Origin of the sequence: Neisseria sp. HMSC058F07, from assembly GCF_001810035.1 — a bacterium.
GTDB lineage: Bacteria > Pseudomonadota > Gammaproteobacteria > Burkholderiales > Neisseriaceae > Neisseria > Neisseria perflava.
Map to the genome: position 1 here is coordinate 470,594 of NZ_KV799706.1, position 52,515 is coordinate 523,108.

Sequence of the window (52,515 nt, forward strand, 5' to 3'; positions counted from 1 at the left end):
AAAAAAATACGCCTTCCCGTCCTATACCTTGGTTGACGTAGGCGCGCGCTACAAAACCAAGCTGGGCAAAAATACTTTGACCGTCAGCAGCTCGGTAGAAAACCTGTTCAACAAAAACTACTGGCAGGTACAGCGCGGCCAATACGACCGCAGCTTCGCAGTTGTCGGTATGCCGCGCACTTATTGGCTGAAAGCGGAATTGGATTTCTAATCTGATTTCGGTTTGACCGTAATAGCAGGCCGTCTGAAAGGGAATGATAAAAAGCAAGAATTTGTTTTATCCCTTTTCAGACGGCCTGATTTGATTGCCTTATGTTTTTCGCTTGAAAAATCTTACATGTTTTTTATGGATTTCACGCGAAACAAGGTTAATATTCCATTTTCACAATACATCATTCGAGAAGACATATGAAAAAATCCATCAAACTGACCCTGTGCGCCCTCGCACTCTCACTTTCCGTGCAAGCTCAAGCGGTTACCCATGCCGTGATTGAAACCAATATGGGCAACATCCAACTGGAGCTGGATGAAGTCAAAGCGCCAAAAACCGTGGCAAACTTTGTCAATTACGCCAAAAAAGGTTTTTACGACAACACGATTTTCCACCGCGTTATCGACAATTTTATGATTCAAGGCGGCGGATTTACCGAGAAAATGGTTCAAAAATCCACTGATAAAGCCATCACCAATGAAGCATACAACGGCTTGAAAAATAACGTCGGCACCATCGCCATGGCGCGTACCGGCGATCCGAATTCAGCAACCAGCCAGTTCTTTATCAATACAGCCGACAACGACTTTTTGAATTTCAAAAGCAAAACCCCTCAAGGCTACGGCTATGCCGTTTTCGGTAAAGTCACTTCCGGCATGGACGTGGTCCGTAAAATCAGCAAAGTGAAAACAGCGACACGCGGCTATCATCAAGACGTTCCAACCGAAGCCGTGATTATCCGCAAAGTCAGCATCAAATAATTTTGATTGTTTGAACCCAAACAACAGGCCGTCTGAAACATTCAGACGGCCTGAATTTATTTATTTGATAATAAGCGGCAATTTGGGCGATAATTCAGCATCCACAATTTAAGGAGTCGATTATGCAAACCCGCCTGCCTTTTTTCAGCGTTGTCCGTGTCAGCGGTGAAGACAGAGCTTCATTTCTTCATGGCCAATTATCCAACGATATTAATAATTTAGCTTCCGGTCAGGCATGTTACGCCACATACAATACACCTAAAGGCCGTGTGTTGGCGAATATGTTGGTCGTCAATCGCGGAGAAGATTTACTGTTGATCATGGCACAAGATTTGACCGAAGCCATCGTCAAACGCCTGAGAATGTTTGTCTTGCGTGCAAAAGTCGTCTTCGAGTTGATGCCTGATTTGGCAGTAAGCGGCGAGTTGGCAGACAATGCAGAACCTCATCCTGCTGCCGAACCGCAACTGTCTTTCCCGGCTCAAATTCAAGAAAACACCGTAGAAATTGCCCTGCCGCACACAGGCCGTCTGAAAATTTCAGCAGCCGAAAACGCAGCCGAATATCAGGCAGGAGCCGAAAACGCATGGAACCTGCACGAAATCCGCAGCGGCTATCCGTGGATTTGCGCCGCAACCAAAGAAGCGGCTGTTGCCCAAATGCTCAACCAACATATCATCGGCGCCGTCCATTTCCGTAAAGGCTGCTACCCCGGCCAAGAAATCATCGCCCGCGCCCAATACCGAGGCCAAGTCAAACGCGGTCTGGCCGTATTAAGTGGCGATTCTTTAGAAGCCGCCGGTATTGCCGTTAAAGTCGGCGAAGAAGAAGCAGGCGTCATCCTCAATACAGCACTGACTGAACAAGGCAGCCTCAGCCTCGCCGTTATCAAGTTTTCCGCAGCAGAAGCAGCATTGACCGATGCAGACGGCAGTGCTTTGAAACAGGAAGCACTGTTTTTTACAGTTGAGAAAGATTGATGTTAGATGATTGAATAAAAAGCTTAAATTTAAGGATTAATCAGCTTAAAATCAAAACAGAAAGGCCGTCTGAAAATTATTTTTCAGACGGCCTTTGATATTGAGTTTTGTTGGTACATGACCCAAGCAGCGTTTGCTGCCGACTGAATTACGGCATGGTTTGAAATCATTCGGTAGCAACAAAAACTGCGTACGTACCGCACACGGTTGACAGGGGTGCGGGCTACGGCTTGCTTTGTGTCATTCTTCATTTAGCTTTTCTATCATGTAAGCACAATGTCCACAAAATGGGGCGCAATCTAATTCTTGCGGGAGAATTTCAGCACCACATGCTTGACATTCTCTTAAGGCATGATAATCGCATTCTGTGCAAACATTGGCATCGACTAAATAAGGAGAAAAACACTCAGGGCAGTTTACAATTTTTTCATAACTATCAAAGTAATTAATTGAGTCATTAAATGCGAAATATTTAAAAACATACTCTCCTTCAGGTAATGCATTGCCACGTTCTGCATGTAAGTGGATATTAAAATCGTAGGTTGTACCTGTTGCGGCATGTGGATCGCTGTATACGCCACTTGGACTATCGATCAATCGTACTGAAACTTTAGGAACAATTTTAAATCTTGGATTAAATCTTCCTGTTACAGTAAAACGAGAAGTTGGCCTGCTAATAGTACAAATCAAATATCCAACGTTACTATTATCGTCAATATATTCAATTTCTTGTTGTACATCTTTTACAGTGTGAATTTTTGAGTGCAGAAGAGATTTATTTTGTTTGTGTGTTTCTTGATTAATTTTTTCTTTATCTAATTGTTTTACCTCATCTATGGCATCTTTATTATCAATGTCCTGATCATCTGTTTTATATTTTTCCGCCAATGCAAGAAAACTCTTCGTTTGCAATACAAGAATTTTACATTCTCTATCTTGAGCTTCTTTTTTTAACTCAAGCCGGAGACCAATTGTCTTGCCTGAACGTCTTTCCCACCAATCTTCTTTTTGTTCAGAGGTAACTAAAATAATGGGTTTTTTAATTTGATTGCCATGCCTGAGTATTTGTTCCCATAAGAAGAAATCGCCATATTTTCTATCTTTTCCATCCTTTCCTGCATCCGCATATCCTGGAGGAATTTTATTTTCAAATCTTTTATTGGCCAGTTCAATTAATTCTTTTTTATCAGATTCTGAAAAAGGCTCACCTAAGCAATCATTATCTCCAAATAATTCTAAAATATTCTCAAGAACATTATCTGATTCTGTATTATTTATATATGCATCATCCCATTCAACTTTATCAAGCTTCTCTAAAATATCAGTTTTGTATTTATCAAGCTCCAACGCATCAATTAATTTCTTAGATATAGCTCGATTCCCCTTTATATCACTGGCAATGTTATCTATCTTATTCTTAATGTTTTGGATTGTAGAGGTTTGTGCAGCTTCAAATTGTTCTTTTGCAGAGTAAATTACTTCATTCTTATTTTTAAAGAATTCATTGGCAGCTTGGTCTGAGAGCCAAATCCTCCCCTTGAATAGCTTTAAACTATTCAAAATACTTTCTCTAGTGTCTTTATGGTAACGATATAAATCCAATAAAACATTTGTATCAACTGTTAATACTGCATTTTCCCAAATTTCTTTTTTTTCTTTTTCGGTTAATGGTAGTGCCCATTTAAATACATCTTTTATAGAAGGCATTTTTGTTTCCTTGACTTTTAAAATTATAAAAATCTAATAGCAAGGTTGGATCATGACCCAACATTTTTATATTTTTCTGCATAAAAGGCAGCCTGAAACTTTCAGGCTGCCTTTCTTACATCAAGCCAGCTTCGCTCCGACCCAGTCTTTCACGCTGTCAATCATCGCGGGCAGTTTCTCCACATCGCTGCCGCCGGCCTGTGCTAAATCCGGTCTTCCGCCGCCTTTGCCGCCGACTTGTTCGGCTGCGAATTTAACCAGATCGCCTGCTTTGACTTTGCCGGTCAACGGTTTGGATACGCCGGCGCATAGGAAGACTTTGCCGTCGTTGACTGCGGCGAGCAATACGATGGCTTGTTCTGATTTGCCAGTCAAGTCGGTTACGATTTCGCGCAGGGCTGCGGCATCGGCTTCGATTTGTGCGGCAACGAGTTTGGCTGCGCCCAAGTCTTTTGCATCGTCCAAGAGTTTGGCGCCTGCGTGGACGGCGAGTTCGGCTTTGGCGCGTGCCAATTCTTTTTCCAATGCTTTGGCGTGTGCCGCACCTGCTTGGATTTTCGCCAGTACGTCTTTTTCGGTTTGGGCTTTGGTTTCGGCAATAATGTCTTTAACCAAACGCTCTTGCTCTTGCGCCCATTTGAGTGCGTTCAGGCCGGTGATGGCTTCGATACGGCGTACGCCTGCGGCAATACCGCCTTCGCTGATGATTTTGAAGAGGCCGATGTCGCCGGTGCGTGAAACGTGTGTACCGCCGCACAATTCGGTAGAGAAACCGCCCATTTGCAGTACGCGTACTTCGTCGCCGTATTTTTCGCCGAAGAGCATCATGGCGCCGGTTTTTTGGGCATCTTCCATGCTCATAATGGCTGCGTTGACGGCAACGTTAGCCAAAATGGCTTCGTTGACGCGGCGTTCTACTTCGGCGATTTCTTCGGCAGTGACCGCTTGAGGATGGGAAATGTCGAAACGGGTGGATTCGGCGGTAACCAAAGAGCCTTTTTGTTCAACGTGTTCACCCAATACATCGCGCAGGGCTTTGTGCATCAAGTGGGTCGCGCTGTGGTTGCGCATATTGGCATTGCGGATTTCGTCATCCACTTTGGCGGTAACGCTGTCGCCGACTTTCAGACGGCCTGAAGTTTGTACGCCGAATTGGCCGAATACAGCCGCTTTGATTTTTTGGGTATCGCGTACTTCAAAGCGGTTTTCGCCTGCAAAGATATAGCCGACGTCGCCGACTTGGCCGCCGGATTCTGCATAGAACGGGGTAAAGTCGATAACGATGGCACCTTCGTCGCCTTCGTTCAATTCGTTGACTTGCTCGCCGTCTTTGTAGAGGGCGAGGACTTTGGATTCGGTTTGGCGTTCGCTATAACCTTTAAACTCGGTGTCTTGACCTTCGTAAGGCAGTTGGGCGTTGGCTTTGAAGCTTTGTGCGGCGCGTGCGCGTGCGCGTTGTGCATCCATTTCGCGGTTGAAGCCTTCTTCATCCAAATCGATGCCCAATTCGCGCGCCATGTCGGCAGTCAGGTCGTAAGGGAAGCCGTAGGTGTCGTAGAGTTTGAAGATGTGTTCACCACCGATAACGAGTTTGCTGTTGGCGATGTTGTCCATCAAATAGGCATTTAAGGCTTCGGCAAACGGTTTTTCCGCGTCGGGAATATGGGCGGTTTCCAAAGCAGCCTGCAAATCGATATACATGCCTTCGTTCAGGCTACCTGAAACTTGGGGACGGATAACGATTTGCTTTTTGCCTGAAGCGGCACGGGAGGCGGCGGTGAATTCCACACCCTCTGCGGTTTTCAATGCCAGTGGTTTGCCCGCACCATCTTGCGGCAGCAGGCTTTCCAGTTTCAAGAATTTCATGCCGTTGAACACTTGATTGAACAAGCCCATGCCTTTTTCCAGCGTTTCGCCGAAACGGCTCTCTTCCGCGCGCAGGGCTTCCATAATCTGCGTCTGCTTCTCTTTCAACTCAGGATAAGCATCACCCATTACTTTCACCAAGTCGGGCACGAGTTTGTAGAAAAACGCTTGTTTCTGACCGAGTTTGTAACCGTGGCGTACGGCGCGGCGGACGATGCGACGCAGTACATAGCCGCGGCCTTCGTTGGACGGCATCACGCCGTCTGCAATCAGGAAGGAGCAGGAGCGGATGTGGTCGGCGATGACTTTCAGGCTTGGTTCTTCCATGCTGAACGGCGCGCCGGTTTCGCGGGCAACGGCTTTGAGCAGGTCTTGGAACAGGTCGATTTCGTAGTTGCTGTGGACATGCTGCATGACGGCGGCCATACGTTCCAAGCCCATGCCGGTATCAACGGATGGTTTAGGCAGCGGATTCATATTGCCTTGTTCGTCGCGGTTGAACTGCATAAATACGCAGTTCCAAATTTCGATCCAGCGGTCGCCGTCTTCTTCAGGGCTGCCCGGAATGCCACCCCAGATTTCTTCGCCGTGGTCGTAGAAAATTTCGGAGCAAGGGCCGCAAGGGCCGGTGTCGCCCATTTGCCAGAAGTTGTCAGACGCGTATTTCGCGCCTTTGTTGTCGCCGATGCGGACGATGCGCTCGGCAGGCATGCCGATTTCGTTCAGCCAGATGTTGTAGGCTTCGTCGTCTTCTGCGTAAACGGTCGCCAAGAGTTTGTCTTTAGGGATGTTCAACCATTCCGGGGAAGTCAGGAACTCCCAAGCGAAGTGGATGGCGTCGCGTTTGAAGTAGTCGCCGAAGGAGAAGTTGCCCATCATTTCAAAGAAGGTGTGGTGACGGGCGGTGTAGCCGACGTTTTCCAAGTCGTTGTGTTTGCCGCCTGCGCGTACGCATTTTTGCGCGGTAGTGGCGCGGTTGTAGGGGCGTTTGTCAAAGCCGAGGAATACGTCTTTAAATTGGTTCATGCCTGCGTTGGTAAACAGCAGGGTCGGGTCGTCGTGTGGTACGAGCGAGGAGGAGCGGACGATGGTGTGGCCTTTGGATTCGAAAAATTTCAGGAATTTTTGGCGTAGTTCGGTGGTTTTCATAATGTCTCGATAAATTTTTTACAAGGATTTCAGACGGCCCGGACGGCGCGTTGCGATTAAAAACGAATGGGCGTTATCTTACCGCAAAACCATATTTCAAGCTATCGGCAGAAAGGTTTTAAGTTGGCTGCAATCCGTCTTTCAGACGGCCTCAAGCGGGACGATATCTTTTAACAATGAAGCCTATCCGCTCGGGCTTGCCTGCTTTATAATGCCTCTCTATTTTCAACCGGATACGCAAGGAATGATAATGACCAAACATCTGCCCCTCATCGTACTGACTGCGCTGGCACTGGCCGGCTGCGGCGGCTCGGACAAAACTTCTGCCGACAAGGCGGCTCAAACCGATAATCAAAAGGTATTGAGCATTTACAATTGGTCGGAATATGTCGATCCCGAGACGGTTGCCGCGTTTGAGAAAAAACACGGTATCGCAGTAACTTACGATGTATATGACAGCGATGAAACGCTGGAGAGCAAGGTATTGACCGGCAAGTCGGGTTACGACATCGTGGGTCCTTCCAATGCGTTTGTCGGTAGGCAGATTAAGGCAGGTGCGTATCAAAAAATCGACAAGTCTCTGATTCCCAACTATAAAAACTTGAATCCGCAGTTGATGAAACTGATGGAAGGTGTCGATCCGGGGCATGAATATGCAGTGCCGTTTTATTGGGGTACCAATACTTTCGCCATCAATACCGAGCGTGTGAAAAAGGCGTTGGGCACGGATCAGCTGCCGGACAATCAATGGGATTTGGTGTTTAACCCTGAATACACGTCCAAACTCAAACAATGCGGCATCAGCTATTTGGATAGCGCGGCGGAAATTTATCCTATGGTGTTGAACTATATGGGTAAAAATCCAAACAGCAGCGAAACGGCGGATATTAAGGCGGCTACGGAAGTTTTGAAGAAAAACCGTCCATACATCAAGCGTTTTACCTCGTCCGGTTTTATCGATGATTTGGCGCGCGGCGATACTTGCGTAACGATTGGCTTTGGCGGTGATTTGAACATTGCCAAACGTCGTGCCGAAGAAGCAGGCGGCAAGGAAAAAATCCGTGTGATGATGCCGAAAGAAGGCGTGGGGATTTGGGTGGATTCGTTTGTGATTCCGAAAGATGCCAAACATGTGGCCAATGCCCATGCGTATATCAATGATTTCTTAGATCCTGAAGTTGCGGCGAAAAACGGCAATTTTGTTACTTATGCGCCGTCTAGCAAACCGGCTCAAGAGCTGATGGATGAAGAGTTTAGAAACGACAATACGATTTTCCCGACCGATGAGGATTTGAAAAACAGCTTTATCATGGTGCCTATCCAACCGGCGGCGTTGAAATTTATGGTCCGTCAATGGCAAAGTGTGAAAGCAGGTACATAAGCTGATTTGAACGTATTAAGGCCGTCTGAATGGTGTAACCGAAATGTTTGATTTCGTTTTACGGCTGTTCAGACGGCCTTTGGTTTGTGTCAGATTGGCTTGGATAAGGTTTAAAAACAAAGGGCGTGTCTATCAATCACGCCCTTTTGTTCGTTTCAGACGGCCTTAGAATTTCACGCCTTTATGCAGGGCGACGATACCTGCGCTCATGTTGTGGTAATCCACGCTGTCGAAGCCTGCATCCAGCATCATTTGTTTCAAGGTTTCTTGGTCGGGGTGCATACGGATGGACTCGGCGAGGTATTGGTAGCTGTCGGCATCTTTGGCAATCAGTTTGCCCATAATCGGCAACAGTTTGAAAGAGTAGAGGTCGTACACGCCTTCCAAAGGTTTGTACACTTTGGAGAATTCCAACACCAGCAGAGTGCCGCCCGGTTTTAATACGCGGTACATCTCTTTCAGCGCGGCATCTTTGTGCGTCATGTTGCGCAGGCCGAACGCGACGGAAACCAGATTGAAATAGTTGTCGGGGAATGGCAATTTTTCAGCGTCTGCCAACGATACGGGCAGAATCATGCCTTCGTTGAGCAGGCGGTCGCGGCCGACCGTCAGCATGGAGGAGTTGATGTCTGTCAGCCAAACTTCGCCTTCTTTGCCTACACGTTTTGCCCAGCCTCGGGACAAATCGCCAGTACCGCCGGCGATATCCAATACTTTGTCGCCTTTTTTCAGGCGGGCGGTATTGATGGTGAAATGTTTCCAAACACGGTGCAGACCGCCGGACATTACGTCATTCATAATGTCGTAGTTTTTTGCCACGGAGTGGAAGACTTCTGCAACTTTGCCTGCTTTTTCGTCTTCGTCAACGGTAGAGAAGCCGAAATGGGTTTTGTGGTCGCTCATAGTGTCTGCCTTCTTAAAATAATACGGATTCAGATATCGAATACGTCGAAATCACCAACCACTTTCGACGCGGGAAATATTGTTTGTGTCTGTTGCTCCAGCATCAGGCGTTGCTCTTTTTCGGTATAACGTGCGCTGATGTGGGTCAGGTAAAGTTGTTTCACATTGGCTTGCAAAGCCAGCTTGGCGGCATTGGATACGGTTGATTGGAACACTCGTTCCGCTGTCTCTTCATCGCCTGCCGCAAAGGTTGCTTCATGCACCAAAACGTCTGTGTTTTGTGCGGCGTGCGCTGCCTGCGGATAGGCTTTGGTATCATCGAAGATGGCTACTATCTATCTTTTTTGGGCGGGGAGAGGTCAATGATCCTACCGTCGTCCAATGTTACGGTCTCGCCTTTTTTCAGACGGCCTTTCCGCCGCAACCGCCACTACCGCAGGAATGCGTGTGTTTGGGTTTCAAATCTTCGGCACTTGGTGTTCTAGACGCGCCGGCTTTTTCGAGGCGGTCGAGATAGTTTTGCCAAAGCGCGTCTTGATTGTGCGCTAGTCGGTAGAGATAGTCCCAATCGTAAAGGCCGCTGTCGTGGCCGTCTGAAAAAGTAATTTTCAATGCGTATTGGCCGACGGGGTCCAAATCGGTAATGCTGACTTCGGCTTTGCCTGTTTGCAAAACATCTTGGCCGGCACCGTGTCCGCGCACTTCCGCACTGGGCGAGTACACGCGCAGATATTCGGCAGGAAGGCTCTTGGCACCGTCAACATAGACCAAAGTCAGTACGCGCCGCTCTTGCTGGAGGCGGATTTCTTGTGGAATTTTATCGGCTTGGGTCATGTCATGCTCCGTTCTTTTTACGCAAATAGGCAACGCGTACAGAAAAAATACCGCCAAGTACGGCAAACAGCACGATTGCGTAGAGTGAAAGCCGTATCAGGCTTACTTGCGTGCCCGCCGTCAGCCCCAAAGGCAGCAACATGACGGCAACGAACAGTAAAAACGCGGCCAACATGGCGGCAATGCTGGCAAAGGCATAGCGGGTATTGGCTGCTGTTTGCGGATGTTTGGTCATATTGGATAGCTTGCCATAGGGGGGTGAGGCGGTATTTTATCAGCTTTTTGGTGCTTCATGCCGTCTGAAAACGGCTTTATTTCCATAAATAAAGTGTAATGGCGCGCCTGTCTTCGCCTTCGGGCATTAAGCGGATGCTGCTGCCTTTGCTTCCGTTGACACGGATAATAATACCGCCGGCCTGTCGTTCGATAATGTCGATTTGGGTGTCGCGGTTCATGCGGTAGTTGTAGCGTTCGCATTGCTTCAAGCACCAAAAATCCTGCCAATGGATAAAATATTTTTGTCCGGATTCGATGGCCAGCGTTTCACCGCCTTTGACGATGAAGTAAGGATAATCGGGTTTTTGAGTGCTGAATGTCCATTCGGCCGTTTTGTCTTTTCCGTTTTGATGGTATTGGAACACGGCTCGGTAGTCGGTGTCGTATTCCAATGGTTGTAAAGGAAACAGCGCAAATTGACGTTCGGTCAGGAGGCGGTTTGGGTCATTATCTTTATCTAATATTTTGACGTCTCTGATTTCTTTTGTGTCCTGATACAGTTTGAACGAACGCATTTTGACCGGAGGTGATTGCTCTGAGAACGCGATGCTGACCGGATTGCCGGTCATTTCATAATGCGGCATAGGGTCGGGACGTTCGCCGTGGAAAACCGGCGAAGCGAAATTACCTTGCGGATAGGTGACGTAAGGTCGGAATTTACGGTTGGAGATTTCATCTGCATAAACAATGGCATGACCATGACAGGCATCTTGATAAAACGAACGGCTGAGGTCGGATAGTGGGCGGTTTTTTTGGCAGAGGCTGTTAAATCTGCTGTCGCCTTGATTGATGCTCAGTGCGATTTGTTTGCCTTGCGATTCAAATGCCGCTCCGGCTTCGTCGATATTTTGATCGAGTAAGGAGAGACGGTGATAAATCGCCGTCATCAGATTATCCAGCTGATGTTGGGCAGGTAGATGGTCGTTGATTTTTTCGTTTGGCGGATGCTGGCCGGTGCTGACGTTTTCGTGCACGCCTTTATAGGCATAACCGGCTTTGCGTGTGCGGTCTGATGGGCGTGGGCCTGTATAAAAGGGATTGCGTGTATTGTGTTCGTCATGTCCGTCGTCAGGGTTTTGCAGCAGATAGCGGGCATGATTACGCGCGGCGCGTGCGAGTGTGGCTGAGTGCGCCAGTGCGGGCAGATTGGCTGAGGAGCGGAGGAAGTTTAAATACGCCAAGGCATCAAAATCGGCAACGGCAGTACGATTTTGCGGCGGTCGGGCGTAGATGAGCTGGTCTTCAGAATAGCGATGGGTTTCGTAGTATTGGAATATGCCGAGGGCGACGGCAAAACCACTCAGCCAGTAAAGAATGTGTTTCATTATATGTACTGCGTTCAGACGGCCTTGAGCTGCGGCTCTTTTCCTTTGAAACTCATGCCGTTAAATGATTATTTTGACAGCGGCTTGACTTGGAATGCTTCAGGATGGGATTTGAAATATTCGACAGCGATAAATCCGCCGCCAATAATAATCAACAGGGCAATGGCCATGCCGATCATCGCTAAAATGAATTTGTCCATATTTGTCCGTTTGAATGAAGGCCGTCTGAAACACTTGAAAGCGTTCAGACGGCCTTAAAGTCAGGTTAATTAACGTTCGATTTGCGATACGTCGCGTACTGCGCCTTTGTCGGCGGAAGTCGCCATCGCGCCGTAGGCACGCAGGGCTGCGGAGACGTAGCGGTCGCGGTTTTCCGGTTTCCACGCTTTGCTGCCGCGTGCTTCCATTTCGGCACGGCGTGCGGCAAGCTCTTCATCGGAAATGACAAGGTGGATGCTGCGGTTTGGAATATCGATTTCGATGGTGTCGCCTTCGTGTACCAAACCGATTGCGCCGCCTTCTGCCGCTTCAGGCGAAGCGTGACCGATGGACAGGCCGGAAGTACCGCCGGAGAAGCGGCCGTCGGTCAGCAGGGCGCAGGCTTTGCCCAAACCTTTGGATTTCAGGTAAGAAGTCGGATACAGCATTTCTTGCATACCCGGGCCGCCTTTAGGGCCTTCGTAGCGGATAATGACGATATCGCCGGCCACGATTTGATTGCCCAAAATACCTTCTACTGCGTCTTCTTGGCTTTCAAACACGCGGGCGCGGCCGGTAAATTTGAGGATGCTCTCGTCCACGCCTGCGGTTTTCACCACGCAGCCGCGCTCGGCGATGTTGCCGAACAATACTGCCAAACCGCCGTCTTGCGAGTAGGCATGTTCAACATCGCGGATACAGCCTTTTTCGCGGTCGAGGTCGAGGGTTTTCCACATACGGTTTTGCGAGAACGCCTGAGTAGTGCGCACGCCGCCGGGAGCTGCTTTGAAACGCTCGATGGCATGGGTGTTTTCAGGGTTGGTCACGTCCCATTTTTCAATTGCGTCTTTCAGGGTCGGCGCGTGGATGGTGTACACGTCGGTGTGCAGTTTGCCTGCTTTGTCCAATTCTTTCAGGATGGCGAAAATGCCGCCGGCGCGATGCACGTCTTCCATGTAGTAGTCGTGGTTGTTTGGCGCGGTTTTACAGATGCAAGGTACAACGCGGCTCAGGCGGTCTATGTCGGCCATTTTGAAATCCACGCCCGCTTCGTTGGCAACGGCGAGCAAATGCAGGATGGTATTGGTAGAGCCGCCCATGGCGATGTCCATGGTCATGGCGTTTTCAAACGCTTTTTTAGTGGCAATACTGCGCGGCAATACGGTTTCGTCGTCTTGCTCGTAGTAGCGTTTGGTGATTTCGACAATCATGCGGCCGGCTTCGAGGAACAATTCTTTGCGGCCTGTGTGGGTCGCCAAGTATGAACCGTTACCCGGCAGGGAAAGGCCGAGTGCTTCGGTCAGGCAGTTCATGGAGTTGGCGGTAAACATGCCGGAGCAGGAGCCGCAAGTCGGGCAGGCGTTTTGCTCGACTTCTTCGACTTGTTTGTCGCTGATATTGTCGTCAGCCGATTCGATCATAGCGTCAATCAAGTCCAAACGGCGTTCTGGTTGAATATTGGCTACGCCGATAACTTTACCGGCTTCCATCGGGCCGCCGGAAACGAAGATGGTCGGAATGTTCAGGCGCATGGCGGCAATCAGCATGCCTGGGGTGATTTTGTCGCAGTTGGAAATGCAGACCAGAGCATCGGCGCAGTGGGCGTTGACCATGTATTCGATGGAGTCGGCAATCAGGTCGCGGCTGGGCAGGGAGTAGAGCATGCCGCTGTGGCCCATGGCGATGCCGTCGTCAATGGCGATGGTGTTGAATTCTTTGGCAATGCCGCCGGCTTTTTCGATTTCACGGGCAACCAGTTGGCCCATATTGTGCAGGTGCACATGGCCTGGGACGAATTGGGTGAAGGAGTTGGCAATGGCGATAATCGGTTTGCCGAAGTCGGTTTCCATGACGCCGGTCGCACGCCACAATGCGCGCGCGCCTGCCATATTGCGGCCGTGGGTAGAGGTTTTGGAGCGGTATTCAGGCATTTTTGTTCCTTTGTTTTATGCTGAGGCCGTCTGAAATAGGCTGGTTGGTTGGCGGCCCGTTGTAGAAATAACTGGCTATTTTATACCAATTACGAGCGATGAAGCACGCTATTTTGTAATAAAACTAAACTGTGTTTGCTTCACCTGAATTTGCTGTCCTCTCGTTCAGACGGCCTGAAGTTTTCTTAGGATGAAACGTTGTCTTTCTCATTTGCAAAAAATGTTGGCATCAAAAAGTGATATGATAGGGAACTTCTCACATTTCTAAGGATAAGACGATGAAAAAAATCATGTTTGCATTGTGTTCGGCCATGTTGGCTTCTGCTGCGTCTGCCGCTGTTTATAAAGTGGACGAATTCCATGCCAATGCCCGCTTTGCCATCGACCATTTCAACACCAGCACCAACGTCGGCGGTATTTATGGTTTGACCGGCAATTTGGAATTTGACCGTGCCAAACGCCAAGGCTCAATCGATATCGTATTGCCTTTGTCCAAACTGCAAACCGGTTCTGACCGCTTTACCCAACACTTGAAATCTGCCGATATTTTCAATGCAGACAAATACCCTGAAATCCGTTTTGTATCCACCAAATTCAATTTCAACGGCAAAAAACTGCTTTCCGTTGATGGCAATCTGACTATGAACGGCAAAACTGCGCCGGTGAAACTCAAAGCCGACAAATTCAACTGCTACCAAAGCCCGATGTTAAAAGCAGAAGTGTGCGGCGGCGATTTCAGCACCACCATCGACCGTACCAAATGGGGCTTGGATTATTTGGTAAGTGCCGGTATGAGCAAAAAAGTTAACATAAATATCCAAATCGAAGCAGTGAAACAATAATACTGCTTGATTTCAAAATAAAGGCCGTCTGAACAGGTAAGGCAGAAATCGTTGATTTCGTTTATCCCTGTTCAGACGGCTTATGATTAAAGACGTTTAGGATTCTTTATTTTTATCGGCTTTGGCTGCCCAATAAGTTGCCAGAAGCGAGCCGGAGATATTGTGCCACACGCTGAACAATGCGCTGGGAACGGCAACGACCGGCGCGGCGGCAAAGTGTGCGGCGGCAAGGGCGGCACCCAAGCCTGAGTTTTGCATACCGACTTCGATGGCCAGCGTTTTTTGTGCATCATAAGCCAGGCCGGTCCATTTGGCGGCAAAGAAGCCGAGCAGATAGCCGATGCCGTTGTGGAGTACGACAACCGCGAAAATCAGCAGGCCGCTTTCAATAATCTTGCCTTTGCTGGCGCCGACTACCGCGCCGATAATCAGTACGATGGCGGCAACGGAAACCAGCGGCAGCGCGTCGGTCAGTTTTTCAGTTTTGTTGCCCAAGGCTTTATGGACAATCAAGCCCAAAACGATGGGGAATAAAACCATTTTGACGATGGACATCAACATACTGCCCGCTTGGATTTCCAGCATTTCACCGGCAAGCATCAGGAAGATAGCGGGGGTCAGCAATGGAGAAATCAGAGTAGAAACCGATGTAACGGCAACCGACAAAGCCACATTGCCGCGCGCCAGATAAGTCATTACATTGGAAGCCGTGCCGCCCGGGCAGCAGCCGACCAAAATCACACCGACTGCGATTTCGGCAGGCAGGTTTAACAGCTTGGCCAGCAGATAGGCGGTTGCCGGCATGATGGCGAATTGTGCAATCACGCCGATGATGACGGCTTTGGGGCGTTTGAACAAAATATCGAAGTCGGAAGGTTTGAGCGTCAAGCCCATGCCGAACATAATGATGCCCAGAAGCCAAGGAATGTAAGGGCCGACCCATTTGAAGGTGTCGGGTGCGAAAAAAGCGATGCCGGCAAAGAGCGCCGCCCAAAGGGAAAATGTTTTTCCAATAAAGTTGCTGATTTTATTGAGGATACTCATGATAATATGTTGTGAAGTTGTTTTTAAGGGAAATCAAGGATACACGCCTTAACCTTAATTTGCAAAATGACTTAAAAATAAACCAGGCCGTCTGAAAATAGAGATTGATTTTCAGACGGCCTGCAATTTGTATTTATGATATAGATAGTATTACTCTTTTGATAAAATATTGCGCAGCCATCGGGCGGCAGGTGCGATTTCTCCGGCGAGCATGCCGGTTTCGATTTGGCTGCTGTGTTTGATGACATCGGCTGCCGCTCCGTGTAGCCATACGCCGGCACAAGCGGCCTGGAATGCCGGAATGTCTTGTGCCATCAGGCTGCCGATAATGCCGCTCAAGACATCGCCGCTGCCGGCGGTGGCCAAACCGGCATTGCCGCTGGTGTTGGTATAGACTATGCCGTCTGCCGTGGCCACCAATGTATGATGGCCTTTCAACACGACGGTCGCGCCATATTTACGGCTGATTTCGGTTACGGCTTTTTGCCTGTCGGCTTGAACTGATTGAGTATCGGTACCGATTAGGCGGGCGGCTTCGGCCGGATGGGGTGTCAGGACGATATGTTTGTACGATTTGAGGCGTTCGGCCAATTCGGGAGAACGGGCCAGCAGTGTCAAGGCATCTGCATCGATCAATAAAGGCCGGTCATGGTGTGTCGACAGGATTTTGGGTAGCAGCTGCTCCGATAATCCGTCCAGACCGAATCCGCAGCCGATTACCCGTGCGCTGACATCGTTGCGCTCCATCAGTTGGGTCGCAGTGGCAAGCATGATTTCAGGGCGTTCGGGAATGATGGCAAAAGGCAGCGCGGCTTGGTTGAAACCCGCCCAAACCTTGCCGCATCCTTGATATATGGCGGCTGTAGCTGCCAAAACTACCGCACCGCTCATTCCCGTTGCGCCGCCGATAATGGTAAGCGTGCCGTATGTGCCTTTGTGCGACTCTTGGGCACGAGGGCGGAATACGTCGGGAAATACTAAGGCCGTCTGAAAGGCCTGAAGCGATTCGGGAAGCGTGTAGATGGGCTGCATGGCGTAATCTTCCAAGATAAGAAATTTAATTTTAAATCAGAAAGTAAAAGGTAATGAAGCAAAAAATAAAAGTTTGGGACGCACCTACGCGCCTGTTCCATTGGCTCTTGGTGTTATTGATGGGATTCATGTGGTACAGCGCCACCCGAGGCGGCGATATGCTGGTATGGCACTTGCGCGGCGGCTTGTTGATGCTGGCTTTGGTGGTTTTCCGCTTGTGCTGGGGGATATGGGGCAGCGATACGGCAAGATTCAGCCGTTTTGTGCGTCCTTTTTCCGAAATCCGCCGCTATACGCAAGGTCAAATGTCTGAAGACGAATTGGTCGGCCACAATCCTTTGGGCGCGCTGATGGTCATCGCTTTATTGGCCGCCTTGGTTTTTCAGACGGCCACAGGCTTATTTGCCGCCGATGAAAATACGTTTACCAATTCCGGTTTTTTGAATCATTTGGTCAGCGAACACGCCGGTACGCTGGCGCGAAAAATCCATGTCAATTTCTTTAATATTTTGGCCGTTTTGGCGGCTGTACATATCGCGGCTGTTTTGCTGTATCGCTTTGTGAAAAAACAGGATTTGATTACGCCGATGATGAGCGGCTTTAAAACCATTGATGCTAAGCAGCCTAAATTGGCCGGAATGGGACAACTGCTTGCCGCTTTGTTGGTGGCGATTGCTTTAGTGTGCGCAGTATGGATGTTGCGCGGCTGATGTTTTAAGGCGGACACCCAAAAACAAACCGACCCCGATAGCTGCAATGGCTGTTGGGGTCGGTTGCTTTTTAGGGTTTAAAAGATGATTGTTCAGACGGCCTTAACGCAGCGCAGGATGCTGTGTCCGCGGCCGATGCCGTCTGAAATTTCCGCTACTTTCAATCCGGCTTTTTCAACGCAACGGATCAGGTCTTCAGAATGGAAGATTTTGCTGTTGCCGTTGGCCATGGCAGTGAAATACAGGCTGGTCATGGTCAGGCAGTAGGCGGCGGTTTCGTAGCGTTGTCTGTCCCAGAAAGGCTCCATGATGTAGAGACTGGTGTTTTCGCTCATAGATGCAGCGGCGCGTTGAAGAATGCTGGTGGCTTGTTCTTCGGTGAAACAGTCTAGGAATTGGCTCATCCAGATCGCGTCAAAACCGGTCGGGAACGGAATCTCAGGATCAAGCAGGTTGGCCGGATGAGCGTGGATACGGTCTGCGCTGTTTTTGCCTTTAGTCGCTTCGCGCATCAAGCCGATTTGTTGCGGCAGATCCATGATGGTTACTTCGACTTCGGCATTGTGGTTGACGCATTGCTCCGCCCAGCGGCCGGTATTGCCGCCTACATCGAGCAGTTTTTTGACCGGTTTGGCGAACACGGTGTTGAGTGCTTCGGAGAAGGAGTTGTCGGAATAATAATGGTCGAATGCAAACCATTTTTCCTGCGCGATGCTTGGCAATGAAGACAAGCCTTCGTAAATGGTCGGCCAGTCGCCGAATACTTTCAGGCCTTCGGGCTTGCCGGTTTGCAGGGTTTTTTCCAGATCAAACATGCCTTGGTAGCAGATTTCCTGCGTGAAATCCATGTTGACGCGGGCCATTTTGTCTTTGAGGACAAACCAACCGGCCTTGCTGATGAAATAGCGGTCGTCGCGAGTCAAAACAGTGCCGATAGACAGCGAAGCTTCCAGCAGGACTTGTGCCGCGTAGTTGCTGATTTTCGCTTTTTCAGCGATTTCGGCTTGAGTGAGGCCGTCTGGATGGTCGTTCAGCAAATCCAGAATGCCAAATTTCACCATCAGGCGGGAAACTTGGAACACAATCGGTGCAAAAGCGATTTCTTGAGCCAGACGTTGAGCCTCGCCTGCGGACTGGTGTTCGTGGGAATAGCGTTGTTCTAGGGCAGGGAAGAGTTGCATATTGTTGGTTTTCCACTAAAAAGTTAATAAGTATATTCAGACGGCCTCAAACACAATCCGTCCTGATGCACACGGATGCTCTCCGTTGTTGATTTTAAAACTCAGTTTGTTTTTACCTTCATCGTATTTCAGCTCCACCGACACTTCATCGTGAGGACGGATAAACTGCTGATATTTTAGATTTTCGATGCGGATGACGCGCTGTTTGCCCCATGGCTTGGGCGCAATCAGGTTGCGCACCCACTGCAGCTCGACCACGCCGGGAACCAGCGGGAAGGTGGCAAAATGGCCGCCGAAATAAACCAAATCCAAGGGCACGCGGCCGATAAAAGTTTCGGTATTGGTTTCATCGTCAGATGATGTTTTCGACCAAACGGGAGAAGTTTGGGCAACGGTAAAGGCCGTCTGAAAATCCGACGCGGCTATTTTGGCTTGGGCGTTGCGCGGCAGGCTGTCGGTAAAACGCCAGTAACGCGGCAGGGCGATGGTGTCCTGTGTGGCAGCCAGATGGCGTTTGAGCGTATCGGCAACCGCAGCGCGGCCTTTCTCGCGCAAGCCGGCGATACCGTCTGCGTTCAATGCCGCCCATATGGCAATGCGTTGATGTTGCGGATGACGGCCGCAATGGGCGTCGGCAATCCAAGGGTGCTGTAAAAGCTCGTGTTCGATTTGGGTCAGCGACACGCGTTTGTCCTCAAATTTAATAATGCGGTCTTGGCGACCGAGTAACAGAAAACCGTCATCTTGCGGCTCGATTAAATCGGCTGTTTGACGGCGTTCGGGCGACCAAGGCGAAGAAGCCCACAGTGCGCCTTCTTCGTTTTGCCCGATTTCCACGCCTTCGAAAGGCTGCCATTCTTGGCGTTCGCAACGTGAGGCAATCACGCCGGTTTCGGTACTGCCATAGACTTCAAACGGGCGGACGGCAGCCTGTTGCAGCAAATCCGCCGTGGCTGAAGGAAGCGCGCCTCCCGCCGAGACAATGCCTGCAATTTTATGGCCGATACTTTGCCAGTTGCGGTTTTCACCCAAGCGGTTGAGTACGGCCGGGCTGGCAATCCAAACCACTTTATCATGTGCTGCCGTGCTGGAAAGCAGGTTTTCTGGATAAACAGCCTGCTGTCGTTCCATAGTCCAACCCATTGTCAGCGCGAGTGCGAAGCGGAACGTGAAGCCGTAAAGGTGTTGCGGAATTACGCTGCCGATCACGGTTTCACCGTGTTGTCCAAATGGCAGCGTATTTGCCAAAGTCAGGGTTTCTGCCTGCATTTGCGCGGCGGTTTTCACAATAATTTGCGCTTCGCCGCTGGATCCTGATGTTTTCAGCCATGCTTCGGCATGGTCGGGAATCAGATAGTTTTCAGGATAGGTGTTCAGCTCTTCCAAATCTGTTTTAGCTAATACATCAGGCAAGTGCCAGATATTTAGGCCGTCTGAAGACAGCTTTTTATCTGTTGAATCTGTTAAAAACGCCTCTGCAGTTTTCCCCCATTCTAAATTGTCTTGCGCCAAATTGGGCAGCAATAAAACCTTCCCGCCAGAATGCCACACTGCCAGCACAGCACAGGCAAACAGTGCGGCATCATCAAACCACAACGCGGCCGTTTGCACGCCTGCCTGTTTCAGACGGCCTGACAGATGGAAAACCGCACGGTTGAAATCAGCACGCGTCCAATTCGGATGCGTGGCGATAAGGTCGTGTTGGGGCAGGTCGGGGGATAGAATTTGGGTTAGGTGCATGATGGTTCTAAGGTTTTATAATTTTGATATATTTGCCTTGGTATCTTCTTTGAATTGGGCCAAGCATTCATCGTATTGTTTGTTTGTCGTTTGGCGTACCAATTGGTAATTATTTGCCTGCCACTCTTCCAATGAATGGCTTTCACTTCTTTTGAAGCAATGGAGTAAGCGATCGGTTTTGCCGTTTTGTCCGTCTAAAAAAAGGCTGACTTCATTGTTCAGAAAGAATCGGTCTCGTTTATTGAATTTTTCATAAACCAAATAGAAACGGCCCGGTTGGATAAATAGTTTTTTATTGGCACTATTGCCTTTAAATGACCGTTTTGCCGCCCAATCGCGAACTTTGGGGGAGAATTGTTCAAAAACAGGATTCGCAAAATTCGGTTTAATGGGCTTCCCGCTTAAACTGTGTTTGCCCAGCAGGTCAGGGCCTTCATATCCAATATGATTGCTGTTGCGGGCAAGAATCAGTAATGCAAAAGTTGCTGTAAATACGGCTGTTTGTGCCGCCCTTGCTTTTACCGTATTGGATTTCCGAATAATCATCAAATTCATGCTGCTGGTTGTAGTATCGTCAGAATACCTATTGTGTATTCGGTCAATGACGGTCAGGTTTCCTGAGCGCGTTTTGATGGTGTGGCTGGCAACTTTCGTATAATTTTTTTTATATTCGGCTTCTGCCTTTTCTTCAGGGGATAAAGGCGTTTTAGATGTCGAAGAACATGCGGTAAATGTGAAGGAAATCAGGGTGAGTAGGATAATTTTTTTCATTATGGTTATTCGTCTAATTGATGAAATATTTTTAATGGATTAAACCTTCAAAACCAATTTCCGATAAATCCACTCTCCGGCAAATAAGATTCCCATTAACACATAAGACACGATGCCCGTATAAGCCGCCCACCAGTCGTAATATTGCAAGCCAGCCAAAATGGCGGCGGTTGCGCCGTTGAAGATAAAGAACGCGCACCAGATTTGCGTAACGCGCCGAGTGTGGCGCACGCCTTCGGGGGGAAGGTCGGGATGTTGCAGTCGGGCGAGACGTTCGATGACAGTTTGTTTGGCAAACAGGCTGCCGCCGAAAATGGCAAGCATCAGCGCGTTGACGGCGACGGGATACCAATACATCGAGTCAGGCCGTCTGAAAACCAGTACCGCTGCAAAAAAAGCGGCAAGGATAATCGCCGTAATGCGTTGGGCTGTGGTTTGCGGCATGGCGGCGCGTATCAGCCATAACACACACATAACCGCTGCAAGCCAGAAAAATGCGCCGTTTTCCCTGCCGTAATACCATAGAAGCGGATAGGCGAGGCTGGTGAGGGTAAGCAGGAGTTTTCCTAATATTTTCATGGTGCAATTGATTCTCAGACGGCCTTGCCGATTGACAAGGCCGTCTGAAAATATGCTGATTCAAAGCGGAATCAGGAATCTTGTTGTACTTTCAAAACCGCTTGAACCACGTCTTCTACGGTACGCACATTGCGGAAGTCTTCGGCTTGCAGTTTGCGGCCGGTTTCGCGTTTGATGTGGTCGATAAGGTCGATGGCGTCGATACTGTCGATTTCCAAATCTTCGTAGAGGTTGGTTTCGGGTTTGATGCGTTCCGGTTCGATTTCAAACAGGTTAACCAGTGCATCGGTCAGCAGGGTGCGTACTTCTTGTTCGGTCATCTTCTCTCTCCCTTATGCTTGGCGGCTCTTGACGAACTCGGCCAGAGTTTTGACGTTGGCGAAGTTTTCGCGCAGGTTGTCGTTTTCGCCGTCGAGCTGGAAGCCGAAGGTTTTTTGTACGGCCAAACCAAGTTCCAATGCATCAACCGAATCCAGGCCCAAGCCGTCGTCGCCGAAAAGCGGATCTTCGCTGCCGATGTCAGCAACGGTAATGTCTTCCAGACCTAAGCTGTCGATGATTAATTGTTTGATTTGGTTTTCTAAATTGCTCATGTGGTTTTCCTTGTGAAATAGTCTTGCAGGTATTCGTTTAAACGTCGTGCGGCGATGGGCAGGGGTTTTTCTGCCAGCCATTCTTCAGGCAGGATGTCGTCGCCGACGGTAATTTCATAATGAATTTTTTGTGGCGGGATTTTGTACCACGGTTGCCCCTTTTTAAAATTGGGCGGCGTCATCTTGATGCATACGGGCGTGATGACTGATGCGCTGCGCAAACCGAGTGATACGGCGCCGCGGTGCATTTTAACCTGTCCGTCCCAACCTGTGCGCGTGCCCTCGGGGAAAATCAGCAGACTTTGCCCACTTTTGAACACGGCGTCGATTTCTTCCAGCATTTCCATGCTTTCGTCGTTGGGGATGTAGCCGGAGGCGATAATCTGGCTTTTCATGCTGGGGTTGTGCAACAGGTCTTTTTTAACCAGTACGTTTGGCTCTGAATAATGGCTAATCAGCAAGACGACATCCAAAAGCGAGGGATGGTTGGCAAGAATGAGCTGGCCGGGCCTGCCGAGTTTTTCCAAGCCGTTGAAACGAACGCTCAATACGCCCGACCATTGCAGGTAGCCGACGAAGAAACGCCAAACTTTGCCTATCATGCGCCTTGCTTCAAGTTGACGTTTGATGTCGCCTTTGGTCGATTTGAGCGTATAGGGTAAAAGTGCGATTTTGAACAATACGCCTGCAACGCCGAAGAGGATGAAGCCGAAGAGTGTAGCAAAAAAGCGACGGAAATAGTCTAAAGTCTTCATGCGTTTTTCTGCCAGTGCCAGTTTCTACCGATATATTGTTGCGTATGTTGTCGGCCGTCTGAAAGCAGGAAGCGTACCCACTCCAAGCTACTCCAGTAGGGCTCGACTGTTGTATTGTTAGGGTTTTCAGACGGCCTTGCGGATGAGGTTTCCAAGCTTAAGGTATAGTCTTCGCCTTTGGTGATGACCAGTGCCAATGCATAGGCAAACGGCGCACGTGTAGCCAAGACGGGATAGTCTTCAGACAACGGATCATCGGCGACAATCACTAAAACAGACGGTGCGCCGTCTTGCAAAAGCGCGAATGCTTCAGTCAGCGCGGTTTCAAAGGAATCGGCGGCAACGGCTAACGCGGTATGTTCGCTCATGTCTTTGCGCAACATCGACCATTGTCCAATCGTTGCGTTGTGGACGGACAGGCCGAATGAAGTCGGCGAGACGGTATGCGTGTTCAAAAGCTCTTGCCATAATTCAAAGCTGCGGTTGCTTTCGCCGTCGTGCGAAACGTAAACCGGTACGCTTTCGGGATATTGGTCGGCCAGATTCCATGCGGCATCACAAACCAAGCGTGCCGCTTTTCCCAAGCGGCGGCGTTGCATAGGCGGCAAAAAGGAGAGCGCGGGTTTGCACTCCGGCAGGGATGCGGTATCGAGTTTTCCCTGCGCCCAGTCCTGCCATTGCTCCGGCGTACTGATTTTGCTGGAGGAGGCCTGCCATGCGGCGATATTGAAGCTGAAACGGCAAACGTTTTGAGGCATGATGTCTTTCAATGTTTTACATTTTCATACATTGTAATGAAATAGGTTAGTAAAAGCTAGGCTCTGTTATAATGCATATTGTAACGTAATTTATTCCCGGATGACATTTTATGCCTTCAATACCGAGTGCCCCGATTTATGATGTGGCTTCGCTGCTTCCGCACAGCGGACATATGGTGCTTATCGACTGTGTGAAAGAGTTTGGCGATGACTATACGGTTTGCCGTGCGTCGGTTGGTGATAAGCATATTTTGCTGCAGGACGGCGTGTTACCATCTATGGCTTATATGGAATTGATGGCGCAGGGCATAGGCGCGTTTGCAGGCATTGAGGCTTTAAAGGCCGGAGAGCCTGTACGCTTGGGTTTTTTATTGGGAACGCGCAAGCTGGATTTGTTTGCTGATTCCGTGCCTGTCGGTACTGAGCTGGAAGTCAGGGCGCATGTGTCCATTCAGGATTTGGGCGGCATGGGCGTATTTGATTGCGAGTTGCGCTGGACGGATGCGCCGGAAGATGTGAAGCATCTGTTGCCGCCGGACGGTTTGCTGGCAAAAGCTTCTTTAAATGTGTACAGTCCGAAAGACGGTCAAGTCATTTAAACCGTTTACAAGGCCGTCTGAAAAGACAAAGATTCAGACGGCCTGTCGATATAGTGAGAAAACGTATGAGTGAAACTATTTTAATTACAGGGTCTAATCGCGGTATCGGCAAAGCCGTCGCGCTTGGTTTGGCGCAGGACGGCTTTGATATTGTCGTCCACTGCCGCAGCCGCCGTGATGAAGCGGAAGCTGTTGCGGAAGAAATCCGTGCATTGGGTAGAAATGCGCGCGTGTTGCAGTTTGATGTGTCCGACCGCGAAGCCTGCCGTGAAATTCTGACTGCCGACATTGAGGCAAACGGCACATATTACGGCGTGGTGTTGAACGCCGGCCTGACGCGCGACAATGCGTTTCCTGCGTTTACAGATGATGATTGGGACTTAGTGCTGCGTACCAATTTGGACGGTTTTTATAATGTGTTGCACCCTTTGACCATGCCGATGATTCGCCGCCGCAAAGCCGGACGGATTGTGTGCATGGCGTCAGTATCCGGTTTGACGGGCAACCGCGGTCAGGTCAATTACAGCGCGTCCAAAGCGGGCTTAATCGGCGCGGCAAAAGCCTTGGCGGTTGAGTTGGCAAAACGCAAAATTACCGTCAACTGCGTGGCACCGGGCCTTATCGATACCGATATTATTGATGAAAACGTGCCTGTCGAAGAAATCTTAAAGGCCGTCCCTGCCGCGCGCATGGGATTGCCGGAAGAAGTGGCGCATGCGGTGCGCTTTTTGATGGATGAAAAAGCGGCGTACATTACGCGCCAAGTGATTGCTGTGAACGGAGGTTTGTGTTGAATACTAGAAGAGTCGTTGTAACAGGTATCGGCGGTATTACCGCTTTCGGTCGTGATTGGCAAAGTATTCAGACGGCCTTTAAAGCCGAAAAAAACGCGGTCAAATACATGGACTGGAGCGGACGCTTTCCTGAATTGGAAGCGCAACTGGGTGCTCCGATTGAAGGCTATTCTCCTCCCAAACACTGGACGCGCAAGCAGCTTAGAAGCATGGGTCGCGTATCGCATTTGTGTGTCGATGCGGCGGAGCAAGCCTTGACGGATGCGGGTTTGCTGGGTGATGAAAGCATTACCGACGGCCGTATGGGCGTGGCATGCGGTTCGTCTGTCGGCAGCACCAAAGACATCGGCGATATGGGCGAACTTTTGATAACAGGCACATCGCGCAATTTCAACGCCAATACTTATGTGCGCATGATGCCGCATACGACTGCCGCCAATATCGGCATTTTCTTCGGCTTGAAAGGCCGCATTATCCCGACTTCGAGCGCGTGCTCTTCCGGTAGCCAAGGCATTGGTTATGCCTATGAAGCGATTAAATACGGCCTGATTGATATGATGTTGGCTGGCGGCGGCGAAGAATTTTGTCCGTCCGAAGTGTATGTATTTGATTCGCTTTATGCCGCCAGTCGCCGCAACGGCGAACCTGAGTTGACCCCGCGCCCTTACGACAACGCTCGAGACGGTTTGGTTATCGGCGAAGGCGCAGGCATTTTCGTATTGGAAGAATTGGAACACGCCCGTGCGCGCGGTGCGAAAATCTATGCCGAGCTTGTCGGCTATGGCGCCAACAGTGACGGCAGCCACGTTACCCAGCCGCAAAAAGAGACCATGCAAAAATGTATGGAGCTTGCGCTGAAAGATGCCGGTATTACGCCTGATAAAGTCGGCTATGTCAGCGGCCACGGTACGGCGACCGAAAAAGGCGATATTGCCGAAACGCTGGCGACTGAGGCAGTGTTTGGTTTTGTACCGATGAGTTCGCAAAAAAGCTATCTCGGCCATACACTCGGCGCATGCGGCGCATTGGAAGCCTGGTTTACTATCGAAATGATGAACAACGGCTGGTTTGCGCCGACTGTCAATTTGGAAAACATCGATCCGCGTTGCGGCAAGGTGGATTACATCCAAACAGGCGGACGTGAGATTCAAACAGATTATGTGGTCAGCAATAACTTTGCTTTTGGCGGCGTCAATACTTCGCTGGTGTTCAAACGTTGGCAAGAATAATCATCGCTTGATGTTATGATTAAAGGCCGTCTGAAACGTATCTTGAGTTTCAGACGGCCTTTATTTCATTTAGAACTTGAGCCGCTTTTGGATTTTATTCGTTTGTTTTCTTCTGACTTAAATCCACCAGCCTTGTTCCGGCCAAGAAGTCATAGAGGAACTGGCGGTCGGGATGGAACAGGGCGAAGCCCCATGGCAGGATGAGCCAAATGAGCGCAGCGCCGAATGCGCCTTTGGGCGGTATATTGAGTAGATGGCGCAATCCGGCGTAGGCAAATAGGGGGATGAAGACAATAAAAATGCTTGCCCAAATAAAGCGCAGGCGCAGTTGCGGCAGGGGCGGCTGGCTATCGTTTTTATCGGCTAAACCGATCTTCCATGTCTGCATGGCGAGGGTTTGGCCTTTTTTGTGCCAGTTGGCGCGGAAGTAGAGCCACCATGCGTAGAATAGAATCAGACAGGTTGCCAGCATGGACAGGCGCGTGGAAACGGGATTGAGAAAGATGGCGACAATACCGGCTGCAAGGGCGGCAATGCTGGTCACGGCGCCAGTCAGCAGAAGTTCGTAAACCAGTGCGGCGAGGCGGCGTTTGAGTGGGGCGGTAGGAAGACGGGTCATAATGCGATGGAAACGGAAATGGGTTTGATGGGAATAAAAACAGGCCGTCTGAAACGGGATAGGATGTTCAGACGGCCTGTTACTGTCGGGATTAGCGATGTGGACGTTTTTGACCGCGTGCCTGTTGGGCAGCCATTTGGTTCATTTCCTGACGGGTCGGACGTTTTTTGAAGATGGCGTGCGCTTCGTCAACGGAACATTTTTGTGACAAGCAAACCAGGGTAATCGCGTCTTTTTGATGTTGACCGCCGCTGTGGTACATACGGCGCAGGTTGGCTTCGTTGATACGGCCTTTTTCCGGATCGATGTCGAATTTTTTCAGGCGCTCGAGGAATTGGCGTTGCTGACGGCGTGAAGTCCAAACGAAACCGCCTGCGGCAGCGGCCACGATGATGACGGCCAACAGGATGGCCAGCGGCCATGAATCGACGATCAGAACGATGATGAGGCTTAATACGGCAGTAGTCAGCAGGGCCAGACCGCCGATGCGAAGTTTGGTTTTATTATCCATATGGTTGGTGTTTCCTTATTTTTTGCTGGAAGAGGCCGTCTGAAATGCGAGGTTCAGACGGCCTGAATTTGAGTTTACGCTATTTTACAGTATTTTCTGTTTTTGGGGCGTATTGCGTGCAAGTTTCTTGACGCGTGGCAACGGTTTCAAGCGGCCAGCGAAGTAACGAGTTGTTTGAACTCGGTCCATGCATCGCCTTCTTCTGCGCCTTTGATGATGCGGTCGATTTTGGCGCAGGTTTTGAGCGCGTCGAGCAGGCGGTTGATGGAAATGCGTTTGGCTGCCATTGGTGCAAGGGTCTGCTTGTCGCCCCATAAACGCAGGCTGTTGCGCAGGCTTTGGATGTTTTGGCCTTGCTTGAGTGCGGCAGTCAGGCGGATTAGGGTGCGGATGTCTTCGGCAACTGCCCACAACAGCAAAACTGGCTCTTCGCCTTCTTCTTCCAAGCCGTCCAGCAAACGGGAAACGCGCAGGGCATCGCCTTTCATCCACGCGCCTGCTAGTTGGAATACATCGAAGCGGGCGACGGTGGCAACTGCGGCCTCTGCATCGATAATATTGATCAAATGGCCTTGGGGATGGAGCAGGGCGAGTTTTTCGATTTCCTGACGGGCGGCCAAAAGATTGCCTTCGACGCGCTCGGTAAAAAGGGCGAGTGCTTCAGGTTCGATATCCAAACCCTGCTGTTTCAGACGGCCCTGTATCCATTGCGGCAAAGCATGTGGCGCAACGGCTTTGGCTTCTAAGACGATGCCTTTGCCTGCCAATGCGGAAAACCATTTGGACTGGATTTGCGCTTTTTCAAGCTTGGGCAGTAGGATGAGCGTAACCGTATCTTCGGGCAGGCGTTCGGCGAAGGCTTGCAGGGCATCGCCTCCGTTTTTGCCGGGTTTGCCGTTGGGGATGTGGATTTCCAGCAGTTTCAAATCTGCAAACAAACCTGTGCTGCCGGCACTTTGCAACAGCTCGTTCCAGTCAAAATTGTTTTCGGCGGTATAGACTTCGCGGTTGAGATAACCTTGTTTTTTTGCGGCTGAGCGCAGCGTATCCAAAGCCTCGATGCGCAATAAATCCTCTTCGCCGTGAATAATGTACAACGGTTTGAGCGGCGTATCGGGGCGTAGGCTCTCAATGGGCGCGGCAGCCATTATTGCGCCTTCAGGAAAGTCAGGCGGCGGACGATTTGATCTGCGGCGTCGATGCGCATTTCAGACCAAATGGTTTCTTCCTCTTCCTGTTTGCCCAAAACTTCGCTGTCGGCATAGTCCATGGTGCGGTGAACCTTAACTTCCATCGGTTCGCCAACCGGCTCGCCATTGCGGAAGGCTTGGGCTTTGATGGTCATGGCCAGCAGGTATTCGTTGATTGCGGCGGCGCGGGTGATGGTATAGATGTCGCGGCGTTTTTGAAAGTCGACAACGCGCAGGGTGATTTGTGATTCGGCTTCGCTAACCGGATGACCGTCGGCACGGCGTAAGGCATTTTCCAGCGCTTTTTGCATGATGGCTCCGCCTTCTACATGCCAGTTTTGATAAGGCAGCGGCTGAGAAGTCACACCCGTGCCTTTCAGGTGGAAACCGCAAGAGGCAAGTAATAGGGCGAGTGCAGGCAATAGGATTTTTTTCATTGGATATTCCTTCGTTGAAACCGGTTACGGTATCGTCGGATTATAACGAATAATGTTTAGGCCGTCTGAAACCGTAAACGGAAAGTATTTCAGACGGCCTTGTCTTTGATGGTGCAAATCTTATTTTTCCAACCAAATCAGGCTGACCATGCGGCCGGTTTGTCCGTCGCGGCGGTAGGAGAAGAAAGTATCACGTTCCAAGACGGTGCAATGGGTGCCGCCATAAATCATGTTCACGCCTTCGCGGTGCAGAATTATGCGCGCCAAAGCGTAAATGTCGGCAAGGTATTTGCCGCCGCCGATGTCTTCAAACGCATCGGCAGCTTCCGGCATGGGTGTGCAAAACGCATTAAATACATCTTGCCCCACCTCAAACGCATCAGGGCCGATGGCAGGGGCGAGATAGGCCATGATTTCCAAAGGCTCGACCTTCATTGCCGCAATGGTGTTTTGCAAAACACCGCCGGCCAAACCACGCCAACCTGCATGGGCCGCTGCAACCACCGTCCCTGCTTTGTCGCAAAGCAAGACGGGCAGACAGTCGGCAGTCATTGAAGCGCAGGCGACTGTACCCGTCGTATCCACCGAGGCATCGGCGTCAGGCGTATTGCCTAACGCTTCGACGGCATTCACAACAATGGTGCTGTGGATTTGATTGAGGTAGGCAACGGGCAGGCCGACTTGTTCCTGTACGATTTCACGGTTGCGGAGCACGGCTTGCAGATTGTCGCCGACGTGCGAACCGACATTCAGGCTGCGGTACACGCCTTCGCTGACACCGCCGTTGCGCGTGGTAATAAGCGTTTTAACATTGGCAGGGGCAGGCCAGTCGGCAGTCAAAAAATTCTTGCCTTGTGGGGCGAGGTTTAGGGTTTCTGTGATGGTTTTCATAATCTTTGAATCGCTGAATATTGGAACGGATTGATTTCAGACGGCCTGAAATAATATTTTAGGCCGTCTGAAAAATGGGTTTAATCCCTTACATAAACGACTTCGACATCGTAGTCGTCTTCATTCCAATCGTCGTCATCGTCCGTACCGAATTTCTCCTGCCATTCTTCCTCATTACTTAAAGACGAATCCAAACCGGCTTCCAAACGCAGGACGGAAAGCAGGTGGTACATATCGTCAGGCATGGGCGCTTCAAAGGAAACGGTTTCGCCGGTTTTCGGATGGACAAAGCTCAAGCGGTAGGCATGCAGGGCTTGGCGTGCGCCGAGGGCTTTGACGGCTTCTTTAACCGCGTCGCTGCATGGATGACGCAGGTTGCCGTAAACAGGGTCGGCAGCCAGCGGATGGTTGGCTTCGCGCATATGGACACGGATTTGGTGTGTGCGGCCGGTTTCGAGTGAGCATTCGATGTAGCTGTGTGCCAGATAACGTTCCAACACTTTGACATGGGTAATGGCAGGTTTGCCGCCGAATTTGACGACTGCCATTTTCAGGCGGTTGTGCGGATCGCGGCCGATTTGGGTTTCGATTTTGCCGTCAAAAGGAACGATGCCGTTGGCGACTGCGCGGTAAATGCGTTTGACTGTGCGTTCTTGCAGCTGTTGAACCAGTGAGTTTTGCGCCGGCAGGGTCTTGGCGACCACCATCAGGCCGCTGGTTTCTTTGTCCAAACGATGTACGATGCCCGCACGCGGCACTTGACTTAATTCGGGACAGTGCGCCAACAGGCCGTTGAGCAGGGTACCGCTCCAGTTGCCTGCGGCAGGGTGGACGACCAATCCGGCCGGTTTGTTGATGACGATGACGGTATCGTCTTCGTAAATAATGTCCAAATCCATCGGTTCGGGTGTGAATGCGAGGTTTTCTTCGCTCGGACGTACCGTAACGGCAATCAATTCACCGCCTATCATTTTATCTTTGGGTTGAGCGGGCTTATCGTTTACAATGACCGCACCCTCTTTAATCCACGAACTCAGGCGGCTGCGCGAGTAGTCGGGCATGAGTTTGGCCAATACGGCATCTAGCCTTCCGCCCGCCATTTCGAGTGGAACGGTCAAATTAACACAACTTTCTGTTTCAGGGGATGACGGAAAGTCTAAATCATCGCTATAATCGGCTTCGTTATCAAAGGAAGTATTCTGCATGAAAAAAATTCTTTTAGTAGTTTCTTTAGGTTTGGCACTGAGTGCCTGCGCAAATAAAGGCACAATCGATAAAGACGCCCAAATTACTCAAGATTGGAGTGTGGAAAAGCTTTATGCCGAAGCGCAAGACGAATTGAACAGCAACAATTATACGCGAGCTGTCAAGTTATACGAAATTTTAGAATCCCGTTTTCCAAACGGCCGCTATGCCCAGCAGTCCCAGTTGGATACGGCGTATGCCTATTATAAAGACGATGAGCCGGAAAAAGCTTTGGCTGCCATTGCGCGCTTCCAACGCCATCATCCGCAACATCCGAATATGGACTACGCGCTGTACTTGAAAGGTTTGGTCCTGTTTAACGAAGACCAGTCTTTCTTGAATAAGCTGGCTTCCCAAGACTGGTCCGACCGCGACCCGAAAGCCAACCGCGATGCTTATCAGGCGTTTGCCGAGTTGGTTCAACGTTATCCAAACAGTAAATACGCTGCCGATGCAACCGAGCGTATGGCCAAGCTGGTGGACGCGTTGGGCGGTAACGAGATATCTGTGGCGCGTTATTACATGAAACGCGGTGCTTATGTCGCAGCGGCCAACCGTGCGCAAAAAATCGTCAGCCGTTACCAAAATACCCGTTACGTCGAAGAAGCTTTGGCGATGATGGAATTGGCGTACAAAAAACTGGACAAGCCGCAACTGGCTGCTGATACACGCCGCGTTTTGGAAACCAACTTTCCGCAAAGCCCGTTCTTGCAACACGAATGGCGATCTGACGATATGCCTTGGTGGCGTTACTGGCGCTAAGCGTCGGGTTGTTCAGGCATGAATTAAGGCCGTCTGAAAATGATGCAGCTATGCATTTGGTTTTCAGACGGCCTTTGTTTTTAATGTTTTTTTTACGCTCTCTGTAAACAGGGTGCAAAATTCGTTTTAATATGGTAAAGTCTGATTTTAATAACTCGACGGTTTGAAGCCGTTACTCAGGGGCTGTTTAAATTTAAAATCAGTTTTGTTGAAGCCGCATCGGATTTGCCGTTGATGCATTCAGGAAAATTTCAGTCGTCAGGCTGATTTGGTTTTAAATTTAATCAGCCCTTTATGTTTACAAAAAAACAGAGGTAGATTCTCATGAAGTCTTGGCAGCTTCCTGAACACGTTGCCGACGTGTTACCGACGAATGCCCGACAACTGGAAAGCGCCCGTGAGCGGCTGTTGGCTTTGTTCCGCGTGCATGGTTATGAATTGGTGCAACCGCCATTGATGGAATACAGCCATTCCTTATTGACGCATATCGATGCCGGTTTGTCTTTGAAAACCATTTTGGTCGTTGATCAGCTTAGCGGCCGTCAGCTCGGTATCCGCGCGGATATTACGCCGCAGGTGGCGCGTATTGATGCCCACTTGCTTTCTGCCAACCAAGGCATCAACCGTTTATGCTATGCCGGTTCGGTGCTTCATGCGCGTCCTGACGGATTGCTCAATATGCGCGAACCTTTGCAGGCGGGTGCGGAAATGTACGGCTTGGAAGGCATTGAAGCGGATATCGAATTGATTGATTTGATGCTGAAAAGTATGAAAATCGCCGACATGGGCGAAGTTTTGCTCTCGTTGGGACATATCGGCGTATTCCGTGCTTTAGCAAATGCCGCGCATTTGGATGAGCAGCAATCGGCAATCCTGCTGTCATCGATGCAGGACAAAGATGCCGAGGCTGTCAGCCAGTTGGTCAAAGAGTGGAAACTTGACGGCATGTGGGCAAAAGCGTTTTCACTGTTGCCCCGACTGTACGGCGGTCGTGAAGTGCTGACTGTGGCTAGAGAGAAATTACCGGAATTGTCTGCAGTCAGTGCGGCTTTGGATGAATTGCAGGCCGTATGCGATGCGTTCCCAAATCAAAAAGTGCATATCGATTTATCGGAATTGCGCGTTGACAATTACCATACCGGCTTGCTTTACGCGGCTTATGGTTCAAACCGTCATGATGCCGTGGCACGCGGCGGCCGTTATGACGGATTGGGCGGATACTTCGGACGCGCGCGTCCTGCTGCCGGATTCAGTTTTGATTTGCGCAGCTTCATCGGCCGCCTTCCTGCTATCGGACGGGAATCCGTGGTGGCTGTCGATGTAAAAGACATGCCTGCGGCTCAGGAAGCGGTAGATGCTTTGCGCGAACAAGGACAATGTGTCGTTATCGATTACGGTATCGGCTATAACGGTTCGGAAGAGGTTACAGGCCGTCTGAAACAGGTAGACGGTGTTTGGAAAGTAATCGCTTTGAACGATTAAGTTTTATTTTGAAATTTTGTATCTGAAATAAGGTTAGATGGCTATGGCTAAAAATGTTGTCGTAATCGGTGCCCAATGGGGTGATGAAGGCAAAGGTAAGATTGTTGACTGGCTGGCGGAAGAAACCAGCGGTGTAGTACGTTTCCAAGGCGGCCACAATGCCGGCCATACTTTGGTCGTCGGTGGCAAAAAAACCATTTTGCGCCTGATTCCAAGCGGCATTTTGCACGAGACTTTGGACTGCTTCATCGGCTCAGGCGTTGTCGTTTCTCCTGAAGCATTGTTGGGTGAAATCGACGAATTGAACGCTGCCGGTGTGAAAAACGTTGAAGGCCGTCTGAAAATTGCTCCGACCTGTCCATTGATTCTGCCTTACCACATTGCGCTTGACCAAGCACGCGAAGCTTCTCGCGGTAAAAGCAAAATTGGTACAACCGGTCGCGGCATCGGCCCAGCCTATGAAGATAAAGTTGCCCGTCGCGCGATTCGCGTGGTGGACTTGTTGCACCCTGAAAAACTGGTTGAAAAACTGGAAGCTGTTTTGGCTTATTACAATGTTCAGTTGCAACACCTGCACAATGCCGAGCCGGTAAAAGTTGAAGATGTGATGGCGGTCATTGAAAAAGTTGCACCACGCATTACGCCGATGATTACCGATGTTTCCCGTGTTTTGAACGAGAAAAACCGCAAAGGCGAAAGCCTGTTGTTTGAAGGCGCGCAAGGTACATTGCTGGATATCGATTACGGTACTTATCCGTTTGTAACTTCCTCCAACTGCTTGGCTGGTGCCGCTTCTGCCGGTGCAGGCGTAGGTCCGCAAATGCTGGATTACGTTTTGGGTATCGTTAAAGCCTATACCACCCGCGTGGGTTCCGGTCCATTCCCGACTGAATTGTTTGACGAAGTGGGCGCAGGTTTGGCTGAGCGCGGCCATGAATTCGGTTCTGTAACCGGTCGTGCACGTCGTTGTGGCTGGTTTGACGCGGCTGCTCTGAAACGCTCTATTCAAGTTAACGGCATTTCCGGCATGTGTATTACCAAGCTGGACGTGATGGACGGTATTGAGAACATCAATATCTGCGTAGGCTATGAATTGCCTGATGGCAGCAAAACCGACATTCTGCCTTGCGGCTCTGATGCGGTAGAAACCTGCAAACCGATTTATGAAACCATGCCGGGTTGGAGCGAGTCGACTTTCGGCGTGAAAGAATATGACAAGTTGCCTGAAAACGCTAAAGCTTATCTGAAACGTATTGAAGAAGTGTGCGGTGCGCCTGTGGCCATTGTTTCAACCGGTCCTGACCGCGAAGAAACCATTGTTTTGCATCATCCGTTTGCTTAATTGATTAAGTGAATAAAAGGTCGTCTGAATTTTTCAGACGGCCTTTTATATGAAATGTAATAAAAATTCAGCCCTGAAGGACATCTGTCTTCAGGGCTGAATTTTGTATTTTACGCTGTTTTTAAGTACGAATGTTTGGAAAGTGAGATGTAGTACCAAGTAACAATTATTCTCATTGACGTAAATCAAGAAAAACCAAATCTGTAATTTTATTTCACAAAAACCCCTGTAAATAAATGGGTATTGATGTTATCCTTTCAGAAAATTTACAGTCTATATTTTCAATAAAATTAGGAGCTTGATATGTCAAATGATGTTCAGCAACGTCCTGCCGCTTGGGAAGGTTTTGTCGGTGGCAACTGGGAAACCAACGTAGATGTCCGCGATTTTATTCAAAAAAACTACACGCCATATGAAGGCGATGCCTCTTTCTTGGCACCAGCAACCGAAGCCACAACCAAGCTGTGGGCGGAAGTGATGGAAGGCATCAAGGTTGAAAACCGTACACACGAGCCGTATAAAATCGACGCGCAAATCGTCTCCGGTATTACCAGCCACGCTCCAGGCTACATCAACAAAGATTTGGAAACCATTGTCGGCCTGCAAACAGACGAGCCTTTGAAACGCTCTATCATGCCGTTTGGCGGTTTGAAAATGGTGCAAGACGCGTGCAAAGTGTACAACGTTGAATTGAATCCCGAAGTCAGCGAAATTTTCACCAAATACCGCAAAACCCACAACCAAGGCGTATTTGACGTTTATACGCCCGACATCCGCCGCTGCCGCAAATCAGGCGTGATTACCGGCCTGCCGGATGCTTATGGCCGCGGCCGTATTATCGGCGACTACCGCCGCGTGGCATTGTACGGTATCGACTTCTTGATGAAAGACAAACTCAACCAGTTCAACTCACTGCAAGCCGATTTGGAAAACGGTGTGGACTTGGAAGAAGTGATCCGCCGCCGCGAAGAAATCAATGAGCAATATAAAGCATTGAACCAAATGAAAGAAATGGCAGCTTCTTACGGCTACGATATTTCCGGCCCTGCAAAAAATGCACAAGAAGCCATCCAATGGACTTACTTTGCCTACCTCGCTGCCGTTAAATCTCAAAACGGTGCGGCGATGTCTTTCGGTCGTGTATCTTCATTCTTGGACATCTACATCGAACGCGACCTGAAAAACGGTGTGATTACCGAAACCCAAGCGCAAGAATTCATTGACCACTTGGTGATGAAACTGCGTATGGTCCGTTTCCTGCGTACTCCGGAATACGATCAACTGTTCTCCGGCGACCCGATTTGGGCAACCGAATCTATCGGTGGCATGGGCTTGGATGGCCGTACCTTGGTAACCCGCACCAACTTCCGCGTGCTGCATACTCTGTACAACATGGGCCCGTCTCCTGAGCCAAACATCACTGTATTGTGGTCAGAACAACTGCCGCAAGGCTTTAAAGAATTCTGCGCCAAAGTATCCATCGATACTTCGTCCATCCAATACGAAAACGACGATTTGATGCGCCCTGACTTCAATAGCGACGACTACGCCATTGCCTGCTGCGTCAGCCCGATGGTGGTCGGCAAACAAATGCAGTTCTTCGGCGCACGCGCCAACTTGGCTAAAACTCTGCTGTACGCAATCAATGGCGGCGTGGACGAGAAATCTAAAGAGCAAGTTGGTCCGAAAACCGAGCCGATTATGGACGAAGTTTTGGACTACGACACTGTCTTTGAGCGCATGGACAAATTCATGGATTGGTTGGCAACCCAATACGTTACCGCGCTGAACATTATTCACTACATGCACGACAAATACAGCTACGAAGCTGCATTGATGGCATTGCATGACCGTGATGTGAAACGTACGATGGCATGCGGTATCGCCGGTTTGTCTGTGGCTGCCGACTCATTGTCCGCCATTAAGTACGCCAAAGTGAAACCGATTCGTGACGAAAATGGCATTGCCGTTGACTTCGAAATCGAAGGCGAATACCCACAATTTGGTAACAACGACGACCGCGTTGACGATATTGCTTGCGATTTGGTTGAACGCTTCATGAAAAAAGTGGCAACCCACAAAACTTACCGCAACGCCACTCCGACTCAGTCCGTACTGACCATTACTTCCAACGTTGTTTACGGTAAGAAAACCGGTAATACTCCAGACGGCCGCCGTGCAGGCGCTCCGTTTGGTCCGGGTGCAAACCCAATGCACGGTCGTGACGTCAACGGTGCAGTCGCTTCATTGACTTCCGTAGCCAAACTGCCATTTGAGTTTGCCAAAGACGGTATTTCCTATACCTTCTCCATTATTCCTGGCGCGTTGGGTAAAGACGAGTATTCTCGCGAACGCAACCTTGCCGGTTTGATGGACGGTTATTTCCACCATGAAGACGGTATTTTGGAAGGCGGCCAACACTTGAACGTCAACGTATTGAATCGCGAGACTTTGGAAGATGCGATGCACAATCCAGAGAAATATCCGCAGTTGACCATTCGTGTGTCCGGTTATGCGGTTCGCTTCAACTCGCTGACCCGCGAACAACAGCTTGACGTGATTACCCGTACATTCACAGAAACCATGTAATCCGGGTGGAGAAACAAACCGGAAGCTAAATTTGCATTTGGTTTGTTTTGAAACAAAGCTCCGAGGCCGTCTGAAATGTTCAGACGGCCTTTATTATCGTACAATCCATATAAGCAAAAACATTTTTGAGCCGAACACTATGTCCACGACTTTTGCCATTACCCCCGAGCCGGCACTGAAAGACCTTGGCCACCGTCACTATAACGGTAAAGGCATTATTCATTCGATTGAATCTTGCGGTGCTGTCGATGGTCCGGGTTTGCGCTACGTGCTCTTTTTGCAAGGCTGCCTGATGCGTTGCCTGTATTGCCATAATCGTGACACATGGGATCTTCATACTGAGCAGGCGCAGGAATTGGATGTGGCAACTGTGATGAAGCAGGTCATGACCTATCGTCATTATTTGCGTGCGACAGGCGGAGGCGTAACGGCAACCGGCGGCGAGCCGTTATTGCAATATGAGTTTGTATGCGATTGGTTTACGGCCTGTCGGGAACACGATATCCATACCTGTCTAGACAGCAATGGCTATGCTTTGCACTATGATTCGATTTTGGATGATTTGCTCGATCATACCAATTTGGTCATGCTCGACTTAAAACAAATCGATCCTGAAATTCATAAAGTGCTTGTCGGTATTCCAAATACCAAAACGCTGAAATTCGCGCGCTATCTTGCTGAACGCAATCAGCCGACGCGTGTGCGTTATGTGGTTGTTCCCGGTTATACCGATGATGAGCGGTCAGCGCATTTATTGGGCGAGTTTATCGGTGATATGGATAATGTCGAAATGGTCGAGCTCTTGCCGTATCACGAATTGGGCGCACACAAATGGGCTTTGTGCGGCGACGAATACAAATTAAAAGGCGTACATCCGCCGCCCAAAGAAACCATTCTGAAAATCAAAGAAATATTAGAGAGCTACGGAAAAAACATTATTTATTAAAACAGAAAAAGGCCGTCTGAAACGAAATAATCAGTTTCAGACGGCCTTTTCATTATTGAAAAAAATTTAAGCGTTCAATGCGGCCAAAACCTTGGCGACAACTTCTGATACTGCAACGGCTTGAGCCTGATTGTTACGGCGCTCGGCATATTCGACATTGCCTTCTTTCAATGCGCGATCGCCGATCACGATGCGGTGAGGAATACCCAACAGCTCGGAGTCATTCAGCAATACGCCTGCACGTTCGTCGCGGTCATCCAACAAAACATCCGCACCAGCAGCCAAAAGCTCGGCGTAGATTTTGTCGGCGGCTTCGCGCACGGCGTCTGATTTTTTGTAGTTCATCGGTACAATCACGACTTCAAACGGCGCCATTGCTTTGGTCCAAACAATGCCTTTTTCGTCGTTGTTTTGCTCGATGGCGGCAGCAACAACGCGGGTGATACCGATACCGTAGCAGCCCATTTCCATGATTTGGGATTTGCCGTTATTGTCCAAGAAGCTGACATTCATGGCTTGGGTATATTTGTCGCGTAGTTGGAAAACGTGACCGACTTCAATACCGCGCGCCAGTTTCAGACGGCCTTGTTCATCAGGGCTGATGTCGCCTTCGATGACATTGCGCAAATCGACAAATTCAGGCTCGGCAGCATCGCGGCCGAAGTTGAAGCCGGTATAGTGGTAGTCGTCTTCGTTCGCGCCAATAACCCAGTCTGCGCCTTTTTCAGTGGCGAAATCGGCATAGACTTTACCTTTGAAGTTGACAGGGCCGAGAGAGCCGCCGTTTGCGCCGAACTGTTCAACAATTGCGGCAGGGCTCGCCATGGTCAGTGGCGATTTCACGCCGGCCAGTTTTTCTGCCTTGATGTCGTTAAATTCATGGTCGCCGCGTAACAGCAGAAGGACGAGTTCTCCTTCGTTTTCGCCTTCGACCACGATGGACTTGAGGGTTTGTTCAACCGAAATATTGAGGAATTCAACCAAAGACTCTATAGTTTTGACGTTTGGTGTATGTACTTTGGTCAATTCAGCCTGAGCAGCAGCGCGTTCGCCTTTAAGCGGCAAAGTCGGCGCCAGCTCGATATTGGCGGCGTAATCAGAAGTGTCGCTATATGCAATAACGTCTTCGCCGCTTTCGGCCAATACTTGGAATTCGTGAGAGCCGGTACCGCCGATGCTGCCGGTATCTGCAGCAACAGGACGGAATTCCAAGCCCAGACGGGTAAAGATACGGCAGTAAGCGTCGTACATATCCTGATAGGTCGTCTGAAGCGAGGCATAGTCGGCATGGAAGGAATAAGCGTCTTTCATGACGAACTCGCGCGCGCGCATCACACCGAAGCGCGGACGCACTTCATCGCGGAATTTGGTTTGGATGTGATAAAAGTTTTTCGGCAGTTGTTTGTAGCTGTTGACTTCTTTGCGCACGATGTCGGCAATCACTTCTTCACAAGTCGGACCCATACAGAAATCACGGTCATGACGGTCTTTCAGGCGCAGCAGTTCTTTACCGTAAAACTCCCAGCGGCCGGATTCCTGCCACAGCTCGGCAGGTTGTACCACCGGCATCAGCAGCTCCACGCTACCTGCGCGGGCCATTTCTTCACGCACAATATTTTCAACTTTGCGCAATACACGCAGACCCATCGGCATCCAAGTATAAAGACCGGATGCGTTGGCTTTGATCAAGCCGGCACGGATCATCAGCTTGTGGCTGGCAAGTGCGGCTTCGGCAGGGGCTTCTTTAAGGGTAGAAATGAAGAACTGGGAGGCTTTCATGGCATATTTTTCTTTCTTAAAAATAAGTGCGTATTGTAACGCAAAATGTATGGCCGCGTGTCTTTTGAATGGCATCTGATGAAATCGACCGTTGTTTTACGCAGCTTTTGATTCGGGGTGATTTTTAGGGATGTCAACCCTAATTTATGCACAAAGCCGCATAACCTTGTTTTACCTATAAATTTTCATTGTATGATTATAGTAAAATCTTATAAATATAACTAATTGATTTTATTATATTTTATTTGATTAAATTTTAGTCAATTTAAGACTTGGTTTGTTCCTAAAGAAAATTTTACGATTACCCAAAGCTTATCAACAGATTTATCCACAGAGATTGTGTATAGATTTTAAATGCTGTTAGCGTAATGATTTTGCATGATTGGCAAGCCTTGTTTAAAGCAGGTTTGGTTGCCTTAAAAAGATGGGGCAACAACACGATGGGCAGGTTTTGCGCTAACATTCTGCTTATTGTTGTTTCCTTACAAGGAATAAAATGAAAAATTCAGAATTGCATTTGCTGGAACGCAGAAAGATGTTTAACGGGCATCAGGAACGGTACCGCCATTTTTCTCAAACCTGCCGGACGGATATGGTATTTGATGTCTATCTGCCGCCACAAGTCTTAAAAGGTTATCCCGCGCCTGTTTTATATTTTCTTTCCGGCTTAAATAGTGATGGTTCTGAATTGGTTCGGCAAAGCGGAATCCAACGTTTTGCGGCGCAATGGAATATTATTGTGGTTTTTCCGGATACCTCGCCACGCGGTCAGCATGTTGCCGACAGTGAAGAGCATTATCTTGGACAGGGCGCCGGATTTTATGTTAATGCAACTGAAGCACCTTGGGCGCAGCATTATCAAATGGAAAGCTATATCAGCGAAGAATTGCCTGATTTGATCGAGCATCATTTTCCGGTAACGCAAGAGCGAAGCATTGCAGGTTTCAGCATGGGTGGGCATGGCGCGCTGCATTTGGCTTTGAAGCATCCTGGCCGATATGCTGCGGTTTCTGCCTTTGCGCCTTTATGTCATCCTATCGATACGGAAGGCGGCAGGCAGGCGTTTTCAGCTTATTTGGGCCAAAACGTGGAAACATGGAAACGCTATGACAGTACAGAGCTGCTTCAGACGGCCTCGCATAAATTGCCTGTTTTGATTGATGTCGGCAGTGAAGATGCTTTGTATCCTGAAGTCCTGCAACCGGAAGGGTTTGTCCGCTCAGCACGCGAAAAAGGTTTCGCTATCCAATATAAAGTACGCCCGGGCTATGGGCATGATTATTTCTTTATTGCCAGCTTTATCGATTCGCATATTGAGTTTCATGCTCAGGCATTGGGGCTTTAAGCAGTATTGAATAAAAGGCCGTCTGAAATCCGATTAATGGTCGGATTTCAGACGGCCTTTATTTGGTCTTTAACCTTTAATTTCAAACAGACTTATTCCTCAGGACGTTCGCCGTCGGTATCGTCCAATTTGCCTTCGGTAATATCGACATTGATACCGACTGCCGCACGGATTTTGGCATCGATTTCGTTGGCGATATCAGGGTTTTCTTTCAGCCAAACGCGTACATTGTCTTTACCTTGGCCGATTTTTGCGCCGTTGTAGCTGTACCATGCACCGGATTTCTCAACGATGTCATGTTTGACGCCCAAGTCGATCAATTCACCTTCCCAGCTGATGCCTTCACCGTAAAGAATATCGAATTCGGCTTGACGGAATGGAGGCGCAACTTTGTTTTTGATGACTTTGACTTTGGTTTCGTTACCAATAACGTCATCGCCTTTTTTAATCTGACCGGTACGGCGGATGTCGAGGCGGACGGAGGCGTAGAATTTGAGCGCGTTACCGCCGGTTGTGGTTTCAGGGCTGCCGAACATCACGCCGATTTTCATACGGATTTGGTTAATGAAAACAACCAATGTATTGGTGCGTTTGATGTGGCCGGTCAGTTTGCGCAGGGCTTGGCTCATCAGGCGGGCTTGCAGGCCGACATGGCTGTCACCCATTTCGCCTTCGATCTCAGCTTTAGGCACAAGTGCGGCTACGGAGTCGACAACGACCATATCGATACCGCCGGAGCGTACCAAGGTATCGCAGATTTCCAATGCCTGTTCGCCGGTATCCGGTTGGGAGAGATAGAGTTCTTCGACTTTTACGCCGAGTTTGCGGGCGTAAATCGGGTCAAAAGCATGCTCGGCATCGATGAATGCGCAGATACCGCCATTTTTTTGACATTGGGCAATGGCTTCGAGACAGAGTGTGGTTTTACCGGAGGATTCCGGGCCGAAAATTTCAACCACGCGGCCGCGGGGCAGACCGCCAACGCCGAGTGCCAAGTCCACGCCGAGGGAGCCGGTAGAAATAACATCAAGGTTTTCTTCCTGTTGGCTGCCGTCCATTTTCATGATGGAGCCTTTGCCGAAGTTTTTTTCGATTTGGGCAAGGGCGGCGGCTAAGGCTTTGCTTTTTTCGTCTGACATGTTTTCTCTCCGAAAGGAAATATGAGTCGCTAAGAATTTATTTAGCTATTATCGCATAAATTAAGAAAAAGTATAGTTTTATTTTTATTTTTCAGACGGCCTGTGTTTTTTGTATGCAACAGGCCGTCTGAAACTTTGAATAATCAATCAGTTGGTCAATGATGCAAAAACTTGGAAATAGTCGGGGAAAGTTTTATGCGTACATTTTGGGTCGTTGATGATGACAGGGACGCCCAAAAGCGAAACCAGCGAGAAACACATGGCCATGCGGTGGTCATCGTAAGTATCGATGACGGCATCGGGGGTAAGCGTTTCGGGCGGCGTAATATGGATGGCTTCGGCTTCTTCAACGACTTCTGCACCCAGTTTGCGCAGTTCGGTTGCCATGGCGGCGATACGGTCGGTTTCTTTGACGCGCCATGAGCCGATATTGCGCAGGGTGCAGGGCTGTTTGGTAGCCAGAGCAACAATGGCCAGAGTCATGGCCGCATCAGGAATATGGTTGGCATCCAAATCAAAAGCCTGAATCTTGCGCTCGGCAGGGCGGGAAATTTCAACAAAATTTTCGCCCCAAATGACATCTGCGCCGATTTTCTCCAGTTCGCGTGCGAAGGCAACATCGCCTTGGATGCTGTGTGCGCCGATACCGGTTACGCGGATGGGCGTACCCGCAATCAGGCCTGCACCCAAGAAATAAGACGCGCTGGAGGCATCGCCTTCCACATATAAATGTTCGGGCGCATGATATTTGGCACCGGCCGGGATTTTAAATACACGGTAGTCTTCATTGATGATGTCCACACCGAACTGCGCCATCAGCTTGAGCGTGATGTCGATATAAGGTTTGGAAATCAACTCGCCTACCATGTGGATTTCAAATGCTTGTCCCGTCAAGGGCAAAGCCATCAGCAGGGCGGTCAGGAATTGGCTGGAAACATTGCCTTTAATCGGAATAACGCGCTCGCCGTTGTCTTGGCGTTTGCCGATCTGAAGAGGCGGATAGTTTTCATTGCCCAGATATTGTACGTCCGCTCCGGCAATACGCAACGCGTCGACCAAATCGCCGATAGGGCGTTCGTGCATACGCGGTACGCCATGCAGATGATAGTCGCCGCCCAAAACGGCAAGTGCGGCAGTCAAGGGGCGGAATGCCGTACCGGCATTGCCTAAAAACAAATCGGAGGATTGGTTGGGAAAGCGGCCGCCGGCACCATGAACTTTCAGACGGCCTTCAGGTAAAGATTCAATTTGCACGCCGAGTTTGTCGAGTGCTTCAAGCATTCGGTCGGTATCGTCGGATTTGAGCAAAGAATGGATTTCGCAAACGTTGTCGGAGAGTGCTGCCAAGAGCAGCGTGCGGTTGCTGATGCTTTTGGAACCGGGCAGGGCAACGGTGGAGGGCTTGAGTGTGGAAGCGGGCAGGCGGATGGATTCGGTCATTGGTTAGGATTTCAAATTGTAGACAAAACGATATTATACGCAGGCAAAGGCCGTCTGAAAAATGGAAGTGGCGTTGCAGGCAAGAAAAGCCGGACTCTTTTTGAAAGTCCGGCTTTGGGATGCTCGATATTTTAATGGTTAACCTAAAATATGCATTAACTGGTCAATGTTGAACGTACCTTCGTCAAAGCGGAATTCGCTGACTGAGGGGATTTTTTGACCTTGGACGTCGGTATGGATGTCGGCATATTGGTGGTCGATGGTGATGAGGTCGTTGTGATTGTTTTCGCCACGAATGGTGATGTTCCAAGTCGTGCCGTCTTTTTCGTTGACCGTTTCGAGCGACAGATCCGAGAGGGAAATGCCAGCGCCGAATTGGATGGCGTTTGTGCTGTGATGGTCGAAAATGGTGTCATGGCCTTCGCCGCGATTGAATACGTAGGTATCGTTACCGGCTTCGCCGTGCAATATATCGTCCCCTAAGCCACCAAACAGTGTGTCGTTGCCTGCGCCGCCGTGAAGGATGTCGTTGCCTGCTTCGCCCAACATAGTATCGTTACCGGAGCCGCCATACAGCGTGTCGTTGTCTAATCCGCCGTTCAGATGGTCATTGCCACCGCCTCCGTAGAGAATATCGCTGCCGGCATCGCCGTTGATGACATCGTCGCCGGTGCCGCCGGACAATTTGTCATTGCCGCTGCCGCCGTGAATCTCATCATTACCCCGGTTGCCGTAGATGATGTCTTCGCTTTCAGTACCTTTGATATGGTCGTCGGCGTGGGTGCCGTTGAATGTGGTTTTGCCGTCGGCAAAGGTTTGGCTGACGCTTGCCTGCCCTAAATTGCTGACATAAAGCATATCCCAGACATCCAGGCTCGGGACGGTGACTTCCAGTGCCACCGGTTTGCCGTTTTCATAGATGACGGAAGATTCCAATGTGTGCATGGATATATCGTCTGAGTCGGGGGAAGCCAGTTGTACGATGGCTTGCTCGGCCTGTTCTGCGCTGATTTCCATATCAAACGGGATTCTGACTTTAGGGTTGTCGAGTTTCAGCGTGTGGTGGTTGGAGCTGTTCCAATTGGTGTCTTTGTCGAGGCCTGCGAGATTGATTAATTGGACAACTCGGCCGCCGTCTGCGGTGGCCTTGGTCCATGTATAAACTTTGCCTCCTTCGCCTGAAGTGGAAGTCATGTCATAGCCGTCGGATGCTACGATGGAGGCATGACTGTCTTTGAGTTCAACCAAGCCTTCGCCGCGAAGCAGCTCCTCATAGGCGGTAATGAATTGTTGATAGTTGAATTCTGATTTGGCCAGGGTTTCGTTGGTTTTGAGCGTCTGAGCGGGATAGTATGGATCTTGCAAAATACCAAAACCATGTGCGTTTTTATCCGGGAGGTTGTTTAATGCGGCAACAGTCATGTGGTAGCCGCCACTCGCTGCGATAACGGCATCGACCAGCAATTCGTTGTCCGGATTGAGTTCGGAAGAATTATCTTCCGGGTGGGTACCTTTTCGAGTATAGGCGGCAATAATCGGGGAAACGTGATTGTAATCGTACAGACGGCCTACCAAGCGTTTAAGCTCGGCATAGTTGTGGTTTTCATAATGGGTATTTCCGGCTGTATCTTTAAAATCGCGCGGCCAGATTTCTGAGTAAGGAACATCCATGCCGGTGGTGGATAAGACATCGGCCCTGCCTGTGCTGATGTCGTTGATCATATAAGTTTGACCGTAATCGTGTAACTTTTCCGCAGCCGCGGCTGACAAATCGTCATAACCGTCAGACATTCTGAAGTTTTCAGTCTTTTGGCCATTTTGTATTTTGTAAACGAGGTTATCACCCATGGTATCGGCCTGCCAGCCGTCAAAGCCGCCTGTTTTCAGGGCTTTGATCATGGTGTTGACGATATAGTTTTGCCAGCTTTTGTCGGCAGGATCGACGAATTGTTGTACGGATGTTTTGGTCTCTGCACCGGCTTTGCCGAAGTTGGAATGCTCTTGGGCATTGTAGAGTTTGACATTATTTAAAATTTCTTTGATGGCCGGATTATCGAGTTCGTCATTGGAGGCGGCGTTAAGCATATTGTAGAGCATGGCACTGCCGCCTTTTTCGTGAATTTTGTTCACGAGGTTTTTAATCAGCAGGGTATCGATTTGGGGAGGGTTGGGTTGGCCGTTGTCGACAGCCCAAGTCGCCCATTCTTGCTTGAAGCTGTTGACATTTGGAAATGGATTGGAGGTTGTGTCGTACACATCATAGAAGAAATAATTGTTGATGTGCATTTGTGCCAGCTGATCGATATTGTTTTGATAGCCTTCGAGCTGGTCATTGGTCATGGCGTTGTTTCGTTCTGCCGAATTATCGTTAGATCCTGCCACTACGCCATAGCGGGGAAAAATAGTCCAGTCGTCTTCGACAGACAATCCCAGTGTTTTGCTGGTGTGGTTGCCGGTGTTGTCAACGGTTTCTACTTTGACGACGTAGCCTGAATTGGGTGAAAAAATATCGGAAGAGAGTTTGACGGAGGTTGAGTTCAGATGATCCAATTTTTGGATTTCCGTACCCAAATGGCTGACGGTGACAGAGGTGATTTTGTCTGTCGCATTGGAGATGTTCAGAATAACATCATCGCCGTTGGTATAGGCTACCTTGTTAAAGAGAATAGTCGGTAAAGGGGCTGTTTTTGCTTCAGTTGTCATGCTGTATATTCGCTTCTAAATATTATATTTTGAAATTACCTTAATAAATCAATATCACTTAAGTTGTTGATATGAATAATTGTTAAGACTTTTTAGTAGGCAGAGCGGAAAATAAGTTCCCCGTTTGATAGCAAATATCTAAAATAATTCGGTTTGTGATTGAAATTTAAAAATGCTGTCTGAATGTTTTGTTATTCAAAAGACGGTTTTTTGCAGGTATATAACCAAACACCATAAGAAAATCAGAAACCATTCTTTCCTATTTTTTCAGACGGCCTTTAATATCGGCGGACAATCATTGATAAAGTAAGAGCACGACTATGAGCCATTATCCGTTGTTTGCCGATTTGAAAAACCGCCCTGTTTTACTGGCAGGTGCGGGTAAGGTTGCCGAGCGTAAGGCGGAAAGCCTGTTGTCTGCCGGAGCGCGCGTGCGTGTTGTTGCGGAAACTTTGAATCCGCAGTTTCAGCAATGGGCGGCTGAAGGGAAAATAGTTTGGCTGGGTGGCTTGTTTGAAGAAGCCATGCTGGACGAGGTGTATTTCGTTATTGCGGCGACGGATAATGGCATGTTTAACCGCCGTGTTTTTGAAGCGGCGGAACGACGGGTGAAATTGTGCAATACGGTGGATACGGCGGACTTGTGTTCGTTTATCGTGCCTGCCGTGGTGGATAGGGGGCCATTGAAGATAGCCATATCCAGCGGCGGTACTGCGCCTGTATTGGCGCGTAAATGGCGGCAGATTATTGAAACATTGATTCCGCTGCATACGGGCACGATGGCGCGTATTGCCGGTAAATGGCGCGAAAAGGTTAAACAGACTATTCATCATGTCGAACGACGCCGTTATTTTTGGGAAAAGTTGTTCGACAGCCGTTTCAGTATTTTTGCGGCTCAAAACAATATCGAGGCGGCAGAACGTGAATTGATCACGCAGTTAAACCGGGAAACGCCGTTTGGCGGCGAAGTGGTTTTGGTGGGCGCAGGGCCGGGAGATCCGGGCTTGCTGACCATACATGCTTTGCAGGCGATACAGGCTGCGGATACCGTGTTTTACGATGCTTTGGTGTCGGATGAGATTTTGGCGATGGTGCGTAAAGATGCGGTGAAAATCAGCGTGGGTAAACGTGCCGGTGCGCACCATGTTCAGCAGGAAGAAACCAACCGTCTATTGGTTGAACACGCTCAAAAAGGCGAGCGTGTGGTAAGGTTGAAAGGCGGCGATCCTTTTGTGTTCGGTCGCGGCGGGGAGGAAGTGCAAACCCTGCATCAGGCCGGGATTGCCTACCGCATTGTGCCGGGTATTACTGCCGCGCTTGGAGCTACTGCTTATGCCGGTATTCCGTTAACCCATCGCGATTGTGCCCAAGGTGCTTTATTTGTAACCGGCCACAGCAAACACGAGGGCAGTCAGCCCGATTGGCAGACTTTGGCTTTAAGCCGCCAAACGTTGGTAATCTATATGGGCACGCTTAAAGCGGCTGAGATTGCGGAAAAGCTGATGGCTTATGGCAGGCAGCCTTCTACACCTGTTGCCGTGATTTCCAATGGGACTTTACCGCATCAAACCGTGCGGACAGGCCGTCTGAAAGATTTGGGCTTGTTGGCTGCCGAAGCAGAACGTCCGGCTTTAATGGTAATTGGCGAAGTGGTTGCCCTGCGCGATGAGATGAAATGGTTTGGAGAATTTGTCGAATGCTATGAAGAAGCTGCATAAAGAGGATTGATCAAACAAGGCCGTCTGAATATTGGTTTTCAGACGGCCTTGCCTTATTTAAAAGCTTGGCAATATTGCTGATAACGTTCTGCCAGTCCATATAGGATGATTGCTGTCAGCCCCCAGATGTCGTAGTGTCGGAAAGGCAGGGCGGGGAGGGCGAGGGTTTGATTGTTGTGATGAAGATGACGGTATGAGTAGTTTTGCAGGTTTAAGGTGAAGTCCAAAGGCAGATAAAAAATTTCTGCTACTTCATCGGGATTTGCTTTGGGGTTGACGGGCTGGGTGCAAATTGCCGGAACAGGCGTAACACGGTAGCCGGAAGGTGTGTCATAAAAGGGTAGCGGCGCAAAAGTCTGCCATGCGGCAATCGGAATGGCGGTTTCTTCGTAAGCTTCTCTTAACGCCGTTGCCGTTAGGCTGTCGTCTTGGGCATCTTTGCGGCCGCCGGCAAAGGCGATTTGTCCGGTGTGTTGCCTTAAGGTCTCGGCCCTTTTGGTCAGTAAAATTTGCCACGCTCCTTCATGCAAGGCGATGCCGACCAAAACGGCTGCTTCTTTGACCGTTTTAGTGGTAACTAATTGATTGCGCTCTGCTTGCATACGGCTGCTGAAGCGTGAAGCTTGAGTTAGGAAATGGATAAGGTGGTCGGTATTCATTTTTGGCGCTGATCGTTTTATGCAGATGAGGATTACACAAGGTTTACGGTTACCGTGTCAACAAAATAGGGTGCGTGTGTTACAGTTATGCCTGAATGATAAATAAAGCTTTGCGTCTGTTCTGCAAGTGCTTAGGCCGTCTGAAAATGTCGGCAGGTTCTCAAAAAGGATAGTTATGTTGTTTTCCCCATCCCGTATTCGAGTGGCAGCTGCGGCTGTCATGATGTTGTTTGTTACACAAACTTTTGCCGCGCCCGGCGATTCAAATGCAGTTTTTGAATCGGCTAAGATTATTAAAAAGAAAAGCCGTACCGACCGTTTTTCTCCCGAAGAGCGCGAGCAGGAGCGGATACGTCTGTTGGGTATACAAAACCGTACATCTCAGGTTTTCACTTTGTTAAATTCAGAACTGGCCCTGCAAAAGGGTGATGCAGCTTCTGCGTTGTTTACTTATATTTTAACGTTGCATCGCACCAAATCTCCCGAAGTGGCCGAACGCGCTTTGGAAATGGCGGTTTCGTTAAATGCGTTTGAACAGGCTGAAGCCATTTACCAGAAATGGCGCGAGATCGAGCCGGAGCCTGGTGAAACACAAAAGCGCATGACTTGGTTGCGCAATTTGCTGCTGGGCAAAGCCGATAAGAATTTGAGCGGATTGGACAAGGTGATTGCCGGCGGTAGTGAAGACGAGCAAAAGCGCGTATTCCTGCTTTTGGCACAAACTGCAGCCCAACAGCCGAATCTGACCAGCGATGCAGTCAAACAGGTATATAAAACGGCCTTGAATTATAAAGATTTTCCAGAAGCGGCGATTGCGGATGCAATTTTTAGTGCAAAAGACGGTCAAAAGAAACATGCCATTGCCGCATTGCAACGTTTGGCTAAGTTGGACAACGAAATTTTGCCGCCGACTTTTGTTACCCTGCGTCTGATGGCACAACGGCATCCTGATATTCTGGACGGCTTCTTCAAAGAGACAGACACCAAAACTTTATCTCCGATTTGGCAGGAGTTGGACATCGCCAATTTGATCGCCCATGGCCAAAATGATAAGGCTTTTAAGCGTTTACAGACTTTGTTGGAAGAAAATCCCAACCCTGATTTGTATATTCAGGCCGCCTTATTGTCCGCCAGCAAGACAGAAAATATTTCTGCGGTAAACAGCTATCTGGAAAAGGCTTATAAAGCCGGTACGGAAGAGCAGCGCAGCCGTGCGGCGTTGATTGGCGCGGTTTCTTATAATGATGTAGAAGAATTGGCCAAAGCCAAACAATGGCTGGATAAGGTAACGGCTACGGCTTATACATTTGATAAAACCATTTTGGCCGCTTCCATCGAAGCCAAACAGGGCAACCATAAAGAGGCTTGGGCTTTGGTACAACGCGCACAAAAAATGCCCGAGCAAAGAGGACGTTATTTTGAAGCTAAGGATTTGTTGAGTACGGCTTTGTTCGTATTGTCTAAAAATACCAATCTTCAAGAATCGTTGAACGCTTTGAACAGTTTGGTAAGTTCCACCGAAAAATCCTTGAAAACTCAAGCTTCCCCCGAGCTGCTTGCCAATGTGTTGTATCAGCGTTCGATGGTGTATGAGAAGCTGAATCAGCCAGGCAAGGCGATTGCCGATTTGCGCCGAGTGGTAGAGCTGTATCCGGATAATCCGCACGGTTGGAATGCTTTGGGCTATACCTTGCTGTCCAACGGCAAGGATTTGGAGGAAGCGTTTAAAATGGTTCAGACGGCCTATCAAATGGAGCCGGAAAGCGCAGCCATTAATGACAGTGTGGGCTGGGCGTACTATCTTAAAGGCGATGCCCAAATGGCTTTGCCGTATATCCAATATGCCTACGAAAAAGAACCTGAAGCCGAAGTTGCGGCGCATTTGGGCGAAGTCCTATGGACGCTTGGTGATCAAGAGAAGGCCAAAGAAATCTGGAATGACGGTTTGAAACGTGGAAGCAATCTCCGAGTATTGAAAGAGACAATGTCCAAATTCGGTATAACATCTGGCAAACCGCATATTCAAAAACACAAATAAAACCAACAGGCCGTCTGAAAAGCGTTTGATTTCAGACGGCCTATGAAGGAATATCCATGAATTTAAAACAATTATCATCGGTTGCAGCCTTATTGCTTTTGGCTGCCTGTGCGCAGCCAAACTTGCCTCAGCAAAACAGTTGGCAAGCGGCAGAGCAGGTGCAGGATTTTAGCGCAGATGGTCGTTTGGCTGTCAAAGTGGAAGGCAAAGGCTCTTATGCCAATTTTGACTGGACTTATCAGAACGCGGTTCAAACCATTGATGTGAATACACCGTTGGGCAATACCGTAGGCCAACTGTGTCAAGATAGCGAAGGCGTATTGGCAGTAGACAGTAAGGGTAAGGTTTATCAGGCGGAAACGGCTGAAGAATTGAGCAGACAGCTTTTGGGTTTTGCTTTGCCGGTTCAATATCTGCATATTTGGGCTGATGGTAAACGCGTTGCCAATGCGTCATACAAAATCCTGCCTGATGGCCGTCTGGAGCAGTTCGACTGGACGATATCGCGTACTTTAAATAGCTCGGGACAGCCCAAAACGCTACAACTTGAAAATGCCAAGTTTAATATCCGCTTAGTGTTCGACACGGTAAACCACTCTTTGGATAAAAATGGACAAACCCGATGCGCAGCACGCAAATAGAGGATAACATGTCTGTTTCAGAGGAAATCCAAGCCTTTCCTGCCCCGGCCAAATTAAATTTGGATTTGAGGATTACCGGCCGCAGGAGCGATGGTTATCATAATTTGGAAAGTATTTTCTGTTTGATCGGCTTATATGATACCGTTCATCTGAAAATGCGTACGGATGGGCAGATTATTCTGCATACGCCGGTCGAAGGGCTTAAGCCTGAGCAAGACTTGACTTATCAGGCGGCTAAATTATTACTGCCCTATGCAAGCGTACCGCACGGCGTCGAAATCTGGTTGGATAAAGTGATTCCGACCGGCGGAGGCTTAGGCGGCGGCAGCTCCGATGCAGCCACGGTCTTAATGGTTTTAAACCAATGGTGGCAATGCGGCTTGAGCAGGCAGCAACTCATTGATTTAGGCGTAAGTCTTGGTGCGGATGTTCCTTTTTTTATTTTTGGCAGAAGTGCTTTTGCCAAAGGCGTAGGCGAGAAGCTGGCTGAAATAGATGTTCCTAAACAATGGTATGTTATCGTTAAGCCCCCCGTCCATGTGGCAACCGCTAAAATTTTTGCACATGAAGGCTTGACACGGGATTCCAAACCCAGCATAATGCCGACTTTCCAATCGTTACAGCCGTTTCAAAATGATATGCAGGCGGTTGTATTTCAGGAATATCCTGAAGTTTGGAAGGCTTATGTTGAGTTATCCCAATATGGTCATGCATTAATGACCGGTTCTGGGGCATGCTTATTTATAGCATATGAATCTCATCAAGAAGCAAATACAATTTACCAACAGGTTTCTCAATCATATGAAGCTTATTGTGTGGAAGGATTAGATATTCATCCGTTGTTTCATATGATTTAGTAAGTTGGGGAGTCGTCAAGCGGTTAAGACACT

48 protein-coding genes and 1 pseudogene are annotated in these 52,515 nt (G+C 49.3%); 19 read left to right on the top strand and 30 right to left on the bottom strand.

The features are described from left to right. From HMPREF2696_RS10255 to HMPREF2696_RS10265, 3 genes and pseudogenes are all read left to right on the top strand, one after another. Positions 1–211: pseudogene (locus HMPREF2696_RS10255) on the top strand (TonB-dependent receptor); the annotation flags it as partial. A gap of 197 nt (positions 212–408) precedes the next feature. Further along, positions 409–972, top strand: a complete 564-nt coding sequence (locus tag HMPREF2696_RS10260) for a peptidylprolyl isomerase (RefSeq protein WP_049332503.1) — start codon at positions 409–411, stop codon at positions 970–972. A gap of 122 nt (positions 973–1,094) precedes the next feature. Next, positions 1,095–1,952 (top strand): CAF17-like 4Fe-4S cluster assembly/insertion protein YgfZ, encoded by an 858-nt coding sequence (locus HMPREF2696_RS10265; protein WP_070588419.1) that lies wholly within the window; start codon positions 1,095–1,097, stop codon positions 1,950–1,952. A gap of 240 nt (positions 1,953–2,192) precedes the next feature. Here the strand turns inward: HMPREF2696_RS10265 and HMPREF2696_RS10270 are convergent, their stop codons facing one another. Both HMPREF2696_RS10270 and alaS read right to left on the bottom strand, forming a co-directional pair. Continuing rightward, entirely contained in the window at positions 2,193–3,659 is a 1,467-nt protein-coding gene (locus HMPREF2696_RS10270) for a PIN-like domain-containing protein (RefSeq protein WP_070588420.1), read from the bottom strand. Between the two features lie 120 nt (positions 3,660–3,779). Continuing rightward, on the bottom strand, positions 3,780–6,674 hold the full coding sequence (gene alaS / locus HMPREF2696_RS10275) for an alanine--tRNA ligase (RefSeq protein ID WP_070588421.1): 2,895 nt from the start codon (positions 6,672–6,674) through the stop codon (positions 3,780–3,782). Positions 6,675–6,924: 250 nt separating this feature from the next. Here alaS and HMPREF2696_RS10280 point away from each other — a divergent pair, with 250 nt between their 5' ends. After that, positions 6,925–8,055: a polyamine ABC transporter substrate-binding protein gene (locus tag HMPREF2696_RS10280; RefSeq protein ID WP_003685623.1), complete on the top strand. Its 1,131-nt coding sequence runs from the start codon at positions 6,925–6,927 to the stop codon at positions 8,053–8,055. A gap of 165 nt (positions 8,056–8,220) precedes the next feature. Here the strand turns inward: HMPREF2696_RS10280 and ubiE are convergent, their stop codons facing one another. From ubiE to ilvD, 7 genes are all read right to left on the bottom strand, one after another. After that, on the bottom strand, positions 8,221–8,958 hold the full coding sequence (gene ubiE, locus HMPREF2696_RS10285) for a bifunctional demethylmenaquinone methyltransferase/2-methoxy-6-polyprenyl-1,4-benzoquinol methylase UbiE (RefSeq protein WP_004519946.1): 738 nt from the start codon (positions 8,956–8,958) through the stop codon (positions 8,221–8,223). 29 nt (positions 8,959–8,987) lie between these two features. Beyond that, positions 8,988–9,221, bottom strand: a complete 234-nt coding sequence (locus HMPREF2696_RS10290) for an MBL fold metallo-hydrolase (RefSeq protein ID WP_234395079.1) — start codon at positions 9,219–9,221, stop codon at positions 8,988–8,990. Positions 9,222–9,360: 139 nt separating this feature from the next. Continuing rightward, entirely contained in the window at positions 9,361–9,792 is a 432-nt protein-coding gene (locus HMPREF2696_RS10295) for a gamma-butyrobetaine hydroxylase family protein (RefSeq protein ID WP_070504650.1), read from the bottom strand. A 1-nt stretch (position 9,793) separates the two neighbouring features. Beyond that, positions 9,794–10,027 carry a hypothetical protein gene (locus HMPREF2696_RS10300; protein ID WP_039862213.1) on the bottom strand — a complete coding sequence of 78 codons (234 nt, stop codon included), beginning with the start codon at positions 10,025–10,027 and terminating at the stop codon, positions 9,794–9,796. A 76-nt stretch (positions 10,028–10,103) separates the two neighbouring features. Further along, on the bottom strand, positions 10,104–11,393 hold the full coding sequence (locus tag HMPREF2696_RS10305) for a CAP domain-containing protein (RefSeq protein WP_070588423.1): 1,290 nt from the start codon (positions 11,391–11,393) through the stop codon (positions 10,104–10,106). Positions 11,394–11,461: 68 nt separating this feature from the next. Further along, positions 11,462–11,593, bottom strand: a complete 132-nt coding sequence (locus HMPREF2696_RS11940; RefSeq protein WP_256388404.1) for a hypothetical protein — start codon at positions 11,591–11,593, stop codon at positions 11,462–11,464. 69 nt (positions 11,594–11,662) lie between these two features. Then, a complete protein-coding gene (gene ilvD, locus HMPREF2696_RS10310) occupies positions 11,663–13,522 on the bottom strand; it encodes a dihydroxy-acid dehydratase (protein ID WP_039862189.1) in 1,860 nt (619 codons plus the stop codon). A 278-nt stretch (positions 13,523–13,800) separates the two neighbouring features. On the opposite strand from ilvD, the gene HMPREF2696_RS10315 reads away from it, so the two are divergent. Continuing rightward, complete coding sequence (locus HMPREF2696_RS10315; RefSeq protein WP_004519939.1) at positions 13,801–14,364, top strand: YceI family protein; 564 nt, start codon at positions 13,801–13,803, stop codon at positions 14,362–14,364. A 96-nt stretch (positions 14,365–14,460) separates the two neighbouring features. Here HMPREF2696_RS10315 and HMPREF2696_RS10320 read toward each other — a convergent pair whose 3' ends face one another. Both HMPREF2696_RS10320 and HMPREF2696_RS10325 read right to left on the bottom strand, forming a co-directional pair. Beyond that, a complete protein-coding gene (locus tag HMPREF2696_RS10320) occupies positions 14,461–15,408 on the bottom strand; it encodes a bile acid:sodium symporter family protein (RefSeq protein ID WP_070588424.1) in 948 nt (315 codons plus the stop codon). Positions 15,409–15,558: 150 nt separating this feature from the next. After that, the gene (locus HMPREF2696_RS10325) at positions 15,559–16,440 is read right to left on the bottom strand and encodes an NAD(P)H-hydrate dehydratase (RefSeq protein WP_070588426.1); all 882 of its coding nucleotides are present in this window, start codon (positions 16,438–16,440) and stop codon (positions 15,559–15,561) included. A gap of 53 nt (positions 16,441–16,493) precedes the next feature. On the opposite strand from HMPREF2696_RS10325, the gene HMPREF2696_RS10330 reads away from it, so the two are divergent. Then, a complete protein-coding gene (locus tag HMPREF2696_RS10330; RefSeq protein ID WP_070588428.1) occupies positions 16,494–17,150 on the top strand; it encodes a cytochrome b/b6 domain-containing protein in 657 nt (218 codons plus the stop codon). Between the two features lie 92 nt (positions 17,151–17,242). Here the strand turns inward: HMPREF2696_RS10330 and HMPREF2696_RS10335 are convergent, their stop codons facing one another. The 8 genes from HMPREF2696_RS10335 to HMPREF2696_RS10370 all read right to left on the bottom strand — a co-directional run bounded on the left by HMPREF2696_RS10335 (position 17,243) and on the right by HMPREF2696_RS10370 (position 23,527). Beyond that, complete coding sequence (locus HMPREF2696_RS10335) at positions 17,243–18,331, bottom strand: FlxJ family methyltransferase (RefSeq protein WP_070588429.1); 1,089 nt, start codon at positions 18,329–18,331, stop codon at positions 17,243–17,245. 36 nt (positions 18,332–18,367) lie between these two features. Further along, positions 18,368–20,071 (bottom strand): ApeI family dehydratase, encoded by a 1,704-nt coding sequence (locus tag HMPREF2696_RS10340; protein ID WP_070588431.1) that lies wholly within the window; start codon positions 20,069–20,071, stop codon positions 18,368–18,370. A 15-nt stretch (positions 20,072–20,086) separates the two neighbouring features. Next, complete coding sequence (locus HMPREF2696_RS10345; RefSeq protein ID WP_070588432.1) at positions 20,087–20,842, bottom strand: hypothetical protein; 756 nt, start codon at positions 20,840–20,842, stop codon at positions 20,087–20,089. A gap of 39 nt (positions 20,843–20,881) precedes the next feature. Further along, the gene (locus HMPREF2696_RS10350) at positions 20,882–21,421 is read right to left on the bottom strand and encodes a COG4648 family protein (protein ID WP_070588433.1); all 540 of its coding nucleotides are present in this window, start codon (positions 21,419–21,421) and stop codon (positions 20,882–20,884) included. A 71-nt stretch (positions 21,422–21,492) separates the two neighbouring features. Beyond that, complete coding sequence (locus HMPREF2696_RS10355) at positions 21,493–21,741, bottom strand: acyl carrier protein (protein WP_003680823.1); 249 nt, start codon at positions 21,739–21,741, stop codon at positions 21,493–21,495. A gap of 12 nt (positions 21,742–21,753) precedes the next feature. Next, positions 21,754–22,014: a phosphopantetheine-binding protein gene (locus HMPREF2696_RS10360; protein WP_003680822.1), complete on the bottom strand. Its 261-nt coding sequence runs from the start codon at positions 22,012–22,014 to the stop codon at positions 21,754–21,756. Beyond that, positions 22,011–22,769 carry a lysophospholipid acyltransferase family protein gene (locus HMPREF2696_RS10365; protein ID WP_049344240.1) on the bottom strand — a complete coding sequence of 253 codons (759 nt, stop codon included), beginning with the start codon at positions 22,767–22,769 and terminating at the stop codon, positions 22,011–22,013. Before HMPREF2696_RS10365 ends, HMPREF2696_RS10360 begins: the two co-directional genes overlap by 4 nt. Next, positions 22,766–23,527 (bottom strand): beta-ketoacyl synthase chain length factor, encoded by a 762-nt coding sequence (locus tag HMPREF2696_RS10370; RefSeq protein ID WP_070588435.1) that lies wholly within the window; start codon positions 23,525–23,527, stop codon positions 22,766–22,768. Before HMPREF2696_RS10370 ends, HMPREF2696_RS10365 begins: the two co-directional genes overlap by 4 nt. 110 nt (positions 23,528–23,637) lie before the next feature. Between HMPREF2696_RS10370 and HMPREF2696_RS10375 the strand changes: the two genes are divergently transcribed. The 3 genes from HMPREF2696_RS10375 (at position 23,638) to HMPREF2696_RS10385 (ending at position 26,149) form a co-directional block, all read left to right on the top strand. Further along, positions 23,638–24,126: a hotdog family protein gene (locus HMPREF2696_RS10375; protein ID WP_141746367.1), complete on the top strand. Its 489-nt coding sequence runs from the start codon at positions 23,638–23,640 to the stop codon at positions 24,124–24,126. A gap of 65 nt (positions 24,127–24,191) precedes the next feature. Next, positions 24,192–24,920 carry a 3-oxoacyl-ACP reductase FabG gene (gene fabG / locus HMPREF2696_RS10380; RefSeq protein ID WP_003746422.1) on the top strand — a complete coding sequence of 243 codons (729 nt, stop codon included), beginning with the start codon at positions 24,192–24,194 and terminating at the stop codon, positions 24,918–24,920. Further along, the gene (locus HMPREF2696_RS10385; protein ID WP_070588438.1) at positions 24,914–26,149 is read left to right on the top strand and encodes a beta-ketoacyl-ACP synthase; all 1,236 of its coding nucleotides are present in this window, start codon (positions 24,914–24,916) and stop codon (positions 26,147–26,149) included. The genes fabG and HMPREF2696_RS10385 overlap by 7 nt, the downstream gene beginning before the upstream one ends. A gap of 94 nt (positions 26,150–26,243) precedes the next feature. Here the strand turns inward: HMPREF2696_RS10385 and HMPREF2696_RS10390 are convergent, their stop codons facing one another. The 6 genes from HMPREF2696_RS10390 to rluD all read right to left on the bottom strand — a co-directional run bounded on the left by HMPREF2696_RS10390 (position 26,244) and on the right by rluD (position 31,002). After that, complete coding sequence (locus HMPREF2696_RS10390) at positions 26,244–26,768, bottom strand: RDD family protein (RefSeq protein ID WP_070588439.1); 525 nt, start codon at positions 26,766–26,768, stop codon at positions 26,244–26,246. Between the two features lie 91 nt (positions 26,769–26,859). After that, entirely contained in the window at positions 26,860–27,279 is a 420-nt protein-coding gene (locus HMPREF2696_RS10395; RefSeq protein ID WP_003746427.1) for a hypothetical protein, read from the bottom strand. Between the two features lie 146 nt (positions 27,280–27,425). After that, positions 27,426–28,427, bottom strand: coding sequence for a DNA polymerase III subunit delta (holA, locus tag HMPREF2696_RS10400; RefSeq protein WP_070588441.1), 1,002 nt, complete (start codon positions 28,425–28,427; stop codon positions 27,426–27,428). Continuing rightward, the gene (gene lptE / locus HMPREF2696_RS10405; RefSeq protein ID WP_070588443.1) at positions 28,427–28,906 is read right to left on the bottom strand and encodes an LPS-assembly lipoprotein LptE; all 480 of its coding nucleotides are present in this window, start codon (positions 28,904–28,906) and stop codon (positions 28,427–28,429) included. The genes holA and lptE overlap by 1 nt, the downstream gene beginning before the upstream one ends. Before the next feature lie 120 nt (positions 28,907–29,026). After that, positions 29,027–29,797, bottom strand: a complete 771-nt coding sequence (gene pgeF, locus HMPREF2696_RS10410; RefSeq protein WP_070588445.1) for a peptidoglycan editing factor PgeF — start codon at positions 29,795–29,797, stop codon at positions 29,027–29,029. A gap of 80 nt (positions 29,798–29,877) precedes the next feature. Further along, positions 29,878–31,002 carry a 23S rRNA pseudouridine(1911/1915/1917) synthase RluD gene (rluD, locus tag HMPREF2696_RS10415; protein ID WP_070588446.1) on the bottom strand — a complete coding sequence of 375 codons (1,125 nt, stop codon included), beginning with the start codon at positions 31,000–31,002 and terminating at the stop codon, positions 29,878–29,880. Here rluD and HMPREF2696_RS10420 point away from each other — a divergent pair. The 5 genes from HMPREF2696_RS10420 (at position 31,001) to pflA (ending at position 38,163) form a co-directional block, all read left to right on the top strand. Then, positions 31,001–31,804: an outer membrane protein assembly factor BamD gene (locus HMPREF2696_RS10420; RefSeq protein WP_003680807.1), complete on the top strand. Its 804-nt coding sequence runs from the start codon at positions 31,001–31,003 to the stop codon at positions 31,802–31,804. The genes rluD and HMPREF2696_RS10420 overlap by 2 nt on opposite strands. A 324-nt stretch (positions 31,805–32,128) precedes the next feature. Beyond that, positions 32,129–33,286, top strand: a complete 1,158-nt coding sequence (locus HMPREF2696_RS10425; protein WP_049322192.1) for an ATP phosphoribosyltransferase regulatory subunit — start codon at positions 32,129–32,131, stop codon at positions 33,284–33,286. 43 nt (positions 33,287–33,329) lie between these two features. After that, positions 33,330–34,628, top strand: coding sequence for an adenylosuccinate synthase (locus HMPREF2696_RS10430; protein WP_070585699.1), 1,299 nt, complete (start codon positions 33,330–33,332; stop codon positions 34,626–34,628). Positions 34,629–34,931: 303 nt separating this feature from the next. After that, positions 34,932–37,217 carry a formate C-acetyltransferase gene (gene pflB, locus HMPREF2696_RS10435; RefSeq protein ID WP_049336774.1) on the top strand — a complete coding sequence of 762 codons (2,286 nt, stop codon included), beginning with the start codon at positions 34,932–34,934 and terminating at the stop codon, positions 37,215–37,217. Between the two features lie 139 nt (positions 37,218–37,356). Then, a complete protein-coding gene (gene pflA / locus HMPREF2696_RS10440; protein WP_049336825.1) occupies positions 37,357–38,163 on the top strand; it encodes a pyruvate formate lyase 1-activating protein in 807 nt (268 codons plus the stop codon). Between the two features lie 66 nt (positions 38,164–38,229). Here pflA and HMPREF2696_RS10445 read toward each other — a convergent pair whose 3' ends face one another. Next, positions 38,230–39,942: a proline--tRNA ligase gene (locus HMPREF2696_RS10445; RefSeq protein WP_070588521.1), complete on the bottom strand. Its 1,713-nt coding sequence runs from the start codon at positions 39,940–39,942 to the stop codon at positions 38,230–38,232. A gap of 496 nt (positions 39,943–40,438) precedes the next feature. Between HMPREF2696_RS10445 and fghA the strand changes: the two genes are divergently transcribed. Continuing rightward, the gene (fghA, locus tag HMPREF2696_RS10450; RefSeq protein WP_070588447.1) at positions 40,439–41,287 is read left to right on the top strand and encodes an S-formylglutathione hydrolase; all 849 of its coding nucleotides are present in this window, start codon (positions 40,439–40,441) and stop codon (positions 41,285–41,287) included. A gap of 92 nt (positions 41,288–41,379) precedes the next feature. Here the strand turns inward: fghA and recA are convergent, their stop codons facing one another. The 3 genes from recA to HMPREF2696_RS10465 all read right to left on the bottom strand — a co-directional run bounded on the left by recA (position 41,380) and on the right by HMPREF2696_RS10465 (position 46,569). After that, positions 41,380–42,426 (bottom strand): recombinase RecA, encoded by a 1,047-nt coding sequence (recA, locus tag HMPREF2696_RS10455; protein WP_003680794.1) that lies wholly within the window; start codon positions 42,424–42,426, stop codon positions 41,380–41,382. A 147-nt stretch (positions 42,427–42,573) separates the two neighbouring features. Continuing rightward, positions 42,574–43,866 (bottom strand): 3-phosphoshikimate 1-carboxyvinyltransferase, encoded by a 1,293-nt coding sequence (gene aroA, locus HMPREF2696_RS10460; RefSeq protein WP_070588449.1) that lies wholly within the window; start codon positions 43,864–43,866, stop codon positions 42,574–42,576. Positions 43,867–44,004: 138 nt separating this feature from the next. Then, entirely contained in the window at positions 44,005–46,569 is a 2,565-nt protein-coding gene (locus tag HMPREF2696_RS10465; protein ID WP_004519910.1) for a glycoside hydrolase family 66 protein, read from the bottom strand. 320 nt (positions 46,570–46,889) lie between these two features. Here HMPREF2696_RS10465 and cysG point away from each other — a divergent pair, with 320 nt between their 5' ends. Beyond that, positions 46,890–48,287, top strand: coding sequence for a siroheme synthase CysG (cysG, locus tag HMPREF2696_RS10470; RefSeq protein ID WP_004519908.1), 1,398 nt, complete (start codon positions 46,890–46,892; stop codon positions 48,285–48,287). A 53-nt stretch (positions 48,288–48,340) separates the two neighbouring features. Here the strand turns inward: cysG and HMPREF2696_RS10475 are convergent, their stop codons facing one another. Then, positions 48,341–48,946, bottom strand: a complete 606-nt coding sequence (locus HMPREF2696_RS10475) for a CoA pyrophosphatase (protein ID WP_049336772.1) — start codon at positions 48,944–48,946, stop codon at positions 48,341–48,343. A 175-nt stretch (positions 48,947–49,121) separates the two neighbouring features. Between HMPREF2696_RS10475 and HMPREF2696_RS10480 the strand changes: the two genes are divergently transcribed. Genes HMPREF2696_RS10480 through ispE form a run of 3 tightly spaced genes read left to right on the top strand, consistent with a single transcriptional unit; the run spans position 49,122 to position 52,482 of the window. Then, positions 49,122–50,984, top strand: a complete 1,863-nt coding sequence (locus HMPREF2696_RS10480) for a tetratricopeptide repeat protein (RefSeq protein ID WP_070588451.1) — start codon at positions 49,122–49,124, stop codon at positions 50,982–50,984. Between the two features lie 56 nt (positions 50,985–51,040). Then, complete coding sequence (gene lolB / locus HMPREF2696_RS10485) at positions 51,041–51,625, top strand: lipoprotein insertase outer membrane protein LolB (protein WP_070588452.1); 585 nt, start codon at positions 51,041–51,043, stop codon at positions 51,623–51,625. A gap of 8 nt (positions 51,626–51,633) precedes the next feature. After that, positions 51,634–52,482 carry a 4-(cytidine 5'-diphospho)-2-C-methyl-D-erythritol kinase gene (gene ispE / locus HMPREF2696_RS10490; protein ID WP_070588522.1) on the top strand — a complete coding sequence of 283 codons (849 nt, stop codon included), beginning with the start codon at positions 51,634–51,636 and terminating at the stop codon, positions 52,480–52,482. Positions 52,483–52,515: the final 33 nt, after the last annotated feature.

Excerpts from the sequence above, each read along its gene's own strand:
- fghA (WP_070588447.1), top strand. The coding sequence starts at position 40,439 with ATGAAAAATTCAGAATTGCATTTGCTGGAACGCAGAAAGATGTTTAAC.
- pflB (WP_049336774.1), top strand. The coding sequence starts at position 34,932 with ATGTCAAATGATGTTCAGCAACGTCCTGCCGCTTGGGAAGGTTTTGTC.
- HMPREF2696_RS10425 (WP_049322192.1), top strand. The coding sequence starts at position 32,129 with ATGAAGTCTTGGCAGCTTCCTGAACACGTTGCCGACGTGTTACCGACG.
- HMPREF2696_RS10325 (WP_070588426.1), bottom strand. The coding sequence starts at position 16,440 with ATGCAGCCCATCTACACGCTTCCCGAATCGCTTCAGGCCTTTCAGACG.
- HMPREF2696_RS10430 (WP_070585699.1), top strand. The coding sequence starts at position 33,330 with ATGGCTAAAAATGTTGTCGTAATCGGTGCCCAATGGGGTGATGAAGGC.
- HMPREF2696_RS10465 (WP_004519910.1), bottom strand. The coding sequence starts at position 46,569 with ATGACAACTGAAGCAAAAACAGCCCCTTTACCGACTATTCTCTTTAAC.
- HMPREF2696_RS10260 (WP_049332503.1), top strand. The coding sequence starts at position 409 with ATGAAAAAATCCATCAAACTGACCCTGTGCGCCCTCGCACTCTCACTT.
- lptE (WP_070588443.1), bottom strand. The coding sequence starts at position 28,906 with ATGAAAAAAATCCTATTGCCTGCACTCGCCCTATTACTTGCCTCTTGC.
- HMPREF2696_RS10355 (WP_003680823.1), bottom strand. The coding sequence starts at position 21,741 with ATGACCGAACAAGAAGTACGCACCCTGCTGACCGATGCACTGGTTAAC.
- rluD (WP_070588446.1), bottom strand. The coding sequence starts at position 31,002 with ATGCAGAATACTTCCTTTGATAACGAAGCCGATTATAGCGATGATTTA.
- HMPREF2696_RS10315 (WP_004519939.1), top strand. The coding sequence starts at position 13,801 with ATGAAAAAAATCATGTTTGCATTGTGTTCGGCCATGTTGGCTTCTGCT.
- recA (WP_003680794.1), bottom strand. The coding sequence starts at position 42,426 with ATGTCAGACGAAAAAAGCAAAGCCTTAGCCGCCGCCCTTGCCCAAATC.
- lolB (WP_070588452.1), top strand. The coding sequence starts at position 51,041 with ATGAATTTAAAACAATTATCATCGGTTGCAGCCTTATTGCTTTTGGCT.
- HMPREF2696_RS10295 (WP_070504650.1), bottom strand. The coding sequence starts at position 9,792 with ATGACCCAAGCCGATAAAATTCCACAAGAAATCCGCCTCCAGCAAGAG.
- HMPREF2696_RS10280 (WP_003685623.1), top strand. The coding sequence starts at position 6,925 with ATGACCAAACATCTGCCCCTCATCGTACTGACTGCGCTGGCACTGGCC.
- pflA (WP_049336825.1), top strand. The coding sequence starts at position 37,357 with ATGTCCACGACTTTTGCCATTACCCCCGAGCCGGCACTGAAAGACCTT.
- HMPREF2696_RS10360 (WP_003680822.1), bottom strand. The coding sequence starts at position 22,014 with ATGAGCAATTTAGAAAACCAAATCAAACAATTAATCATCGACAGCTTA.
- HMPREF2696_RS10365 (WP_049344240.1), bottom strand. The coding sequence starts at position 22,769 with ATGAAGACTTTAGACTATTTCCGTCGCTTTTTTGCTACACTCTTCGGC.
- HMPREF2696_RS10335 (WP_070588429.1), bottom strand. The coding sequence starts at position 18,331 with ATGCAACTCTTCCCTGCCCTAGAACAACGCTATTCCCACGAACACCAG.
- HMPREF2696_RS10420 (WP_003680807.1), top strand. The coding sequence starts at position 31,001 with ATGAAAAAAATTCTTTTAGTAGTTTCTTTAGGTTTGGCACTGAGTGCC.
- HMPREF2696_RS10480 (WP_070588451.1), top strand. The coding sequence starts at position 49,122 with ATGTTGTTTTCCCCATCCCGTATTCGAGTGGCAGCTGCGGCTGTCATG.
- HMPREF2696_RS10300 (WP_039862213.1), bottom strand. The coding sequence starts at position 10,027 with ATGACCAAACATCCGCAAACAGCAGCCAATACCCGCTATGCCTTTGCC.
- HMPREF2696_RS10375 (WP_141746367.1), top strand. The coding sequence starts at position 23,638 with ATGCCTTCAATACCGAGTGCCCCGATTTATGATGTGGCTTCGCTGCTT.
- aroA (WP_070588449.1), bottom strand. The coding sequence starts at position 43,866 with ATGACCGAATCCATCCGCCTGCCCGCTTCCACACTCAAGCCCTCCACC.
- HMPREF2696_RS10370 (WP_070588435.1), bottom strand. The coding sequence starts at position 23,527 with ATGCCTCAAAACGTTTGCCGTTTCAGCTTCAATATCGCCGCATGGCAG.
- cysG (WP_004519908.1), top strand. The coding sequence starts at position 46,890 with ATGAGCCATTATCCGTTGTTTGCCGATTTGAAAAACCGCCCTGTTTTA.
- fabG (WP_003746422.1), top strand. The coding sequence starts at position 24,192 with ATGAGTGAAACTATTTTAATTACAGGGTCTAATCGCGGTATCGGCAAA.
- HMPREF2696_RS10270 (WP_070588420.1), bottom strand. The coding sequence starts at position 3,659 with ATGCCTTCTATAAAAGATGTATTTAAATGGGCACTACCATTAACCGAA.
- HMPREF2696_RS10350 (WP_070588433.1), bottom strand. The coding sequence starts at position 21,421 with ATGAAAATATTAGGAAAACTCCTGCTTACCCTCACCAGCCTCGCCTAT.
- HMPREF2696_RS10345 (WP_070588432.1), bottom strand. The coding sequence starts at position 20,842 with ATGAAAAAAATTATCCTACTCACCCTGATTTCCTTCACATTTACCGCA.
- HMPREF2696_RS10395 (WP_003746427.1), bottom strand. The coding sequence starts at position 27,279 with ATGGATAATAAAACCAAACTTCGCATCGGCGGTCTGGCCCTGCTGACT.
- HMPREF2696_RS11940 (WP_256388404.1), bottom strand. The coding sequence starts at position 11,593 with ATGGACAAATTCATTTTAGCGATGATCGGCATGGCCATTGCCCTGTTG.
- HMPREF2696_RS10320 (WP_070588424.1), bottom strand. The coding sequence starts at position 15,408 with ATGAGTATCCTCAATAAAATCAGCAACTTTATTGGAAAAACATTTTCC.
- ubiE (WP_004519946.1), bottom strand. The coding sequence starts at position 8,958 with ATGAGCGACCACAAAACCCATTTCGGCTTCTCTACCGTTGACGAAGAC.
- holA (WP_070588441.1), bottom strand. The coding sequence starts at position 28,427 with ATGGCTGCCGCGCCCATTGAGAGCCTACGCCCCGATACGCCGCTCAAA.
- HMPREF2696_RS10340 (WP_070588431.1), bottom strand. The coding sequence starts at position 20,071 with ATGCACCTAACCCAAATTCTATCCCCCGACCTGCCCCAACACGACCTT.
- HMPREF2696_RS10265 (WP_070588419.1), top strand. The coding sequence starts at position 1,095 with ATGCAAACCCGCCTGCCTTTTTTCAGCGTTGTCCGTGTCAGCGGTGAA.
- HMPREF2696_RS10390 (WP_070588439.1), bottom strand. The coding sequence starts at position 26,768 with ATGACCCGTCTTCCTACCGCCCCACTCAAACGCCGCCTCGCCGCACTG.
- HMPREF2696_RS10445 (WP_070588521.1), bottom strand. The coding sequence starts at position 39,942 with ATGAAAGCCTCCCAGTTCTTCATTTCTACCCTTAAAGAAGCCCCTGCC.
- ilvD (WP_039862189.1), bottom strand. The coding sequence starts at position 13,522 with ATGCCTGAATACCGCTCCAAAACCTCTACCCACGGCCGCAATATGGCA.
- HMPREF2696_RS10475 (WP_049336772.1), bottom strand. The coding sequence starts at position 48,946 with ATGAATACCGACCACCTTATCCATTTCCTAACTCAAGCTTCACGCTTC.
- ispE (WP_070588522.1), top strand. The coding sequence starts at position 51,634 with ATGTCTGTTTCAGAGGAAATCCAAGCCTTTCCTGCCCCGGCCAAATTA.
- pgeF (WP_070588445.1), bottom strand. The coding sequence starts at position 29,797 with ATGAAAACCATCACAGAAACCCTAAACCTCGCCCCACAAGGCAAGAAT.
- HMPREF2696_RS10330 (WP_070588428.1), top strand. The coding sequence starts at position 16,494 with ATGAAGCAAAAAATAAAAGTTTGGGACGCACCTACGCGCCTGTTCCAT.
- alaS (WP_070588421.1), bottom strand. The coding sequence starts at position 6,674 with ATGAAAACCACCGAACTACGCCAAAAATTCCTGAAATTTTTCGAATCC.
- HMPREF2696_RS10305 (WP_070588423.1), bottom strand. The coding sequence starts at position 11,393 with ATGAAACACATTCTTTACTGGCTGAGTGGTTTTGCCGTCGCCCTCGGC.